This is a genomic window from Pseudomonas fluorescens (genome assembly GCF_002022275.1).
GTDB lineage: Bacteria > Pseudomonadota > Gammaproteobacteria > Pseudomonadales > Pseudomonadaceae > Aquipseudomonas > Aquipseudomonas fluorescens_AJ.
Genome location: NZ_MSDF01000011.1, coordinates 56,558 through 114,228 on the forward strand (window position 1 = coordinate 56,558; position 57,671 = coordinate 114,228).

Genomic DNA, 57,671 nt, shown 5'->3' on the forward strand with positions numbered 1-57,671 from the left:
CATCAACATCCGTGGAAATACGATGGTGCGTATATAAGTGGACCGCACAACCACCAAAGACAATGACCTTGACCGCGCCGGGCTTCGCCCCCTCAAGCATCAACTCCACTTCGATGGATTTGAACATTGAAACCAAGGCTTGCCCGAGTGGAGTGTGGGTATTGAGGCGAGGAACGACTACATCTGGAAACTCCATTATTGAATCTCAAGCCGATACGACGTTGCTGAACGGGCGTTGAATTCAAATCCCGATCACTGGTTATTCAGCGACCGCTGGAGGCTATTGGGGCGGGTTCCGAGGGACAACCTGAAAGGTTTGTAGGAAAGGTCTGTGGCGCCTGTCCCGACGCCATCGCGGGCAAGCCCGCTCCCACATTGGGGGGCGTTTACAAATCAAATGTGGGAGCTGGCTTGTCGGACCGCCGCATCGCTGCGATGAGGCCCTTGCAGCCAACAAAAAACCCGCTGACCAAACTGGCCCAGCGGGTTTCTTGTTAATGCAGCGTGCGAATCAAAAATCCGCCAACTGCCACACCTCATACGCCGGTGTCTCATACGGGTGGCTGAGTTTCAGAGCAGCCACAACAGCCACAATCAACTCATCCGCCACCACCAACTCAACCTTCCACTCTTCAACCACTTCAACCTGGCCCACTTGCCCGATAAACGGCTGGCTGCCGTCCATCGCGCGGAATTGGCCCTGGCCCAGTACCTGCCAGGCGCAGTTGTCGTAGTTGCCGATGCGCCCGCCGCCGGCGGCGAAGACGGCGGTTTTCACCGTCTCCACATGGCTGGCAGGTACAAAGAAGGCGAGCTTGTACACCGTCTTAGTTCACCCACACGCGAGCGTTGCGGAACATGCGCATCCAGGCGCCGTCCTCGTCCCACTCTTCCGGGCGCCACGAGTTTTGCACGGCGCGGAATACACGCTCCGGGTGCGGCATCATGATGGTCACGCGACCGTCGCGGCTGGTGAGGCCGGTGATCCCGCGCGGCGAACCGTTCGGGTTGGCCGGGTAGGTCTCGGTGACCTTGCCGTGGTTGTCGACGAAACGCATGGCCACGCAGCCGGACAGGTCGGCTTCGAGCAAGGCTTCTTCGCTGGCGAACTCGGCGTGTCCTTCGCCGTGGGCGATGGCGATTGGCATGCGCGAACCGGCCATGCCTTGCAGGAAGATCGAATTGGATTCCTGCACCTGCACCATGGCGACACGGGCTTCGAATTGCTCCGAACGGTTGCGCACAAAGTGCGGCCAGAACTCGCTGCCCGGGATCAGTTCGCTGAGGTTGGACATCATCTGGCAACCGTTGCACACACCCAGGGTGAAGCTGTCGTTGCGCTCGAAGAAGCCCTGGAACGCATCGCGCGCACGGCTGTTGAACAGGGCCGATTTGGCCCAGCCTTCACCGGCACCCAGCACGTCGCCGTAGGAGAAACCGCCGCAGGCGACGAGGCCTTTGAACTCGTTGAGGTCAACGCGACCGGCGAGGATGTCACTCATGTGCACGTCGATCGCATTGAAGCCGGCACGGTCGAACGCAGCCGCCATTTCCACCTGGCCGTTGACGCCCTGCTCACGCAGCACGGCTACCTGTGGGCGAATGCCTTTCTTGATGTAAGGCGCAGCGATGTCCTGGTTGACGTCGAAACTGAGCTTGGTGCTCAGCCCCGGGTTGTCTTCTTCCAGGATCACGTCAAATTCCTGCTCGGCGCACTGGACGTTGTCGCGCAAACGCTGGATCTGGTAGCTGGTTTCAGCCCACTGGCGTTGCAGCAAGCGGCGCTGGCCGGCAAACACGGTATCGCCATTGAAGGAGATATTGATTTCACCGTTATTGATCGGCTGGCCGATCACGGCCACGCAGTCGTCCAGGCCAGCGGCGCTGAATTGGGCGAGTACGTCTGGCGTTGCGTCCTGGCGAACCTGGATCACGGCGCCCAACTCTTCGTTGAACAGGATGCCGTTGATTTCGGAAGCATCCTCGGCAACGCTGTCGAGCACGATGTTCAGGCCGCAGTGACCGGCGAAGGCCATTTCCACGACGCTGGTCAGCAAGCCGCCGTCCGAACGGTCGTGGTAGGACAGCAGGTGGCCGTCGGCATTGAGGCCCTGGATCACGGCGAAGAAGGCTTTGAGGTCTTCTGCGTCATCGACGTCCGGCGCGTGTTTGCCGAGCTTGCCATGGGTTTGCGCGAGGATCGAGGCGCCCATGCGGTTCTGGCCACGGCCCAGGTCGATCAGGATCAGGTCAGTGGTGCCCTTGTCCATGCGCAGTTGCGGGGTCAGGGTCTGGCGAATGTCGGTAACCGGCGCGAAACCGGTGACGATCAGCGACAGCGGCGAGGTCACGCTCTTGTCGGTGCCGTCTTCGTTCCAGCGAGTGGCCATGGACATCGAGTCCTTGCCCACCGGAATGGTGATACCCAGCTCCGGGCACAGCTCCATGCCGACAGCCTTGACGGTGTCGTACAGGCGCGCGTCTTCACCCGGGTGGCCGGCAGCGGACATCCAGTTGGCCGACAGTTTGATGTCAGACAGCTTGCCGATACGCGAAGCCGCAATGTTGGTGAGGGTTTCACCAATCGCCATGCGGCCCGACGCCGGGGCGTCCAGCAGGGCCAGCGGCGTGCGCTCGCCCATGGCCATGGCTTCACCGGTGTAGACGTCAAAGCTGGTGGCGGTGACCGCAACGTCAGCCACCGGCACCTGCCACGGGCCGACCATTTGGTCACGGGCAACCAGGCCGGTGATGGTGCGGTCGCCGATGGTGATCAGGAAGCTTTTGCTCGCCACGGCCGGGTGGTGCAGCACGCGTTCGATGCTGTCGGCCAGTTCCAGTGTGCTTGGGTCGAAGTCATCGCCCAGCTCGGCTTCACGCACGGCCGAACGGTGCATGCGCGGGGCTTTGCCCAGCAGCACTTCCAGCGGCATGTCGACCGGGCTGTTGCCGAAGTGGCTGTCGGTAACAGTCAACTGCGGCTCGGCAGTGGCTTCGCCGACCACGGCGAACGGGCAACGCTCGCGTTCGCAGATGGCCTGGAAACGCGCAAAGTCTTCAGGGCCAACGGCCAGTACGTAGCGTTCCTGGGATTCGTTACTCCAGATTTCGTGCGGGGCCATGCCCGGCTCGTCGTTTGGAATGTTGCGCAGTTCGAAACGGCCACCACGGTCGCCATCGTTGACCAGCTCCGGGAAGGCGTTGGACAAACCGCCGGCGCCGACGTCGTGGATGAAGCTGATCGGGTTCTTGTCACCCAACTGCCAGCAACGGTCGATGACTTCCTGGCAGCGGCGTTCCATTTCCGGGTTTTCGCGCTGTACGGAAGCAAAGTCCAGGTCCGCCGAGCTGGTGCCGGTGGCCATGGAAGAAGCTGCGCCGCCGCCCAGGCCGATCAACATGGCCGGGCCGCCGAGGACGATCAGCTTGGAGCCGACCAGAATCTCGCCTTTCTTGACGTGTTCTTCGCGGATGTTGCCCATGCCGCCAGCCAACATGATCGGCTTGTGGTAGCCGCGCACTTCATCGCCACGCGGGGTGGTGATGGACTGCTCGAAGGTACGGAAATAGCCGGTGAGTGCCGGGCGACCGAATTCGTTGTTGAACGCGGCGCCGCCCAGCGGGCCTTCGATCATGATGTCGAGTGCGGTGACGATGCGCTCAGGCTTGCCGTACGGCACTTCCCACGGCTGTTCGAAGCCCGGGATCTGCAGGTTGGACACGGTGAAACCGGTCAGGCCCGCCTTTGGCTTGGCGCCACGGCCGGTGGCGCCTTCGTCACGGATTTCGCCGCCGGAACCGGTGGCTGCGCCCGGGAACGGGGCAATCGCGGTCGGGTGGTTGTGGGTCTCAACCTTCATCAGGATGTGCACCGGCTCCTGCACCGCGCCGTACTGGCGGGTTTCAGGGTCCGGGAAGAAACGGCCGGCGACGGAGCCGACGATCACCGAGGCATTGTCCTTATAAGCAGAAAGAACGCCTTCGCTGTGCATCACGTAGGTGTTCTTGATCATGCCGAACAGGCTTTTTTCCTGGCTTTCGCCGTCGATGTCCCAACTGGCGTTGAAGATCTTGTGACGGCAGTGCTCGGAGTTGGCCTGGGCAAACATCATCAGTTCGATGTCGTGCGGGTTGCGCTTCAAGCCGTTGAAGGCGTCGACCAGGTAGTCGATCTCGTCTTCGGCGAGCGCCAGGCCCAGTTCGGTATTGGCCTTCTCGAGGGCGGCGCGGCCACCGCCGAGCACGTCAATCGCGGTCAGCGGCTTGGGTTCGGCATGGCTGAACAGACCGGCAGCCTGTTCCAGCTGGCTGACGATGATCTGGGTCATACGGTCGTGCAGGCTGCTGGCGATCAGCTCGGCTTCGGCGTCGCTGAACTGGCCAGCCACGTAGAAGGCGATGCCGCGTTCCAGACGCTGGATGCTCGACAGGCCGCAGTTGCGGGCGATATCGCTGGCCTTGCTCGACCAGGGCGAGATGGTGCCGAACCGTGGCAGAACCAGGAACAAGCGGCCAGTCGGCTCTTGAACGGGAACGCTTGGACCGTACTTCAGAAGGCGTGCGAGCACTTGCTGTTCGTCGGCGGTCAACACGCCGGTAACGTCGGCGAAGTGAGCAAATTCAGCATACAAGCCTGTAACCGCTGGAACCTTTTGGCTCAGTTGCTCAAGGAGTTTGCTGTGGCGAAAGGCAGAAAGGGCAGGAGCGCCGCGCAGGATCAACATCTTCGGGACAGCCTCGGGAAGGGGGTGTGCTTTGAGGCCGTGCATTCTAGCGTAAACCGCCGCCAACGGCACCCGAAACGGCACCGCTGGCCGTTGCCGAACGTCAGTTGGCAGGGTTTGCACAGTATCGGGGCGTTTTCGAAGCCGTGGCGCGCAGTTATTTTAACCGTCACAAACCCTTGCCAACCCGCATTTCTGCGGGCTGCAGCCCGGTTTTGCGGGCGCTAGCAGACAAGTCCCCTGCTGTCGAGATATGGCGCGGGGGGGCGTTTGCGTATACTGCGCAGATGTTCTCCCCTACTGCTTTGCGCCCGCGATGCGCCAAATGGCTGCTCGCAACCGGACTCTTCCTGATGCTCAGCGCCTGTGTTGATAAACCCAGCACGCTCGAGCGAATCAAGGAGGACGGCGTATTGCGGGTGATTACCCGAAACAGCCCCGCCACGTATTTCCAGGACCGCAACGGTGAAACCGGTTTCGAATACGAACTGGTCAAGCGTTTTGCCGACGATCTGGGCGTGAAACTCGAAATCGAGACCGCCGACAACCTGGATGACCTGTTCGGCCAACTGGGCAAACCCAACGGTCCGGTATTGGCTGCCGCGGGTCTGGTGAGCAGCGCGCAGCGCGAGCAACAGGTGCGTTTCTCCCATCCTTATCTGGAAGTGACCCCGCAGATCATCTACCGCAACGGCCAGTCCCGCCCGACCAACGCGGCAGACCTGGTGGGCAAGAAGATCATGGTGCTCAAGGGCAGCACCCATGCTGAGCAATTGGCGGCGCTTAAAAAGCAGAATCCTGCGATTGAATATGAAGAGTCCGACGCTGTAGAGGTCGTCGACTTACTTCGTATGGTCGACGAAGGGCAAATCGACCTGACTCTCGTCGACTCCAACGAAGTCGCCATGAACCAGGTGTACTTCCCCAACGTGCGCGTGGCGTTCGACCTCGGCAATGCCAGCAACCAGAGCTGGGCCGTGGCGGCGGGTGAAGACAACAGCCTGCTGAACGAGATCAACAGTTACCTGGACAAGGTCGAGAAAAACGGCACCTTGCAGCGCTTGAAAGACCGCTATTACGGGCATGTTGATGTTCTCGGTTATGTCGGCGCCTACACTTTCGCCCAGCACTTGCAGCAGCGCTTGCCGAAATACGAAAAGCACTTCCGCGCCTACGCCAAGGAAGAAAAGGTTGATTGGCGGCTATTGGCCGCCATCGGCTATCAGGAATCACTGTGGCAGCCTGCCGTCACCTCCAAAACCGGCGTACGCGGCCTGATGATGCTGACCCAGAACACCGCGCAGGCGATGGGCGTGTCCAACCGCCTGGATGCCAAGCAAAGCATCATGGGCGGCGCCAAGTACCTGGCGAAGATCAAGGATGAACTGGACGACAGCATCGCTGAGCCGGATCGTACGTGGTTCGCGCTCGCGGCCTACAACGTCGGCACCGGGCATCTGGAAGATGCGCGTACGCTGGCGAAGAAAGACGGTCTGAACCCGAACAAGTGGCTGGACGTGAAAAAGATGCTGCCACGCCTGTCGCAGAAGCAGTGGTACAGCAAGACGCGTTATGGCTATGCGCGCGGCGGGGAGCCGGTGCATTTTGTAGCGAACATCCGGCGGTACTACGACATTCTGACGTGGGTGACTCAGCCGCAGTTGGAAGGTAACCAAGTGGTGGAAGGCAACTTGCACGTGCCGGGTGTGGATAAAACCAAGCCGCCGGAAGATAACCAGCAGCTATAAACACAATTATCCAAACACCACAAAACTAATGTGGGAGGGGGCTTGCTCCCGATTGCAGAGTGATAGTCAGTGCATCAGTTGACTGAGCCACCGCTATCGGGAGCAAGCCCCCTCCCACATTTGGATCTTTGCTTGGATTAAAGGCCAGTGAGCAGATGCACCACTCCCCCCGCCAACACCATCACTCCAGGCACACCTGCCGCTTTTAACGCCGCACCATCCAACCGCGCCACATCCTGCAATTGCACCCGCACCCGCGTCAGAGCCACACGCTGTTGCGACTTGAGATTATCCGCCCCGCCCAACGCCGTCAGCACCTGCGCCGACAGCAAGCCCTGCTCTGGCGCTACCACGGTTTCGGCAATCAAATCCGGCGTCAGCGCTTTCCAGAACGCTCGCTGCAATTTCTCCAACATGCTCAGTGCTCCAAAACAGGTGAGGTATCAACAGTGGCCACGTGGTATTGGCTCAGGGCCTCACGCACTTGGGCGGCTTCTTCCAGGCCCAGCACCTGACGGGCGATGAGTTGGCAGTCGGCCAAATCCAGCTCGCGCACGGTGGCCTTGATGGTCGGGATCAACGGCACGCTGACCGACAGTTCATCCACCCCCAGTCCGATCAACACCGGCACCGCCAGGGCTTCGGACGCCAGCGCGCCGCACACGCCGACCCACTTGCCATGGGCATGCGCGGCCTTGACGGTGGTGGCGATCAGGCGCAGCACGGCCGGGTGAAAACTGTCGGCCTGGCTGGCGAGTCGTGGATGATCGCGGTCCATCGCCAGGGTGTACTGGGTCAGGTCATTGGTGCCGATAGAGAAGAAGTCCACATGGGGCGCAAACACATCCGCCATCAATGCGGCGGACGGCACTTCAATCATGATGCCCAGCTTCGGCAGCTCGGTGAGCCCCAGCGCCAGCGCTTCTTCTTCAAGAATCTGCCGGGCCAGGTGCAGCTCGGACAACAGGCTGACCATCGGCAACATGATGTGCAGCCGCGCAAAACCGGCGCTGGCGAGGATCGCGCGGAATTGTTCACGCAGCAGTTCAGGGCGCTCCAGGCACAGGCGAATGCCGCGCAAGCCGAGGAACGGGTTGGTTTCAGCCTCCATCGGCACGTAGGCCAGCGGTTTGTCGCCACCGACGTCGAGGGTGCGCACCACGAGGTTGCGTTCGGTGCCGAGGGCGCGGGCAATGGCGGTGTAAGTGCCAGCTTGCTCCTCGGGGCTTGGCGCGCGGTTGCGATCCAGATAGAGAAATTCGGAACGCAACAGGCCGACGCCTTCGCCGCCCAACGTCAGGGATTGCTCGACTTCCTGTAACGAGGCGACGTTGGCGGTGACTTCAACGTGATGACCGTCGCGGGTGGTGGCTGGCAAGGATGCCTGCGCCACGTCGCGCTGACGGCGCAGAATCTGCTGTTGGCGCGCCGCTTCCAGCTGTTCGATTTCCGCCAGGTTCGGGTCTAAATGCAGCTCGCCTTTGTCGGCATCCAGCAGCACTTGTTTGCCATTGGCCAGCGCTAAAACCTGCACCGGCACACCACAAATGGCCGGCAAGCCGAGGGCGCGGGCGAGGATCGCGACGTGGCTGGTCGCACCGCCGCCGACGGTGACAAAACCCAGCACTTTGCGTGTGTCGAGGCTGGCGGTCTGCGAGGGGGTCAATTGCTCGGCAATCAGGATCGCGCGCTCGGGCAACTCCCAGGCGCTGTCTTGAATGCCGAGGATAAGTTTCAGCACGCGCTGGCCGACGTCGGCCAGGTCCGCCGCACGTTCGGCGAGCAGGGCATTGCCCAACGTCTTGAACTGATTGGCGGTCGCGACCGTGGCGCTGTTCCAGGCAAACGCGGCGCTCTTGCCTTCGGCCAACAGGCCGTGGGCTTGTTCGAGCAAGGTCGGGTCTTCGAGCAACTCCTGATGGGCGCGGAAGATTTCGGCCTGGGCACTGCCGGATGCCTTGGCTTGCAAGGCTTGCAGCGCCGCGGTTGCCGACAGCAGGCCGCGCTCCAGTGCAGCGCGTTCGGCGGGTTCACCGGCGCCCTGCTCAGTAATAATTAGCTCCGGCTCGGCGACTTGAACCACTTGGCCAAATGCGGAACCCGGCGATGCACACACACCGCGCAGCAAGGTCGCCGACGACACGGGCGTGACAGGCTCAACCCCTTCAACCACGGCAGCTACCGCTTCGCCGCAGCCTTCTGCCAACAAGGCGACCAATGCTTTGATCGCCGCTTCGGCGTCGTCACCCGCCGCACTGACCTGCAGCGAATCGCCCTGCACGGTTTGCAGCGCCATGATCGCCACCAGGGATTTGGCGTTGGCGCTCTGGGTTTGCTTGTGCAGGTAAATGCTCGCGTTGAAACCTTTGGCTGCCTGGGCAAACACTGCCGCCGGGCGGGCGTGCAAGCCATTGGCGTTGGGCAAGGTCAGTGGTTTGGAGAACAGTGCGTCGCCCTCCTCCTCGACCGGCGCCTCAACCGCTTCACCTGGGGATAACTGCAACAGGGGCTGACCCAACTCGACGAGGCCGTCCGCCAACACGGTAAACGGCTCGCCGCTGACCACCAGCATCAACGTCAGCAAACTGCGCGCGTTGAGCGCCACGTAGTCGGCATTGAATTCAATCAGCGGCTGCCCGGCCTCCACGCGCTGGCCTTCCTGCACCAGGCGCGTGAAGCCCTGGCCCGCGAGGTTCACGGTGTCCAGGCCAATGTGCAGCAGCACTTGGACGCCGTTCTCGTCGGTGATGCTGACCGCATGACCACTGTCCTGAATATTGCTGATCACCCCGGCCAATGGCGCGCAGAGGGTCTGCGAGGTCGGGTCGATGCACAGGCCGTCGCCGATCAAGCGGCTGGCGAACACCGGGTCGGGCACTTTATCCAGCGCCAGCAGCACCCCGGACAGGGGCGCCAGCAGTTCCAGGGGTTGCGTTGTGGTCATGACTTCACCTGCTGTTTTGTTCTGTAAAAATCATAGGGCGAACGACACTCCAATGTGGGAGCTGGCTTGCCTGCGATGCAGGCGACTCGGTGTTTCATCAAGACCGAGGTGATGCCATCGCAGGCAAGCCAGCTCCCACATAAAGCCCGTTCACTTAAATCCGAGCTATTTCCACCAATATTCAACCTGCACACCAAAGTTCGACCCATGCCGCGCCGTGCCGTAGGCGCCGGTGTCGGACAACGCCGAGCCCGCCGCCAGTTCATTCGCCGCGCGCTTGGCGGCTTCGTTCCAGGTGGCGTAGGTGTAATACAAACGCACTTCCGGGCGCGCCCAGAAATCCGGGCCGTTGGGCGACCAGGTCGGGGCGAAGGTAAATTTGCTCAGCTTGCGCGTACCGCCCGTGGCCTCGACCTGATCATGCCCAAGTTCGGTGACCAGTTTGAACTGCTCGCTGATGGCATAGGCCGGGCGCACACCGATGGACATCCACGTCTGATCCGACGAGCCCGGGCGAATATCTTTCTGGTACACCGCCTCGACCTGCCCACCGAAACGCGGTGTCACCTGCCAGTCGAAAAACTCCACGGCGCGGTAGCTTTTGCTGCTCTTGTCCAACGTCGTGTCGCCGGTGTAACCCAAACCCGTGCCAGGACCTTCACCGTACTGCAGGGCGAACTTGTTCTTGCCGCCAAGAAACGGTTTTTGCACATGCTGCGCGGTGATCGCCCAGCCGCTGTTGGCATCGCGGCCGCCCGCTTTGTCGATGTAGCTCAGGCCAAATTCCAGCTCGCCGCCTGGGTTGGTCTTGAAGCCGGCCACGTTAAAGTCGTGTCGCGTGGCGTATTCCTTCTGGTACAGATTGTCCTTGCGGGAGATGGCGTAGCTGTACTTGAGGTCGCCGATTTTCACGTCCTCAACACCACCGCCCGTGGCGCTCTGGTTCCAGTAGTAGAAGTCGGAAATATGGATGTCATTACGTTTGTAGTAACGCCGACCGGCCCACACCGAGCCGCCATTCAGGCTCGGCAGGTTGGACCACTGCGCATACATCTGCGGCATGCGTGCCGAGCCGTTGTCTTCGCCCTGAAATTTCAGGGCGCGATCGTATCTGTTGTAGAGCGATGCCATGGCATCCACGCTGAGTACCGAGCCGTCATCGAGGGTCAACAGGTCCTGGCGCAATTCCAGTTCCGCGTATTGCTCGCACTCGTTGCCCAGACGGTATTTGGATTGCGCCCCCGGCAACTGGAAGCATTGCTGCTTGCCACTGCCGGTTGAAGTGCCTGCGCCGCTGCGCAGATAGCCGGCAAATTCCAGCGCTTGAGCGCCAAAAGGTGCAGAAAGACAAGACGCAATGAGGCCCAACTTTATTGTTGTTTTCATGAAGCACTCCGATATTTTTATTATGTTTTTGATGAAGCACCCCCGCACTCCCGGGCAGGGGTTGAAGCGGCCTCAGTCCTTGAGGTGCAGCACAAACGACTCGTAAGGGCGCAGCCTCAGCGTGGCTGTACGCGGCGGGCAGTCGGGGTAGTTGCTGATCAACAGGCGCTGCTCTTGCGCGGTATTGATCACGTGATCAGGCAGCTGGATTTCGCACGGCGTGCCGTAGAAGTTGTTGAGCACCAGCAGGCGCTCGCCATGGCCTTCACGCAGGTAGGCCCAGACCTGTAGGTGGTCTTGCAGCAGCTCGCGGTACACGCCCGCCTGAATCAGCGGCTCGTGGCGACGCAAAGCGATCAGCGCGCGGTAGTGATGCAGTACCGAATCCGGGTCATCCAGTTGGCTCGCGACATTGATCTGCGCAGCATTTGCCGGAATGCCGATCCACGGTTCGCCCGTGCTGAAACCGGCATTTGCTTCGGCGTTCCACTGCATCGGTGTGCGGCCGTTGTCGCGGGATTTCTGCATGATTGCCGCCATGCTCGACGCCTCGGACTCACCCGCATCGCGCTTGAGGCGGAAGATGTTCAGGGTCTCGACATCGCGGTACTGGTCGATCTTGTTGAAGCCCGGGTTGGTCATGCCCAGCTCTTCGCCCTGGTACACATACGGCGTGCCCTGAAGGAAGTGCAGCGCAGTGGCGAGCATCTTGGCCGAGACCACGCGGTGCTCGCCGTCGTCACCAAAACGCGAGACCACCCGCGGCTGGTCGTGGTTACACCAGAACAACGCGTTCCAGCCGCCACCGGCCTGCATGCCCAATTGCCAGTCGGAAAAAATCTGCTTGAGTTGCAGGAAATCAAAGTCCGCCCGCACCCACTTTTGCAGGTTCGGATAATCGACTTTCAGGTGATGAAAGTTGAAGGTCATCGACAGCTCTTTCGACTCCGGCCGCGAGTAGCGGATGCAGTGCTCAAGGCTGGTGGACGACATTTCGCCGACGTTGATCAGGTCATGCCCTTCGAAGACCTCGCGGTGCATTTCATGCAGGTACTCGTGCACGTTCGGGCCATCGGTGTAGAAGCGGCGGCCGTCGGTGTTGTCTTCGGGGAAATCAGCGGGTTTGGAGATCAGGTTGATCACGTCAAGGCGGAAACCGCCCACGCCCTTGTCGCGCCAGAAGCGCATCAACTTGAACACCTCGGCGCGTACCTTGGGATTGTCCCAATTCAGATCGGCCTGGGTGTGGTCGAACAGGTGCAGGAAATATTGGCCGGTTTGCGCCTCGTATTCCCAGGCCGAGCCGCCGAATTTGGATTCCCAATTATTTGGCTGGTCGCGCCAGATGTAGAAGTCGCGGTACGGGTTGTCGAGGCTGCTGCGCGCTTGCTGAAACCATTCGTGCTCGATGGAGGTGTGGTTGACCACGATGTCGAGCATCAACTTGATTCCCCGCTTGGCGGCTTCGGCGATCAGCAGGTCACAGTCGGCCATGGTCCCGTAGCTCGGGTCGATGGCGTAGTAGTCGCTGATGTCGTAGCCGTTGTCGCGTTGCGGCGAGCGCAGGAACGGGGTGATCCACAGGCAATCCACGCCCAGCCATTTCAGGTAATCAAGCTTGTCCACGATGCCCAGCAGGTCACCGGTGGCGTTACCCGCGTGGCTGTGGAAGCTTTTGGGGTAGATCTGGTAGATCACCGAGTGTTGCCAGTTTTGCATGGTGGGTTCCTTCAGTTATTTGTGTGCTGGCCTTTAGGGCCTCATCGCAGGCAAGCCAGCTCCCACAGTTGAATGTGTTCACAAATCAAGGTGGGAGCTGGCTTGCCTGCGATAGCGTCAGATCAGGCGACCCTGTACCCCGGCCGAACAATCTTCATGCTCAACGCACAGGTCAAAACAAACGGCACGACCATCGCAATCACCATCCCGATCACAAACACCGGGATGTACTGCGGAAGGATCGAGATAAACGCCGGCAAGCCACCGACGCCGATGGCCGACGCCTGCACCTTGTTCATCGACAGGAAAATGCTGCCCAGCGCCGAGCCCAGCAGCGCGGCATAAAACGGAAACTTGAAGCGCAGGTTCACACCGAACATCGCCGGCTCCGTGATGCCGAAATACGCCGAAATCGCCGAGGTTGACGCCATGCTTTTGTCCCGCGCATTGCGGGTCATATAGAACACGCCAAGCGCCGCACTACCCTGGGCCAGGTTGGACATCACGATCATCGGCCAGATAAAGGTGCCGCCCTGTGTGGAGATCAACTGCAGGTCCACCGCGAGGAACATGTGGTGCATGCCGGTGATCACCAGCGGTGCATACAGCAGACCGAAAATCGCCCCGCCGAGCATCGGTGCCAGGTCAAACAGCGTGACCACGCCTTCGGTGATCAGGATGCCGAGGTGACGGGTCACCGGGCCGATGATCGCCAGCGCCAGCACGCCGGTGACGACGATGGTGGTGATCGGTACAACCAGCAGTTGAATGGCGTTGGGCACCCGCGCCCGCAGCCATTTCTCGATGACGCTCATCACATACGCCGCCATCAGAATCGGCAGGATTTGCCCCTGATAGCCGACCTTCTCAATCTTGAACAGGCCGAAAATATCGAAGTACGGCAGGCTCTGGCCGTCCAGCCCCGCCACCGCTTTGCCGTAGTTCCAGGCATTGAGCAGGTCCGGGTGCACCAGCATCAGGCCAAGCACGATGCCGAGGATTTCACTGCCGCCAAAACGCTTGGCTGCCGACCAACCCACCAGCGCCGGCAGGAACACGAACGAGGTGTTGGCCATCAGGTTGATCAGGCTCCACAGGCCATCCAGGTTTGGATAGGCCTCCAGCAAGGTTTTGTCCGCGATGAACATGCCCTTAGCGCCCATCAGGTTGTTCACGCCCATCAACAGGCCGGCGATGATCAGCGCGGGCAGGATCGGCATGAACACGTCGGAGAACACGCGCACCAGACGCTGCATGGCATTGGTTTTGTCGGCGCCTTTCTTCTTCACGTCGGCGATGGTCGCGGCGGCGAGGCCAGTCTGTTCGCGCAGGGCGGCGTAAACCTTTTCCACTTCGCCGGGGCCGATCACCACCTGGAACAGGCCGCCGGTGAAGAACGAGCCCTTGACCAGATCGACCTGGTTCAGCGCGCTGCTGTTGACCAGGCTCGGGTCCTTGAGCGCCAGGCGCAGACGGGTCACGCAGTGGGCAGCTTGCTCAAGGTTGTCGCTGCCGCCGAGGTTCTCGAGAATCTCGCGGGCAATGGTTGAATAGTCGTGGCTCATGCTTGTTTTCCACTTGGTTTTTTTTATTTGGGGGCAGTCATTGGCAGCACGCCGAGGGCAAAAGTACTCGTCTGTACGAGTTAAAGCAACAACTCGTACAGACGAGTTTAAAAATGTTTATCTATTTGCGACCCGCGCTTCGCTGTAAGCCACAGATATCCGAGGGTCTAATGGACAAACCCCACCCGGCCCACTAAGGTTCCTGCCGTGAACGCGCCGTTCACCTTCACCACGTCGGGCACAGAGCCATCCCCATGAGCAAATACAACCAGATCTATACGGATCTGCTTGCCAGCATCACCACTGAACGGCTGCAACGCGGCACGCGCCTTCCCTCCGAAACCGAATTGATGGACGCCTACCAGGCCAGCCGTGGCACTGTGCGCCGTGCTATCGAGCAGTTGCAGGAGCGTGGGTTCGCGCAAAAAATCCACGGCAAAGGCACGTTTGTGCTGTCGCCGAACCCGATTGAGTTCCAGCTGGGCGGCATCGTCAGCTTCCACGAAACCCACGCCGACCTGGGCGATGACGTACGCACCGAAGTCGTCGAATTCAGCCAGTTCGCACTGGAAGGTTCACTGCTGCAACACATCGAAGCCGAGCCCGGCACGCTGATCACCCGCATCAAACGGGTACGGCGGATTGGCGGCAAACGCGTGATTCTGGACATCAACCACTTCGTCGCCGACGTGATCCCAGGGCTTGACCGCTCGATTGCCGAACAGTCGATCTACGCGTTCATTGAGCAGACCCTGCAGCTGCAAATCGCCTACGCCCAGCGCACCATCGAAGCCCTGCCCCGCAGCAAAGACGACCAGGCGCATCTGGACCTGGATGGGCAAAGCCATGTGATCGTGGTGAGTAACCAGACGTTTTTGCAGGATGGGCGGCAGTTTGAGTACACCGAGTCGCGGCATACGCTGGATAAGTTTTACTTTTCGGATATTGCGCGGCGGTGAACATGAGGCGGGAAGATCATTGCACTGCGATACTCTTGGCCAGTCCTGCCGCCCATGCAGTGGTCATCTTCTCGCCTATCAACTCGAAATCGGGGTGAGTGCTTCGGTATTCTGAAAGCTCTGCCATCGCGCGGGTCATGCCGCTTTGCACTCTGGCAAGCAATTCGTTGCAACGTGCCTCAGTCAAACCGCAGGAACTGCGCCCGAACTGGACCAGCATCTTGCGCTTTGGCCAAGCCTTCGAACCGCCGAGCAGCAAGCCCATGATGTCGTTGCTGCTGTACACCGTGGTGGTCACCAGATCGTAAGCCGGGGCAAGCCAAACGTCTGCGTCCTCGGCGCAATTCTCATACAGCAGACCGAAGTTTTTCAGGTGTGCATCACCGTTCTGGATACCGGCAGAAAGCGCCACCATCAGGAAGAAATCTTCCAGCGTTCTGGTGACACGGCTTGGCGTGACAAATGACCTGATCAGCTTCGCGCATCCCTGGTAGCTTCCGTCATATTTCTTCGCGGCACCCCATCCTGATAGAACGCACATATCCTCGAATCCGAGGTAAGCGCTTGCACCGATGTCGAACCGTTTTACCACCAAGAGCTTCCCATGTGCGCTGAGCTGAAATTCAGGCACCTCGAGGCCGCAATGGAGTGCTGCTCGCATGCAGAAAAACTCATTGGCCGCCAATTGGGGAAAGTCAGATTCGCTGAACGCCTTCACCAAGTGTGTCGCGCCCCGATGGGTCAGACGTTCAATACCGGGGGTCATGTCGTCAACGTCGCGTACCAGCACTTTCGGTTGAACACCCGAAACCCCTGAGTAGGCTGCGTAGGTTTTCAGGAGGTCATCGAACAGGTCTTTTGCTCCGTCATATACCAACAACTCGGAGAGTTTGACCTCAGGCAGTGACCCGTCGCCCGCGTCATGGGCAACACTGATACGACCCAGTTGGTGTGGCCCCACAATGCCCAGCAGAGCGAAGTCGTCAAAGCCGCGCACCGACTTGCTGAAGCGTCGCACAAGCTCGTCCTTGAGATGCCCTTCGGGGATGTTCATCTCAAACAAGGGGTGTATCCCATACTCCCAGTTGTAGCTCTCAAGCCGCACCGGCATGGTCAGGGAAACGGCGTTCTCTTCGGCAACCGTGTCGTTATACGAGAAAATCGAATCGCGTCTGTTCTCCTGACCTCGGCCGAGTGCTCCTGCAGCCACACCGCCTACACCGATATACAACCGATCACTTTGACTCGTCATGGATGTTTCCTGATTTCAGCTCATCAAGGGTCATGCGCCGACGCTTGGGGATAGCGGTCAATTCGTATCCCAAGCCCTCAAGGATGGCCGCGACCTTGCGAATCCCCACTTCCGGGATGGTGTTGTTTTCAATCCCCGAGATGGTGGCGCGACTCATGCCATGCCGTTGCGCGAGCTGAGTTTGAGAAAGGCCGGCGGTTTTGCGCAGGTTTTTGATCAGTAGTCCTAGATCGTTCATATCAAAGTGCATCCAATTCAATGCAAAATTACACAATATTGCATTAATGCATCCTATACAATGCACTTAATTTTGAATACTGCTTTATTCGCGCGCGGTTCCTAGTTGAGCGTTCGCACACCAGAAACACAAACCTCCCACCAAGCGACTGTACAAAAAGGTAGCCTGGTGAAGCAGCTTGTTACCGTTGAGATATATCGCTACTTGGCAAACAAATACAACCTTCCGTAGGATGCGTTCGTGGCTATGGAACACCTTCCTTCTAACCTCCTATGACCTAGGGGTTTCGCTCTCCACACTGCGCCTGCTTCTTGCAGGCGTTTTTACATCAGCTGTAAAACGACGCTGCAACTCGTCCACGACGGCGACCCAAGGAGAAAATCAAGCATGAATCAGGAGCTGTTCCTGCGTCGCCGTAGCAAAGTTCACGTCCCGATGGGCACTGGCACTGGCGCTGCGACGCGCGCTCAGGTCGCGTCGGCGGTCCGGGAAGTCGCGGCATTCCGATGCGTACTATCAGAGTCCCTGATTGAACAAATCGGCACGTTGTCAGCGACAGAACTCAAGCATTGGTTGAGCGAAATCATCGGAATCCTTCAACGGCAAACTGGTGCTCATGTCCAGCACCGGCCGTTTTACCCTGACTTTCCAGAGCAGGTCCTGACCGCCTCCGAGGGGGAGTTGTACCTTAACGCCGTCATTCACTACTTTACGCTTCTGCGTTTACCGCCAACTGAACATTCGCGACCTGCGATGCTTGAAGGCAACTTCATATCCCGCGTTATCGAACCGGGAAGCGTCAATGAATTTGAGGCACTGCTTGAGCCACTGGTTTCATCACGCACTTCGCTCTCCGAAGATGAAGCCGCCGATGTCGCCTGGTTTATCCGAACATACAAAAACGATGTGTTCCGCCTACTGCCTGAAGCCATTCCGTTCCGGGAGATCCGCGCACAGATTGGCGGCGCACTTATCCTGCAGGTAGCCGGCGATGCACGGGTGGGCGCATTCCTTGAGAAAAACGTCGAAACAGCGACTGACGTGCTACGACTCGCGGTCGCTCTGAATGGTGGAGATGTGTCGCTAGCGACAGCTTCGACACGTTTCACAGCCATGAAGCGCTCTATACGCCGTCTGCTTTTGCGCCTACTCGACCAAATACCCAACGCTGTAGAAGACGTGATGCGCCATGCTGAACGCTGGAAACGCCTGTCTGAAGTACTGCATCCGGGTGACTACGCCGATAAATACCCACGAGCGCTGGCCGCGATCACGGCAGCGCGGCGCAATGATGCGCCTGCTTCGTTTGGGTCACGTGTAGAAACTTTGTTTGCCCAGCGCCACATCGTCACGCTCACGCATCTATTACAGAGTCGTCCTGGTGAGTTCGCACGACGGTTGGACGCAACCCTAAGACGAGCAGCAGAACCACAGCCGGTTCTAGACGCGTTCGAGGCGGTTGCGGCACACGTGTCCTCACCTGTTCTGCTGCAACTGCTGACCCAAGTACGTTCGCCACGCCCTCTTCCTCTGCGAGCGTTCACGCCGAAAGGTGCGCTGGCCAAAGTCTATGCCATCAAAGATCGGCGCGAGTCTCTAACACCGGACGTGCTGGCGCGTGCAGCCCGAATCTGCGAGGACGCTCTCGTAAAACGTTTTGCGTCGCTACCGCCGCTCGGTCGCTGCTTCATCGATCCCGAATTACGCGAATACAGAGTGCCGCTGGCACAGCGTGCCTCAGCAAAGTCACTGCGTACGCTGGTGCGCGGCAGTCGGTTGCCAATCCCTGATACGCGCTTCATTCGCCTGTTCCTGTGGTGGAAGAACGGTCGTGCACGTACGGACATCGACTTGTCTGCAGCATTTTTTGACACCGACTTCGTCTTCAGAGAAGCGGTTGCGTACTACAACCTCAAGGGTTACGGCGGCTACCACAGTGGCGATATCGTGGACGCGCCCAAAGGGGCGTCAGAGTTCATCGACCTCGACCTTGATATCCTCGTCAAGAAGGGTATCCGCTATGTCGTCACGTCTATCAACTCCTATACCCAGCAACCGTACTGCGATCTTCCAGAATGTTTCGCTGGCTGGATGGCCCGCGCGGACGTGGCGTCGGGTGAAGTATTCGAGCCTAAATCCGTGTTCGACCGTATCGACATCGCGTCCGACACAGTTATCTGTCTTCCATTCGTGATGGACTTGCAGGAGCGACGCATGATTTGGGCCGACCTGGGACTCACTTCATCACCGCGCTGGAACAACGTCGACAACAACCTCAGCGGGGTATCGTTGATGCTGCGAGCGTTGGTGCATACGCCACGGCCGGATTTGGAAACACTGTTCGACTTACATGTTCGAGCGCGGGGAGAGCGAGTGGCTTCGCCACAGCAAGCGCAGACAGTGTTTGCGCCTGATCACGGGATAACACCTTTCGATACGGACTTGATTCGAGCAGAGTTTCTCTAATACCTGTCACCTGGTTATCAAGTCATACCGAGGTGATGCCATCGCAGGCAAGCCAGCTCCCACATTGGGTTGGTGGTGTTTGACTCACCGCGTACCAAAAACACAAAACCCCGGCCAAAAGACCGGGGTTTTGTTATTCAGCGTTCACCTGCTACCGCAGGATCACTCCCACTCAATCGTCGCCGGCGGCTTGCTCGACACGTCATAAGTAACGCGCGAAATGCCTTCGATCTCATTGATGATACGGCCGCTGACAGTCTCCAGCAGTTCGTACGGCAGGTGTGCCCAGCGGGCGGTCATGAAGTCGATGGTTTCCACCGCACGCAGCGCAACGACCCACGCGTAACGACGACCATCGCCTACAACACCGACGGATTTCACCGGCTGGAACACCACGAACGCCTGGCTGACTTTGTGGTACCAGTCGGCTTTGCGCAGTTCTTCGATGAAGATGTGGTCGGCGCGACGCAGCAGGTCGGCGTATTCCTTTTTCACTTCACCGAGGATGCGCACGCCCAGGCCCGGGCCCGGGAATGGGTGGCGGTAGACCATGTCGTACGGCAGGCCGAGTTCCAGGCCCAGACGGCGGACTTCGTCCTTGAACAGTTCGCGCAGCGGTTCTACCAGCTTGAGATTCATTTCCTCAGGCAAGCCACCCACGTTGTGGTGGGACTTGATCACGTGAGCCTTGCCGCTTTTGGCGCCAGCCGACTCGATCACGTCAGGGTAGATGGTGCCTTGGGCGAGGTACTTGATGTTGTCCAGGCTGGAGGCTTGGGCATCGAAAACGTCGATGAAGGTACGGCCGATGATCTTGCGCTTCTTCTCCGGGTCGGACTCGCCGGCCAGGTTGTTGAGGAACTGGTCCTCGGCGTTGGCGCGGATCACTTTGACGCCCATGTTCTCGGCGAACATGGCCATCACTTGTTCGCCTTCGTGCAGGCGCAGCAGGCCATTGTCGACGAACACGCAGGTCAGCTGATCGCCGATGGCTTTGTGCAGCAGCGCGGCAACGACCGAAGAGTCAACGCCGCCGGACAGGCCGAGCAGCACGTTGTCGGTGCCGACTTGGGCGCGCACGTTGGCGATGGCGTCTTCAGCGATTTTCGACGGGGTCCACAGGGCTTCACACCCGCAGATGTCGAGAATGAAGCGCGACAGGATGCGCCCGCCTTGCTTGGTGTGGGTCACTTCCGGGTGGAACTGCACGCCGTAGTAGCCGCGCTCGTCGTTGAACATGCCAGCAATCGGGCAGCTCGGGGTGCTGGCCAGGACGTGGAAGTCTGCCGGCATTTTGGTGACCTTGTCACCGTGGCTCATCCACACGTCGAGGCCGAACAGGCCGTCGGCGTCGATGTGGTCTTCGATGCCGTCCAGCAGGCGGCTCTTGCCAACCACGTCGACACGGGCATAACCGAATTCACGCAGCTCGGAACCTTCAACCTTGCCGCCCAGTTGCTCGGCCATGGTTTGCATGCCGTAGCAGATACCGAAGACCGGTACGCCCAGGTCGAATACCGCTTGCGGGCAGCGCGGGCTGTTGGCTTCGTGCACGGACTCGGGGCCACCGGCGAGGATGACGCCTTTCGGGGCGAATTCGCGGATCGCTTCGTCATCCATGTCGAACGGATGCAGTTCGCAGTACACGCCGATTTCGCGCACGCGGCGGGCGATCAGCTGGGTGTACTGGGAACCGAAGTCGAGGATCAGGATGCGGTGGGCGTGAATGTCGAGGGCCATGAAGTCAGTCTCGTCTAATGAATCAGAAACAACTCGGGGCTGAATAAGACAGCCCCGGTTACTTAACATTTTGCTGGAAGCATCAACCTACGCGGTAGTTTGGCGCTTCCTTGGTGATCTGCACGTCGTGGACATGGGATTCAGCCATGCCGGCGCCGGTGATCCGAACGAACTCAGGCTTGGTGCGCATTTCTTCGATGTCGGCGCTGCCGGTGTAGCCCATCGAGGAACGCAGGCCGCCCATCAGTTGATGGATGATCGCGCTGAGGGTGCCTTTGTACGGCACACGGCCTTCGATGCCTTCCGGAACGAGCTTCTCGGCGCCTGCCGAGGAGTCCTGGAAGTAGCGGTCGGAGGAACCTTGTGCCTGGGACATGGCGCCCAGCGAACCCATGCCACGGTAGGCCTTGTACGAACGGCCCTGGAACAGTTCGATCTCGCCTGGCGCTTCTTCAGTGCCAGCAAACATCGAGCCCATCATCACGCAGGAAGCACCAGCAACGATGGCCTTGGACAGGTCACCGGAGAAACGGATGCCGCCGTCGGCGATCAAAGGAACGCCAGTGCCTTCAAGGGCCGCGGCGACGTTGGCGATGGCGCTGATTTGCGGCACGCCGACACCGGCGACGATACGCGTGGTGCAGATCGAGCCAGGGCCGATGCCGACTTTTACGGCGTCAGCGCCGGCTTCAACCAACGCCTTGGCAGCAGCGCCGGTGGCAATGTTGCCGCCGATGACCTGGACTTCCGGGAAATTCTCTTTGACCCAACGCACGCGGTCGATCACGCCTTTGGAGTGACCGTGGGCAGTGTCGACCACCACCACGTCAACGCCGGCAGCCACAAGGGCGGAGACGCGCTCGCCGGTGTCTTTGCCGGTGCCGACTGCAGCGCCAACGCGCAGACGACCTTGGTCATCCTTGCTGGCCAGCGGGTAAGCCTTGGCTTTTTCAATGTCGTTGACGGTCATCATGCCTTTGAGGGCAAATTTGTCGTCAACGATCAGCACGCGCTCGATGCGGTGCTTGTGCAGCAGCTCGCGAGCGTCGTCCTTGTCGGCACCTTCGCGCACAGTGACCAGGCGCTCTTTAGGCGTCATCACTTCACGGACGGTAATTTCAAGGCGGTTTTCGAAACGCACGTCACGGGAGGTGACGATGCCGACCAGGTCACCATCGTGCAGCACGGGAACACCGGAGATGTTGTGCAGGCGGGTCAGGTCGAACAGGTCACGTACGGTGGCGTCGGCTTCGATGGTGATGGGATCTTTCACCACGCCGGCTTCGTAACGCTTGACCTTGCGCACTTCGGCAGCTTGCTGCTCGATAGTCATGTTCTTGTGGATGATGCCGATGCCGCCTTCCTGAGCCATGGCGATTGCCAAACGGGCTTCGGTGACGGTGTCCATGGCAGCAGAAACAAGGGGAATATTCAGCTCGATGCCACGGGTTAGGCGGGTCTTGAGACTGACTTCGTTAGGAAGCACCTCGGAATAACCGGGCACTAGGAGAATGTCGTCGAATGTCAGAGCTTCTTGGCTGATACGCAGCATCGCGGGGGCTCCCGAGCGGGAAAATGGAAGCGCGCCATTATATACATGCACCCTCTCAGGCTCAATGTAAAACTCTGACAAACTTGGTAATACTGATAGAAGGGTTACAACTCGACTTTGACCCAACTCATCTTCTGGTCCAGCCAGTCGGCAAATTCGTCGATAAAGCTCTGCTTGAACCCCGCCTCGGCCCAGTTATTGAAGATGAACCCAAGGTTGGAAAACCCGCATTCCTGCAGGAACAGGAACCCGTTGATGTCATCTTCATGCCCACACAGCGGGCAGGTGAAGTTGTCGGTGTGGCCCGGCATCCAGTCTTCGAGGCTTTCGAACAAGGCTTCGCCGACTTCCTTGAGGCACTCCGGGCAGCCGGCTTCTTCGAGAAAGCCTTTGGCGGGGGTATAGATGCAGCGCTTGTAGATGATTTCGAGGCCGTTGACCGGCTCGTTGAACGGCAGCGCTTCCGGGTGCAACACCACCGCGCGGGCGCCGTCGGCCAGGGCGTAGCCCATGCGGTTGCCGGTGCGCCCGCAGGTGGTCAGCTCTTCCTTGATGATGTTCTTGCGCACCAGCCAACGCACAATCGCCCGCGCGCGGGGTTCGTGGACGGGTAAGGTGGAGATTTTCGGGACAAGGATGCTTTGGGAATTCATGGGAGTCCTGCGGTGTGGCTACTGGCGCCATCGCGGGCAAGCCCGGCTCCCACATTTGATGTGTAAATACATTCAACTGTGGGAGCGGGCTTGCCCGCGATGAGGCCCTGAAGGCTGGCAGCTTAATCCCTGCCCCACACAGGTCAAGTACTCAAATACCGCCCGATCAACGCAATGCCACTCGCCAGCACCAACCACGTCACCAGCCTGATGAAAGCCTCACGCGACATACGCATCGTCAACCTGCGCCCACACCACAACCCCAGCGCCATCGCGGGCAACAGGCACACCGCCAACATCAACAACGCCAGATCCGCATACACCCCGGCAATCAGGAAGAGGCTCAGACGCACCACCGTGCTGCAACTGATCAATGCACTCTGGGTAGCTTGCGCCGCCGCCTTGGGCAAACGGCTGTTCAGATAGATCGCATATAAAAAGCCGCCACTGCCAAACAGCGCACCAAACAGCCCGCCGACCGTGCCCATGGGAATTGCCCAGCCTTTAGCGAGCTGCGCGGGCCGAGCCCTCACCGCCAAGCTATAAATCGCATAAGCGCTGATAAACAGCCCCATCAACAGCAACAACAGATCCGAATGCAGGTTGAGCAAAAACACCACGCCCAGCGTGCACCCTATCGCCATGCACGGTAGCAATCGCAACAGCTCCGGCTTATCCACATCCCGTCGCGATTGCAGCAGGTTGCCAAACGCCGCCACGAAATCCAGCAGCACCAACAGCGGAATGATCTTCGACAGCGGCATAAACAGAATAAGGATAGGACCCGCCACCAGCGCCGTGCCAAACCCGGCGATGCCGAACACGATATAGGCCAAGACGATGCCCGCGCCGATCACCAGCCATTCCCCACTGCCAAACGACCACTGGCTCATCAGCTCAACCGGGCTCATGACTTATTCCTTGAAAGAGATGGGCCCCACTTTAGCCATCGGTGAGTGTTGCGACTAATATCTTCAAAGCCCCCCACCCATCTCGAAAAGGCATGACGCGTGATCTCCACCCGGCAACTGCGCTACTTCGTCGAAATCGCCGACAGCGGCAGCTTCAGCGCCGCCGCCGAGCGTCTGTTTGTGGCGCAATCGGCGTTAAGCCGACAGATCAAAGAACTGGAAAACCAGCTGCAAACCCCGTTGTTCGAGCGCACCGCACGCCAGCCCCGACTGACGGCTGCCGGTGAAGCCTTTTATCCACGGGCGCGCAACCTGCTCAGTGAATTGCTCAAGGCCAGCGAGATGGCCACGCAGGTCGGCAATGGCCAGCTGGGTACCCTGCGCCTGAGCCATTCGAGCACGGTGCCGATGAGCGGGCCGTTATTGCAAGGTATCAGCACCTGGCTGGAGCGGTGCTCGGGTGTGTCGATGGACATCGTCAAACTCTCCTCCGAAGCGCAGTTGGAGGAAATCGCCGACGGTCGCCTGGATATCGGCCTGCTGCGCCTGCCGGTGTTGCGCCAGCGCGAAGGCGTGCGCGTGGTGCCTTTATACAGTGAGGAATTATTGCTGGCGGTGCCGCCGGAACACGCGCTGGCACGCAGCAATACGCGGGTGGAGTTGGCGCAGCTTAAGGACGAAGCATTTATCTCGATCCCCCATCCCCAGCGCGGCGGTCTGAGTTACTTGTCAGCCGAGTTGTGCATGCGCGCGGGATTTTTCCCCAAGGCGGCGCGCGTGATGTCGCGCAAGACCACCCAGCTGCAACTGATTCAGGCCGGCTTCGGTATTGCCTTGTTACCAAAATCCATGAAGGACATCGCCCCCGCCAACGTGCACTTTCTGCCCCTGGCCGACCCGAACTGCCTGAGCACCGTGGCCCTGGCCTGCGCACAGGCGCCCAGCGCGCTCGTAGAGCAGTTCTGTCAAACGCTGCACGAATGCCTATAAACTGCCGCCCATGATTAAAGATCCTTTTGCCCGCTTAAACCTGGACCGCGAAGTCCTGACTGTCAGCCAGCTCAACGGCCGCGCGCGGGTGTTGCTGGAAGACGTGTTCACCAATATCTGGGTCGAAGGCGAGATCTCCAACCTCGCCCGCCCGGCCTCCGGCCACGTGTATTTCACCCTCAAGGACAGCGGCGCCCAAGTGCGTTGCGCGCTGTTTCGCAACAATGCCGCGCGAGTGCGCCAGGCATTGAAGGACGGCCTGGCGGTGAAAGTGCGCGGCAAGGTTTCGCTGTTCGAGGGCCGCGGCGACTACCAGTTGATCCTCGACACGGTGGAGCCCGCCGGTGACGGTGCGCTGCGCCTGGCCTTTGATGCGCTGAAGGAAAAGCTCAGCGCCGAAGGCCTGTTCAGTGCCGAGCGCAAGGTGCCACTGCCGGCTCATCCGAGGCGCATTGGCATCATCAGTTCGCCGACCGGCGCGGTGATTCGCGACATCATCAGCGTATTCCGCCGCCGTGCGCCGAACGTTGAACTGACACTGATCCCGACCGCCGTGCAAGGTCGCGAAGCGATTGCGCAAATTGTACGCGCGCTGAAACTGGCGGATGCCCGGGGCTTTGATGCGTTGATCCTGGCCCGTGGCGGTGGCTCGCTGGAGGACCTCTGGTGCTTCAACGAAGAAGCCGTAGCCCGCGCCATTGATGCGTGCGTCACGCCGATTGTCAGCGCCGTCGGGCATGAAACCGACGTTTCCATCAGCGACTTTGTGGCCGATATCCGCGCCCCCACACCCTCCGCTGCTGCTGAATTGCTCGCGCCGGACGCCAGCCATCTGGTCCGCCAAGTCGAAAACCTGCATCGCCGCCTGGTGATGCTGATGCGCAACCGCCTGACCCACGACCGCCTGCGCCTGGAAGGCATGGCCCGTCGCCTGCGTCACCCCGGCGAGCGCCTGCGTCAGCAAGCCCAGCGTCTGGATGACCTGGACATGCGCCTGCGCCGCGCTTTCGAACGCAACCTGAATACCCGCCGCGAACGCCTGATTCGCCTGGAAACCCGCCTCGCCGGCCAACACCCCGGCCGCCAGTTGGCCCTGCTGCGCCAACGCCTGGACAGCCTCGCCGAACGCCTGCCGCGCGCCATGCGCGATGGCCTCAAGGCGCGCCGCTTGCAACTGCAAAGCCTGGTGCAGACGCTGCAGGTCGTAAGCCCGCTGGCGACGCTGGGCCGTGGTTACAGCATCTTGCTGGACGAACGCGGCCACGCCATTCGCAACGCTGCGCAAACCCATACCGGCCAGCGCCTGACCGCGCGCCTCGGTGAAGGCCAATTGCAGGTGCGGGTGGAAGACAACCACCTGACGCCCGTCACCCTTTCGTTACTGGATTGATTGATGCCACGTTTTCTCAGCTTGTTGATGCTCGTTTGCCTGACCTTTAACGCCCACGCCGACAGCTACATCACACGCTTGTTGAACAAGCCGGTGCCTGGCGGCGTTGCGGTGGTCGACCTCGGCACGTCGGCCGCGGCGCCCAAGGCCACTTACTTGAATCGGCCAGTGCTGGTGGTGAAGGAACAGAACAACTGGCTGGCGATTGTAGGGATTCCGCTGACCACCAAACCCGGTACCGAACGCATCACCAGCGGTGCGCAAAACCTGCCGTTCGTGGTGGGTTTCAAGAAATACCCCGAGCAGCACATCACTCTGAAAAACAAAAGCCAGGTGAACCCCGACCCCGCGCAGCTCAAGCGCATCGAGGGCGAACTGGCCGTGCAGCTCAAGGCGTATCGCAGCTTCAGCCCGAACACCCCGAGCAACTTACTGCTCGACAAGCCGGTGAACGGGCCGCTGTCGAGCAAGTTTGGCGTGCGCCGCTTCTTTAACGGCGAGGAGCGCAACCCGCATTCAGGCCTGGACTTCGCAGTCGGCGCCGGCACCCCGATCAAGACCCCGGCGGCAGGCAAGGTGATCCTGACCGGCAACTACTTCTTCAACGGCAACACCGTGTTTGTCGACCATGGCCAGGGCTTTATCAGCATGTTCTGCCATATGTCGAAGATCGACGTGAAAGTCGGCGACCAACTGGCGCGCGGCGCAGTGGTCGGCAAGGTCGGCTCGACAGGCCGCGCGACCGGGCCGCACATGCACTGGAACATCAGCCTCAATGACGCCCGGGTGGACCCGGCGATCTTTATCGGCGCTTTCCAGCCCTGATAGGGAAGATGAGACAACTGGCCTCATCGCGGGCAAGCCCGGCTCCCACATGGGAACACCCTTCACTGTGGGAGCTGGCTTGCCTGCGATGGCGCCAGGCCAGTCGACTCTATTGCGCAGCTGGCAAATGCTACGCAAACAAAACATGAACTATTGAAATTTATAGCAATAAAATCTCGCCCCATACGCAAAAAGCAGAACTTCTCTCAATTTTTCTCGGCTGCTTGCCATCTTTCACCTCTGCGGTTAGGGTTGGGCTTATGAAAACCTCTCACACCCTCATTCAGCTCCGCCAGCACCGCAGCCTGTGCCTTGTCAGCGCACGACTGCCAGGCTGAATCGATCTGCCTCGCCCCCAGCTTCATCCCCAAAAACAGTTTCACGGCAGGCCGCCTTTTCTCGGCCCCTACAGCAAAGGATTTCCCGATGAGCATGCTCAAAGACCCGTCTTCGAAGTACCGCGCGTTCCCGACCATCGATATTCCGGACCGCACCTGGCCGTCGAAGACCATCACTGAAGCGCCAATCTGGTGCAGCTCCGACCTGCGGGACGGCAACCAGTCGCTGATCGAGCCGATGGATGCGGCGAAAAAACTGCGTTTCTGGAAGACCCTGGTTGCAGTGGGCGTGAAGGAAATCGAAGCCTCGTTCCCGGCCGCGTCGCAAACCGACTTTGACTTCGTACGCACCTTGATCGAAGACAACCACATCCCCGAGGACACCACCATCCAGGTGCTGACCCAGGGCCGTGAAGACTTGATCGCACGCACCTTCGAATCCCTGCGCGGCGCCAAAAAAGCCATCGTGCACTTGTACAACGCCACCTCGCCGTCGTTCCGCCGCATTGTGTTCAATCAGGACAAGGACGGCATCAAGGCCATCGCGGTCAACGCGGCCAAGCTCTTCGTCAAATACGCCGCCCAGCAACCGGAAACCCAGTGGACCTTCGAATACTCCCCGGAGACGTTCAGCGCCACTGAGCTGGAGTTCGCCAAGGAAGTGTGTGACGCGGTGATCGAGGTGTGGAACCCGTCGCCTTCACACAAGATGATCCTCAACCTGCCCGCCACCGTTGAGTGCGCCACGCCGAACATCTATGCCGACCAGATCGAGTGGTTCGGCCGCCATATCAACCGTCGCGACAGCGTGATCATCAGCCTGCACACCCACAACGACCGTGGCACCGGCGTGGCCGCCACCGAGCTGGGCCTGATGGCCGGCGCCGACCGTGTTGAAGGCTGCCTGTTCGGCAACGGCGAGCGCACCGGTAACGTTGACCTGGTGACCGTGGCACTGAACATGTACACCCAGGGCCTCGACCCGCAGCTGGACTTCTCCGACATCGATGGCGTGCGCAAAGTCGTCGAAGAGTGCAACCAGATCCAGGTGCACCCGCGTCATCCGTACGTCGGCGACCTGGTTCACACCGCCTTCTCCGGCTCCCACCAGGACGCGATCCGCAAGGGCTTCGCCCAGCAGAAAGACGACACCCTGTGGGAAGTGCCGTACCTGCCGATCGACCCAGCCGACATTGGCCGCAGCTACGAGGCGGTGATTCGTGTGAACAGCCAGTCGGGCAAAGGCGGCATCGCCTACCTGCTGGAGCAGGAATACGACATCAGCTTGCCGCGCCGCATGCAGATCGAATTCAGCCAAGTGGTACAGGCCGAAACCGACCGCGTGGGCCTGGAGATGACCGCGCCACAGATCTACGCCTTGCTGCAGCGTGAATACCTGCAAGCCAACACCCCGTACGCGCTGGTCAGCCATCGTTTGCAGGAAGAGAACGGCAACAGTTTTGTCGAGGTGGAAGTCTCGGGCAAAGGCCAGGGCGAAACCAACCTACACTGGAAAGGCAAAGGCAACGGTGCGCTGGAAGCGCTGGTGGCCGGCCTGCCGATTGGTGTGGAGATCATGGACTACAACGAACATGCGATTGGCGCGGGGACCAATGCCAAGGCAGCGGCCTACATTGAGCTGCGCGTGAATGGCGAGCGTCCGGTGCATGGCGTGGGTATTGATGAAAACATCACCACGGCGAGCTTCAAGGCACTGTTCAGTGCGCTGAACCGTTCGCTGAGTCAGCAGGAAGCCAAAGCGGCGTAAACCACCACTGATCGTTCCCACGCTCCGCGTGGGAACGATCTGGTTAGGTGAATTCGAAGGTATCGGCATCAAGGTTCGCCGGGAACCGCGTGCGATACGCCGCCAATTCCGCAGCATTCAGGCTCACCTGAAACACCCCGTCCGCCTCCCCCGCGCTCAGCAAGGTTTCACCCTGGAAATCCAGCACCTGGCTGTCCCCGGTGTAAGCGAAGCCCTTGCCATCCGTCCCCACCCGATTCACCGCCGCCACATAGCACAGGTTTTCAATGGCCCGCGCCGGCAGCAGCCGATTCCAATGCAGACGTCGCGCACCCGGCCAGTTGGCGGTGTACAGCAGCAAGTCCGTGTCCTGTGCATCACGACTCCAGACCGGAAACCGCAGGTCGTAGCAAATCAGCGGACGAATGCGCCAGCCCTTCAGCTCAAACTGCACCTGACGCTCGCCCGGCGTGTAGTGGTTGTGCTCGCCCGCCATACGGAACAGGTGGCGCTTGTCGTAATGCCACACCTCACCGTCCGGCCGCGCCCACAACAAGCGGTTGCGGTGGCTGCCGTCTGCAGCCTGGATGATCACGCTGCCGGTGATCACCGCGTTGTACTTCGCCGCCTGAGCCTGGAGCCAATGATGGGTCGGGCCACGCTCCGGCTCGGCGAGGGTCTCAGACTCCATCGAAAAACCCGTGGTGAACATCTCCGGCAACACGATCAGGTCGGCGCCTTTGGCTTGCTCCAGCAACAGCTCGAAATGCTCGAGGTTGGCCTGGCGGTCATGCCACACCAGGCTGGTCTGGACCAGGGCGATATTCAGGTCGGGCAACGCCGTCAGATCACGCATAGTTTCTCCGCCGCCTGCTGCAGCGTCTCCTCGCGTTTGGCAAAGCACAAGCGCACCAGGCGCTGGCCTTGAGGGGGGTGCTGATAGAACACCGAGACCGGAATCGTCGCCACGCCGTGTTCGCGGGTCATCCAGAGCGACATGGCGACGTCATCCAGGTCCGGGCGAATCTGTGAGTAATCCACCAGTTGGAAGTAAGTGCCGGTCACCCGGGTAAAGCTGAAGCGCGACGGCGCCAGCAGGTCGCAGAACAGGTCGCGCTTGGCCTGGTAGAACGCCGGCAGCTCTTCAACGTGTTCCGGGTGTTCAGCCATGAAGTCGGCCAACGCGTACTGCAGTGGCGTCACGCCGCAGAAGTTGACGTATTGATGCACCTTGCGCAGCTCGGCGGTCAGGGCCGGTGGCGCGACCACGTAGCCGGTTTTCCAGCCGGTGACGTGGTAGGTCTTGCCGAAGGAGCTGACCACAAACGCACGCTGATACAGTTCTTCGTGGGCCAGCACGCTGACGTGGGGCACGCCGTCGAACACCAAGTGTTCGTAGACTTCATCGCTGACCAGGTAGATATCACGGTCGCGGATCAGTTCGGCCAACCCGTCCAGCTCGGCGCGGCTGATCAACGCGCCGGTCGGGTTGTGCGGGGTATTAAGGATGATCATGCGCGTGCGGGGCGACAGCGCGGCCTTGAGCTTTTCGAAGTCCAACGCAAAGCCGTTCAGGCTCAGTTGCACATGCACGCAACGACCACCGGCCAGCTCGACCGAAGGCTCATAGCTGTCGTAGCACGGGTCGAAGACGATGACTTCATCGCCGTTGCGGATTACCGCTTGAATCGCGCAGAAGATCGCGGCGGTAGCACCAGGGGTGATTGTCACTTCGCTGTCGGGATTGACCGTGGCGCCGTAGCTGCGGGCGATCTTCGCCGCCACTTGCTGACGCAACGCCGGCAGGCCGGTCATCGGTGAATATTGGTTGTGCCCGCTGGCCACATGCTTGCCGACCGCATCGAGCAAGCCTTGAGGGCCGTTGAAGTCCGGGAAACCCTGAGACAGGTTAAGCGCCCCAGTTTCAGCGGCGAGTTGCGACATGGTGGTGAAAATGGTCGTGCCGACATTCGGCAGCTTGCTGGTGATCATCGGTGGCCCCTGCAGGTGAGCCCCAAGTTTTAAGCTGCCCGTTGCATTGGGTCAAGGCACAAACCGTCGCGCACAAAAAAGGGCTCATCAAGAGCCCTTTTTTACGAGGTCGAAATCAGCGCTTGTCGCGGCGCTTTTTGTCGGCCTTTTTGTGGTGCGACATCATCCGGCGCTTTTTGTTGACCTGGCGGTCGGTGAGGCTGTTCTTGTTGCCTTCGTACGGGTTATCACCCCCCTTGAACTCGATACGGATCGGCGTACCGACCAGTTTCAAGACGCGGCGATAGGTGTTTTCCAGGTAACGAATGTAGGACTTCGGCACCTTCTCGATCTGGTTACCGTGGATCACGATGATCGGCGGGTTGGCACCACCCAAGTGGGCGTAACGCAGTTTGATCCGGCGGTTGTTGACCATCGGCGGTGCGTGCTCGCCAACGGCATCTTCCAGGATCTGGGTGAGGCGGTTGGTCGGCCAGCGGGTGACCGCAGACTTGAACGAGTTCTGTACGGACGCGTAGAGGTTACCCACGCCGGTACCGTGCAGTGCCGAGATGAAGTGGATATCAGCGAACTCGACGAAGAACAGGCGACGCTGCAGCTCGATCTTGACGAAATCGCGCTCGCTCGGCGTCATGCCGTCCCACTTGTTGATCGCGATCACCAGTGCCCGACCGGCCTCCAGGGCAAAGCCCAGCAGGTTGAGGTCGTGGTCCACCACGCCTTCGCGGGCGTCCATCACAAAGATCACCACGTTGGCGTCTTTGATCGCTTGCAGGGTTTTGACCACCGAGAACTTTTCAACTTCCTCGTGGATCTTGCCGCGCTTGCGCACACCGGCGGTGTCGATCAGCGTGTACTTTTCCTCGTTACGTTCGAACGGGATGTAGATGCTGTCGCGGGTGGTGCCGGGCTGGTCATAGACGATTACGCGGTCTTCACCGAGCATGCGGTTGACCAGCGTCGACTTGCCAACGTTCGGGCGGCCGATGATGGCGATCTTGATACCGTCTTTTTCGCTCGGGCCAGGAATGCGCTTGGCTTCCTCACCTTCGGCGACGATTTCTTCTTCGCCTTCTTCCGACTCGTCTTCATCTTTCGGGAAGTCGCTCAGGGCGATTTCCAGCATCTGCGTGATGCCACGACCGTGAGCACCGGCGATTGGAATCGCGTGGCCCATGCCCAACGGAGCGAATTCAGCGCGGGCCATTTCAGGGTCGATGTTATCGACCTTGTTGGCGACCACGTAGGAACGCTTGTTACGCTTGCGCAAGTGCTCCGCGATCATCTGGTCAGCCGCGGTGAAACCGGCTTTGGCGTCTACCAGGAACAGAACGACGTCGGCTTCTTCAATGGCGAGCAGCGACTGCTCGGCCATTTTTTCGTCCATGCCATGTTCGTCACCGGAAATACCACCGGTGTCGACCAGAATATAGGAGCGCCCTTGCCACTTTGCCTCACCGTATTGGCGATCACGGGTCAGACCGGACAAGTCGCCGACGATGGCGTCGCGAGTCCTGGTCAGGCGGTTGAACAAGGTGGACTTGCCGACGTTAGGTCGGCCCACCAGGGCGATTACGGGAACCATGCGGCTCTCCACTTCGTTATTTCAGAAAATACAAAAGCCGCTGCAAGGCAGCGGCTGGTGCTCGGGGCAGCATAATAAAATGCCGCATGCCCCGCCGAAGCGGGGCCGCCTGGGTGTTACCCCAAGCATGGTTCTTACTTGATGGTCAGGGCTTCCAGCTTGCCGCTGTTGCCAAACACATAAAGCATGTTACCCACGACCAGCGGACGAGCACGCAGGCCGTCGCTGTCGATACGCTCGCGACCAACGAAGCGACCGTCTACCTGGCTCAGCAGGTGCAGGTAACCTTCGAAGTCGCCTACCGCTACGTAGCTGGAGAACACTTCCGGGGCCGACAGTTGACGACGGGCCAGGGAGTCGTTGCTCCACAGTGCAGTGGTGGAACGCTCATCGACACTTTCAACGGTGCCGGAAGCGAGGCTTACGTAGACGCTGCCAAACCCTTGGGCGACACCGGCATAGCTGGAAGCATCACGCTGCCAGTTGATGCGGCCGCTTTGCAGGTCCAGCGCCGCAACGCGGCCCTGGTAGGTGGCGACGTAAATGGTTTCACCCGACAACAGCAAGCCACCGTCGATGTCCACTACGCGGTCCAGTTCGGAACGGCCTTGCGGGATGGCCACACGGGTTTCCCAGGCCGGCACGCCGTTCTGGGTGTCCAGGGCGACTACTTTACCGGTCGACAGGCCTGCAACGGCCAGATTATTGGTCACAATCGGACCACTGGTGCCGCGCAAGGTCAGCACCGCAGGGGTGCTGTCATACAACCAGCGCTGGTTGCCGGTAGCGGCATCCAGACCGATGACACGGTCATCCTGGGTTTGCACAACGACAACATCGCCGTTGGTGGCCGGGGAAGCGAGTACTTCACTGGTCACGCGAGCGCGCCATTTCTCTTCGCCGGTGGCCGAATCCAGAGCCACCACGTCGCCTTTGAGCGTGCCGACCAGCACGAGGCCATAGCCGACGCCCACACCACCGGAAACCGGCAGGTCGAGGTCTTTCTTCCACTTCACGTCGCCGTTCATGCGATCCATGGCGATGATCACGCCAGTGGAGTCAGTGGCCACGATGTTGTCGCCGTCGATTGCCGGCTGCAACAGGTTGTAGAGATCGCCTTGGCCGTCACCGACGGAGCGGCTCCATTGCTTTTGCAGGACCACTTCTTCCTTGAAGCTGGTCAGCTCGGCCGGAGGCAGTTCTTTTTTACTGTTGCTGCTGCAACCCGCGGCCAAAACGGCCAGAGCCAGCAATGCTGCATGTTTCCAACGGATCACGTCACGCATCCCCTTTGGCCAAGTCGTCCAGCTTGATTTGTAAGCCACCGACCGCCGCTTCATCAGACAGCGCCGCCTTGGCCTTTTGGTACGCAGCATGGGCTTCATCGGTACGACCCAATTGGACCAACAGGTCGCCCTTGAGCTCTTCACGAGTGGCCACAAATGCCTTGTCAGCATCGCCGTCGAGCAGTTTGAGTGCTTCGTCAGCCTTGTTCTGTGCCGCCAATACCTGCGCCAGGCGCTGACGTGCGATTTCACCCAGGGTCGGGTTGGTCGGTTTGTCGGCGATGGCCTTCAGCTCGGTGGCGGCGTCATCCAGCTTGCCGGTGTCGACCGCAACTTTCGCGACGAACAGGCTGCCGTACTGGGCGTAGGTGCTACCGCCAAATTCGTTTTTCAGCTTGCTGGCCAAGTCTGCAACCTGAGCAGGGTCAGGTTTGCCATCCGGTGTCAGCGTGGTTTCCAGCAATTGCTGATAGAGGATCGAGGCGCCCTGGGACTGGTTGGCCTGATACTTGTGCCAGGCTTGCCAGCCGAACACCACCACTAAAGCCAGCAGACCGCCAGTAACCAGGGGCTTGCCGTTACGCTGCCACCAGTCCTTGAACTCGGCCAGTTGATCATCATCAGTACTCGACACCCCAATACTCCTTAATCGCTAAATTCGGCTGTTCGACAGCTTCAACCCTGCACGACGCAGGTGGCCAAGTGCGCAGCGAGCGCATCAAAGGCAATGTTCTGTTGCTCGCCCTGGCCACGCAGGGGTTTGAAACCTATCACCTGCTGGGCCAGTTCGTCATCGCCGAGGATCAGTGCGTACAGCGCACCGCTCTTGTCGGCCTTCTTGAATTGGCTCTTGAAGCTGCCGGCGCCGGCATTGACTTGCAGGCGCAGGTTAGGCAGTTGGTCGCGTACTTTTTCGCTCAAGGCCAGGGCTGCCAGTTCGGCGGCCTCGCCAAAGGCACACAGGTACACGTCCACCTGACGGGAAATGGCTTCCGGGACTTGCTCCAGGGTTTCGAGCAGCAAAATCAGCCGCTCGATGCCCATGGCAAAACCCACACCCGTGGTCGGCTTGCCGCCCATTTGCTCAACCAGGCCGTCGTAACGACCACCGGCACACACGGTGCCCTGGGCGCCAAGTTTGTCGGTGACCCACTCGAACACGGTCTTGCTGTAGTAATCGAGGCCGCGCACCAGCTTCGTGTTGATCACGAATGGAATACCGGCCGCATCCAGGCGAGCCTTGAGGCCTTCAAAGTGCGCGCGGGATTCGTCGTCCAGGTAGTCGGCCATTTTCGGCGCGTCGACCAGTACGGCCTGAGTGTCGGCGTTCTTGGTATCCAGCACACGCAACGGGTTGGTTTTCAGACGGCGCTGGCTGTCTTCGTCCAGCTTGTCGAGGTGGGCCGACAGGTACTCGACCAGCGCAACCTTGTAGCGGCCGCGGGACTCGCTGGTGCCCAGGCTATTGAGTTCGAGCTTGACGGCGTCGCGGATGCCCAGCAGGCCCCACAGGCGCCAGGTCAGCACGATCAGCTCGGCGTCAATGTCCGGCCCCTCGATGTTGAACACTTCCAGGCCGATCTGGTGGAACTGACGATAACGGCCTTTCTGTGGGCGTTCGTGGCGGAACATCGGGCCGATGTACCACAGTTTCTGTGGCTGGCCGGCGCCGGTGAGGCCGTGCTCAAGCACAGCACGCACGCACGCGGCAGTACCTTCCGGACGCAGGGTCAGGGAGTCGCCGTTGCGGTCTTCAAAGGTGTACATCTCTTTTTCGACGATGTCGGTGACTTCGCCGATGGAGCGTTTGAACAGTTCGGTGAATTCGACGATCGGCATGCGGATCTGCTTGTAACCGTAGTTATCCAGCAGGCGCGCGACCGTGTTCTCGAAGTAGCGCCACAGTGGCGTCTGCTCCGGCAGGATGTCGTTCATGCCACGAATGGCTTGCAGAGACTTGCTCACATCTGATCCTTAAATTCGTTCAATCAGCCGCGCGCGATCAGCGCTGCGTCAGCTGCGACCTTTTCGGCCGCTTTCTGGCGGATCAGTCTTTCGAGCTCATCCACCAGATTGTCATTCGTCAACTTCTGCGCCGGCTTGCCGTCGATGTAAATCAGGTTCGGTGTACCACCGGTCAGGCCTACGTGCGCCTCTTTGGCTTCACCCGGGCCGTTGACCACGCAACCGATCACTGCAACATCCAGCGGTACCAGCAGGTCTTCCAGGCGCAATTCCAGATCGTTCATGGTCTTCACCACGTCGAAGTTCTGCCGCGAGCAGCTCGGGCAGGCAATGAAATTGATACCACGGGAACGCAAACGCAGGGATTTGAGAATGTCGTAACCGACCTTCACTTCCTCTACGGGGTCTGCCGCCAGGGAGATGCGGATAGTATCGCCAATCCCTTCGGCGAGCAGCATACCGAGACCCACCGCAGATTTCACTGTGCCTGAGCGCAAACCGCCCGCTTCAGTAATACCCAGGTGCAGCGGCTGCACGATTTCCTTGGCCAGCAGGCGGTACGCTTCTACCGCCATAAACACGTCGGAGGCCTTTACGCTGACCTTGAAGTCCTGGAAATTCAGGCGTTCAAGGTGCTCAACGTGGCGCAGCGCCGATTCAACCAGCGCCGCCGGAGTCGGTTCGCCGTATTTCTTTTGCAGATCTTTTTCCAGCGAACCGGCGTTCACGCCGATGCGGATGGGGATGCCGCGGTCACGGGCAGCGTCAACCACAGCGCGCACCCGGTCTTCGCGACCGATATTGCCCGGGTTGATGCGCAGGCAATCCACGCCCAGTTCGGCCACGCGCAAGGCGATCTTGTAGTCGAAGTGAATGTCGGCGACCAGCGGCACCTTGACCAGTTGCTTGATACGGCCGAAGGCTTCGGCAGCGTCCATATCCGGCACCGAGACGCGCACGATATCGACGCCAGCCGCTTCCAGACGGTTGATCTGGGCCACGGTGGCGGCCACATCATTGGTGTCGCTGTTGGTCATGCTCTGGACTGCGATGGGGGCATCGCCACCCACCGGCACCGAGCCGACCCAGATTTTGCGCGATACGCGACGTTTGATTGGAGATTCGCCGTGCATGACTATTGTCCCAACTTCAGGCGAGCGGTCTCGCCACTGGTGAACGGCGCCACGTCCACAGGCTGGCCGTTGTAGGCCACTTGCGCGCCACGGGCAAAGCCCAGACGCAGCGTCAAAGGAGGCTTGCCGCCCTGGTCAAGCGTATCTCCCTTGCGCTTCAGACCGCTGAACAGCACTTTGCCGTTGCCATCGGTGACTTGCGTCCAGCAGTCAGCGACGAAGGTAATCTGGATATGGCCATCACCGGCGATCAACGCTGGCGTGGTCGGTGCAGAAATAGCGGGCGCTGCCGGAGCGGCAGGTGCTGGGGCCTGGGTCGGCGCAACCGGAGCATGGGCCTGGGTAACGGGCGTTGCCGGGGTGGCAGGTACCGCTGGCGCTGGCACTGCAGCAGGCGCAGTGCCCGCTTCAACGGCCGGTTGCTCGGCAACGGCTGGCGCTTCTGGCGCGGCTTGACCTTCAGCGACCGCCTGGTCCTCCGGCTCATCCAGTGGATGAATCTGGGTGGTGCCGTCGGCGCTTTCGACCTCGACGTGCTCCATGGCGTTGCTGGTCAGGTCTTTGGCGCGCTGAGTGGTCTGGTCTTGCCACCAGACGAAACCGCCGCCAATCACCGCAATCAGCAACAACAGGCTGACAATTCGCAAAATCGTGTGGGAAACCCGCACTGGCTCTTCAATACGGCCCAGGCCATGCACATTGCTGCCCTGGGAGTCGGTGCCGGTGAACTGGTCGAATTCCTGGACCAGCACGGCCTGATCAATACCCAGCAACTTGGCGTAAGCGCGGATATAGCCGCGGGCAAAAGTATGCCCAGGCAGCTTGTCGAACGCGCCGGCTTCCAGATTGCCGAGTGACGTGGTGGTCAAATTGAGCTTGAGGGCCACTTCTGCCAGCGACCAACCATTGCTTTCGCGGGCCTGACGCAAGGTCTCGCCTGGGTTTACGCGATTAGCTGCTACAACTTCCGGGTGCGCCGCTTTCATCATTGCTCCGACAGGTATTGCTGATATTCCGGCGTACCGGGATAGAGTCGTTCGAGTTGCTGGCCAAAACGTGCGGCCGTGTCGCGTTCTTCATGAACCGTCGCCAGGCGCACACCGAGCAATAGACTACGTGCATTTTGCCCGCTGAGCAGGCTAAAACGCTCGTAATAGTCACGTGCCGGCACATAATGCCTGTCTTCGTAAGACATCTCAGCCATTTCGAGCAATGCCCGAGGCTGTCGACCATTCAAATGCAGGGCTTTTTCCAGTTGCTGGCGGGCGCTGTCGCGCTGGCCGAGGCGCATCGAGGTCACCCCAAGGTTCTCGAACACCCGCGACCGTTCCGGGTAGAGGGTATCGGCGCTGGCCTGCTGAAAATAACCAGAAGCCTGGTCGTAACGTTTCTGCGAGAACAGGAAGCTGCCGTAGTTGTTCAGCAACCGAGGGTCGGCAGGACGCGAGGCCAATGCCTTCAGGAAATAGTGATCAGCCAACTCGGGTTCGGCCTGCGCCTGGAATACCAACGCCAGCGCGGCGTTGGCGTCAGCATCGTCGCCGTCCAGCTCAAGCGCCTTTTTCAACGGCACTTTGGCCTGCTCGTTCATGCCTTGGCGCAGGTAACCCAAACCCAGTTGCACATAGGCAACTCGCGCCTCATCACGGCCTTTATCGGTGTGCAAAGGGCTGTCCTGGCCCGATGAAACACAACCGGCCACGAAGCCGGTAACCAGTAAAAGCAGCGCGAGGCGCAAGGGCATAGAGATCCTCTCTCAGATTCGATTCACAGCAATCAGCGGTAAATCGTCGGCAGCGCTCTGTTCGCGTCCGGCGATATAACGCTCGCTGCGGCGGGTGCGGTCCATCACCTGCCCTACCAATTGGCCACAGGCCGCGTCGATGTCTTCACCACGGGTGGTGCGCACAGTCACGTTGTAGCCAGCCTGGTGCAGTTGATCCTGGAAACGGCGGATGGCGTTGTTGCTCGGCCGCTCGTAGCCAGAATGGGGAAACGGGTTAAACGGAATCAGGTTGATCTTGCACGGGGTGTTCTTGAGCAGCTCGATCATCTCGACGGCGTGCTCGACCTTGTCGTTGATGTCCTTGAGCATGGTGTACTCAATGGTCAGCACACGTTTCTCGCCCAAGGTCGCCATATAACGCTGGCAAGATTCGAGCAGCATCTTAAGCGGATACTTCTTGTTGATTGGCACCAATTGGTTACGCAATGCGTCATTCGGTGCGTGCAGCGACAACGCCAGGGAGACGTCGATGTGCTTGGCCAGCTCATCGATCATCGGTACCACGCCGGAGGTCGACAGGGTGACACGGCGCTTGGAGATGCCGTAACCCAGGTCGTCCATCATCAGGTGCATGGCCGAGATGACGTTGTCGAAGTTCAGCAGCGGCTCACCCATGCCCATCATCACCACGTTGGTGATGGCACGGTCGACGGTTGCCGGGACGCTGCCAAAGGATTTGTTGGCAATCCACACCTGGCCGATGACTTCGGCGGCGGTGAGGTTGCTGTTGAAACCTTGCTTGCCGGTGGAGCAGAAACTGCAGTCCAGGGCACAGCCTGCCTGGGACGAAACGCACAACGTGCCGCGTTTGCCCTGGGGAATGTAAACCGTCTCGACGCAGCTGCCGGACGCCACGCGCACCACCCATTTACGGGTGCCATCGGTGGAAATGTCCTCGCTGACAACCTCGGGACCACGGACCTCAGCAATGACCTTGAGCTTGTCGCGCAAGGCTTTGCTGACGTTCGTCATGGCGTCGAAATCGTCGACGCCAAAGTGGTGAATCCACTTCATTACCTGACCGGCACGGAAACGCTTCTCCCCGATTGAGTCGAAGAATTTCTCCATTTCCGGCTGAGTCAGACCCAGCAGGTTGGTTTTAACAGTCGATGTAGTCATGGATTCACCCTCACTCTTTAAGCCAATGCTTAGCGAGCGGTTACTTCAGTAGCAGCGAAAAAGTACGAAATTTCGCGGGCAGCAGCGGCTTCGGAATCCGAACCGTGTACAGCGTTGGCGTCGATGGATTCAGCGAAGTCAGCACGGATGGTGCCGGCAGCCGCTTCTTTAGGGTTGGTAGCGCCCATCAGCTCACGGTTCAGAGCGATAGCGTTTTCGCCTTCCAGAACCTGAACAACAACAGGGCCGGAGATCATGAAGGCAACCAGGTCGCCGAAGAAACCACGAGCGCTGTGCTCAGCGTAGAAGCCTTCAGCTTCAGCTTTGGACAGTTGCTTGAGTTTCGAAGCTACAACCTTCAGGCCGGCTTTTTCGAAACGAGTGGTGATCTCGCCGATGACGTTTTTTGCAACAGCGTCAGGCTTGATGATGGAGAAAGTACGTTGAACAGCCATGGTGTAACTCCAGAAACGGTAATTTACGAAAAATTAAACCCGCGAATTATACGCGGGTTATTGGGTATTGCCTAACTGCGTAAAAAGGCGACTCAGTCTGCTTCTTCGATCCACAGGCCTTGAATCGCCTCCAGAACCTTTTCGCCACCCCGGTCCGGGATGTCGTCGAAGTCCGGCAGCGCCATTACCAGATCTCGCAGCTTGACGAAGTTCACAGTAAGAGGATTGACCTCCGGGTGAGCTTCAGCAAGTTGTATAGCGATTTCTTGTACATCAACCCATTTCAGGCTCATGACATTTCCTTGAATCAATGCGGCGCTTCGGCCGCATGGTTGAGCGAATATTTCGGAATTTCGACGGTGATGTCTTCAGTCCCGACCTTTGCCTGACAGCTTAGGCGCGATTGCGCCTCAAGGCCCCACGCACGATCAAGAAAGTCCTCTTCCAGTTCATCCGCCTCTTCAAGAGAGTTGAAGCCCTCGCGAATGATGCAGTGACAGGTGGTGCAGGCGCAGACACCGCCGCAGGCACTTTCGATTTCGATGTGGTTGTCATGGGCAACTTCGAGGATGGACTTGCCGGTCTCAGCCTCCACGACCATACCGTCCGGGCAATGCTCGGCGTGTGGCAGAAAAATGACCTGCGGCATTAATTATTCCTCGATTTCATTCAGGTTGCGTCCCGACAGGGCGGCTTTTACCGATTGGTCCATACGACGGGCGGCAAAAGCATCGGTCACTTGCGACAGACGTTTGGTCTGCTGCTCGATGGCATAACCATCGGTGCCTTTCATCAATTCGGACAGTTCCTGCATCTGCAGGTCAATGACCATGCGCTCTTCAGCGTCCAGCAGGCGCTCGCCATCCGCTTGAAGGGCGCCCTGCACCGCTTCGAGCAGGCGCTGGGCGTCGACTTGCTGCTCACGCAATACGCGGGCGACCTTGTCGTCACCGGCGTATTGGAACGAATCCTTGAGCATCTTGGCGATTTCGCCGTCGGTCAGGCCGTAGGATGGCTTGACCTGAATGCTGGCTTCCACGCCCGACGCCAATTCACGCGCGGCGACGCTGAGCAGGCCGTCGGCATCCACCTGGTACGTCACGCGAATTTTCGCTGCACCCGCGACCATGGCCGGGATACCGCGCAATTCAAAGCGCGCCAGGGAGCGGCAATCGCTGATCAGCTCGCGTTCGCCTTGCAGCACATGAATCATCATGGCCGTCTGGCCGTCTTTGTACGTGGTGAAGTCCTGGGCACGGGCGACGGGGATGGTGGTGTTGCGTGGAATCACCTTCTCCATCAGGCCGCCCATGGTTTCGAGCCCAAGGGACAACGGAATCACGTCGAGCAGAAGCAGTTCACCACCATCGCGTTTGTTGCCCGCAAGGGTGTCGGCCTGGATCGCAGCGCCAATGGCGACTACTTGATCCGGGTCGATTTCGGTCAACGGCTGGCGGCCAAAGGCTTCGGCCACAGCGTCGCGAACACGGGGCACACGGGTGGAACCGCCGACCATGACCACAGCGGCCACGTCTTCCAGCTCGATACCGGAGTCACGCACGGCGCGGCGGCAGGCTTTGAGGCTGCGGGCGACCATCGGTTCTATCAACGAATCGAAGGCTTCGCGGGTGAGCTGGGCCGACCAGGAACCGTAGGAAACGTCGACAGAAGCGGCGTCAGTCAGCGCTTCTTTAGCGGCGCAGGCGGTTTGCAGCAGGCTGCGCTGCTCACCCGGGTCCAGGTCGGCAGACAAGCCAGCACCCGTGATGATCCAGCCCGCAATGGCGTGGTCGAAGTCGTCGCCGCCCAAGGCAGTATCGCCACCGGTGGCCAGCACTTCGAAAACACCGCCCGTCAGGCGCAAAATCGAAATATCAAAGGTGCCGCCGCCCAAGTCATAAATGGCGACCAGGCCTTCAGCATGCTGATCGAGGCCATAGGCCACCGCCGCCGCAGTCGGCTCATTAAGCAGGCGCAGCACATTCAGACCGGCGAGTTTTGCCGCGTCTTTGGTGGCTTGGCGCTGAGCGTCATCGAAATAGGCCGGAACCGTGATCACCGCGCCGACCAATTCGCCGCCCAAGGTGGTTTCCGCACGCTGGCGCAGCACCTTGAGGATGTCGGCCGACACTTCCACCGGGCTTTTCGGGCCCTGGACGGTGTCGATGAACGGCATATGCGATTCGCCGCCGACAAAGCGGTACGGCAGCTGGTCGCCCAATTGCTTGACGTCGGACAGACCACGACCCATCAAGCGCTTGACCGACAGCACAGTGTTCAAAGGATCAGTAGACGCAGCCAATTTGGCCGACTCGCCGACTTCGGTACGATCGGCGTGATAGCGCACGGCGGACGGCAGGATGACCTGGCCATCGGCGTCGGGCAGCGGCTCGGACAGGCCGCTGCGCAAGGCAGCAACCAGGGAATTGGTGGTGCCCAGGTCAATCCCGACCGCCAGGCGACGCTGGTGCGGTTGAGGGCTTTGGCCGGGTTCGGCGATTTGCAGTAGGGCCATGGTAATCAGGTCTTATCTGTCTATCAGGCGTGCATCACGGGCAGCACTGGGTTAATCGTCGAGGCGCTCTTCTAGCTGGCGCACTTCGTAGGTGAGCTTGTCGAGGAACTGCATACGCCGCATCAGGCGTTCGGCCTGTTCACGCTGCGCTGCATCATCCCAACAGGCTGCGAAGCTTTCATTGAGCTCGTCCTGGGCCACTTTCAGACGGCGCTTGAAGACTGCGACGCCAGCCACATCGGCCTCGTCCTGCAACTCTTCGAGTTCTTCGCGCCACTGCATCTGCTGCATCAGGAAGTCCGGGTCGTGCACCGTGACTTCCATCGGCAACTCGCCACCTTTCATCGCGAGCAGGTAGCGCGCGCGTTTGGGTGGGTTTTTCAGCGTCTGATACGCCTCGTTGAGGCTGGCCGACTGCTCCAGCGCCAAGCGTTGCTCACGCTCGGAAGCGTCAGCAAAACGGTCCGGATGCACTCCACGCGCCAACTCTCGGTAGCGCGTGGCAAGCTGCTCAAGGTCCAGCCGAAAGCTCGGCTGCAGCTCGAATAAAGCGAAATGACAAGGAGTACCCACGAATAGCCTCAGATGTTGAAGCTTTCGCCGCAGCCACATTCACCGCGCACATTGGGGTTGTTGAACTTGAAGCCTTCGTTCAACCCTTCCTTGACGAAATCGAGCTCGGTGCCGTCCAGGTAAGTCAGGCTTTTAGGGTCGATGATCACTTTCTCGCCGTGACTCTCGAATACCTGGTCTTCCTCAACCACCTCGTCGACGAACTCCAGCACATAGGCAAGGCCGGAACAGCCCGTGGTGCGAACACCCAGACGAATCCCCTCACCTTTGCCGCGCCCATTCAGGGAGCGGCGAATGTGCTGCGCGGCCGCTTCTGTCATGCTGATAGCCATCGTTGACTCCTTACTCGTCGCCAAATGCTTAGATCAAGCCTTTCTTCTGCTTGTAGTCGCGAACGGCCGCCTTGATGGCGTCTTCTGCGAGCACGGAGCAGTGGATTTTCACTGGCGGCAGGGCCAGTTCTTCGGCCAGCTGGGTGTTGCTGATAGTGACAGCCTCATCCAGCGTCTTGCCTTTCATCCACTCGGTGGCGAGGGAGCTGGAGGCGATGGCCGAACCGCAGCCGTAGGTTTTGAATTTGGCGTCTTCGATAACGCCAGCCTCGTTGACCTTGATCTGCAGGCGCATTACATCGCCGCACGCCGGAGCGCCGACCATGCCGGTGCCGACATCAGGGTCTTCCGCGTTCATCTTGCCGACGTTGCGCGGGTTTTCGTAGTGGTCGATGACCTTTTCGCTGTAAGCCATGGTACTGAATCCTCACTCATCAGGGCCGCTCTGGAACCCTGTAAAAACGCCTGCGTTTTCCGCCACGTTCCTACAGAGCTGGGGTGGCGGCTTCTATAGTTAGTGTGCCGCCCACTCGATCTTGGAAATATCGACACCGTCTTTGAACATGTCCCACAGCGGCGACAAAACGCGCAGCTTGTTGACGGCCTCGCAGACTTTCTGCGCGGCGTAGTCGACTTGTTCTTCAGTGGTGAAGCGGCCGAATGTAAAGCGGATCGAGCTGTGTGCCAGTTCGTCGTTGCGGCCCAGGGCGCGCAGTACGTACGACGGCTCAAGGGATGCCGAGGTGCAGGCCGAACCGGACGAAACCGCCAGATCCTTGAGCGCCATGATCAGCGACTCGCCTTCGACGTAGTTGAAGCTCAAATTCAGGTTGTGCGGTACACGGGCAGTCATGCTGCCGTTGATGTACAGCTCTTCAAGGTTTTCGACCTGCTTGTAGAAGCGATCGCTCAGGGCCTTGATGCGCACGTTTTCGGCAGCCATGTCTTCTTTGGCTACACGGAAGGCTTCGCCCATGCCGACGATCTGGTGAGTCGCCAGGGTGCCCGAACGCATGCCGCGCTCGTGACCGCCGCCGTGCATGGTGGCTTCGATGCGCACACGTGGCTTGCGGCTCACGTACAGCGCGCCGATGCCTTTAGGGCCGTAAGTCTTGTGGGCAGAAAACGACATCAGGTCGACTTTCAGCTTCGACAGGTCGATATCGACCTTGCCGGTGGACTGAGCAGCGTCGACGTGCAGCAGGATGCCCTTGGAACGGGTCAGCTCGCCGATGGCCGCGATATCGTTGATGGTGCCGATTTCGTTGTTCACGTGGATCACGGAAACCAGGATGGTGTCTTCACGCAGGGCCGCTTCAATCATGGCCGGGGTGACGATGCCGTCGGTAGTCGGCTCAAGGTAGGTGACCTCGAAACCTTCACGCTCCAGTTGGCGCATGGTGTCGAGGACAGCCTTGTGCTCAATCTTGGTGGTGATCAGGTGTTTGCCTTTGGTCGCGTAGAAATGCGCCGCGCCCTTGATTGCCAGGTTGTCGGACTCGGTGGCACCGGAGGTCCAGACGATTTCACGCGGGTCTGCGCCCACCAGGTCAGCAACCTGGCGACGAGCGTTCTCGACCGCTTCCTCGGCTTTCCAGCCGAACACGTGGGAACGGGAGGCCGGGTTGCCGAAGTTTCCGTCAACCAGCAGGCATTCGCTCATCTTTTGCGCGACACGCGGATCAACCGGGGTGGTCGCTGAGTAATCAAGGTAAATCGGCAATTTCATGGACTTTCTCCTAAATCAGGCTGGCTGGCGTGCCGTTAGCTCTTCGGCTGTCACTCGACGGCGGACGCTTCAATCTTGTCCAGACGCGGCGCCTTGGTGTTGCAACGGCGCTGGTCCTGACGCTGGGCTACTTCTTGCACCTCACGGCGAGTCACAAGATCAGCCAAGCTGATACCACTCAAAAACTCATGGATCTGCAGGCTCAAGTCACACCACAGGTGGTGCGTCAGGCAGGTGTCGCCGGCATGGCAATCACCCAGGCCCTGGCATTTGGTGGCATCGACGGATTCGTTGACCGCGTCGATCACCTGAGCGACCTGAATGCCCTGCATGTCGCGGGACAACTGATAGCCACCACCCGGCCCACGCACGCTGGAGACCAGATTGCTGCGGCGCAATTTGGCGAACAGTTGCTCAAGGTAGGACAGGGAAATGCCTTGGCGCTCGGAGATATCGGCCAGGGACACCGGCCCAGTTTGCGCGTGCAAGGCCAGATCCAGCATGGCGGTTACCGCGTATCGGCCTTTTGTAGTCAGTCTCATGGACAAGTACCAAGGTGTTTCAGAATGGGGGCAAGTATGCGATTCCCGAGTATTTAAGTCAACTATAAGACCTAGTACTTTAGTCAGGATTAGCCGTAAAAGGGCGCGCGAAGCATAGCAGGATGGGGTGGGATGGAACAGCGGGAACAGGGCCTGGCCGTGATCTCAAGACCAATGGAGAGCAAATGTGGGAGCTGGCTTGCCTGCGATAGCGGTGGATCAGTGACTCAAGGGGTGGCTGGCAGACCGCTATCGCAGGCAAGCCAGCTCCCACAGGAGACTTTTGTCGACCTTGAGACCTAGCCTGCCTTGGTGGTGGCAGTTTCGCTCTTGATCTCGGCGAAATCTTCTTCGCGCAGCTCAGGCAGATCTTTCGCACAGTAAGGGCTGCCCAGATCCTTCAGCGCGCCGCACATACCCTCCAACTTGCCATCCACGGCTTGCAGATGATCCAGCAACTGGCCAATGGCGCGAGCCACCGGGTCGGGCATGTCTTCGCTGACACCATAAGCATCAAAACCGATCTTCTCGGCCATGGCCTTGCGCTTGGCTTCCTGCTCATCGCCGACTTCCGGCTTGACGATGATTCGGCCAGGAATACCCACAACAGTTGCGCCGGGCGGTACAGCCTTGGTGACTACGGCGTTGGAGCCGACCTTGGCACCCGCACCAACAGTAAACGGCCCCAACACCTTGGCGCCCGCCCCCACCACCACGCCATCGCCCAACGTCGGGTGGCGCTTGCCTTTGTTCCAACTGGTACCGCCCAGCGTCACACCCTGATAAAGCGTCACGTCATCACCAATCTCGGCCGTCTCGCCAATCACGATGCCCATACCGTGATCAATAAAGAAGCGACGCCCCACCTTGGCCCCCGGGTGAATCTCGATCCCGGTCAACCAGCGACCGAAGTTGGAGACCAGCCGCGCCAGCCATTTCCAGCCCATGCCCCACAAGGCGCCGGACAGGCGGTGAATCCAGATCGCGTGCATGCCCGGGTAGCAGGTCAGCACTTCAAAGGCGTTGCGCGCCGCCGGGTCTCGGTGGAAAACACTCTGGATATCTTCTCGCAAACGCTCGAACATTTTTAATCCTTCCGCTTAAGAAGCTCACCACGGGCCGCTTTTTGGGTTTCCGTGAGGATGCCACGCAATATATTCATTTCCGCCCGGCTGACCGAGCTGCGCCCGTACAGGCGACGCAGGCGCGCCATCAAGTGGCGTGGTTTTTCAGGGTCGAGAAATTCGATGGCCACCAGGGTTTGCTCCAAGTGCTCATAGAACCGCTCCAGCTCGTCCATGGTGGCCAACTCGCCACTTTTGGTCGACGCGACTTCGTCCTTTTCCACTTTGCTCGGCTGACCTTGTGCGGCCAGCCAGGCCATGCGCACTTCATAACTCAACACCTGCACCGCTGCCCCGAGGTTCAGCGAGCTGAACTCAGGGTCTGATGGAATGTGCACGTGGTAATGACATCGCTGCAGCTCTTCATTAGTCAGGCCGGAGTCCTCACGGCCAAATACCAAGGCGATTTCGGCGCCGCCGGCGGCCTCTTCGACTACTTTGGTGCCGCACTCACGCGGATCCAGCAGCGGCCAGGGGATGCGACGGTCACGGGCGCTGGTGCCGAGCACCAGGTTGCAGCCGACCAATGCGTCTTCCAGGGTGGCGACAACCTGGGCGTTTTCCAGCAGGTCATTGGCGCCGGACGCGCGGGCATCGGCCTCGTGGTGCGGGAACACGCGCGGGTCGACCAGCACCAGGCGCGTCAGCCCCATGTTTTTCATGGCTCGCGCCACCCCGCCGATGTTGCCGGGGTGACTGGTATTGACCAAGACGACACGTATGTTTTGCAGCAAGGGAGGCGCTCTCGGACACGGGAAAGGGGAGCAAATCTTACAGAACAGCCTAAGGTTATGCCATGAAAGCTAACGTCGTCCTTCACCTGAAGAAAGTTTCTGCTAGAATGCTCGGCTTTCTTTAACAACCTTAGGTGACACATCCATGCAGCCCATGCTGAATATCGCGCTGCGCGCCGCCCGCAGCGCCAGTGAATTGATCTTCCGCTCCATCGAGCGCCTGGATACCATCAAGGTCGACGAAAAAGACGCCAAGGATTATGTGTCCGAGGTGGATCGCGCCGCAGAACAGAAAATCATCGACGCTCTGCGCAAGGCCTACCCTACCCACGGCATCCTCGGTGAAGAAACCGGCCTGCACAAAGGCAGCGGCGAAGGCGAAGACTACCTGTGGATCATCGACCCACTGGATGGCACCACCAACTTCCTGCGCGGCATCCCGCACTTTGCCGTGAGCATCGCCTGCAAATACCGTGGCCGCCTGGAACACGCCGTTGTTCTGGACCCGGTTCGCCAGGAAGAATTCACCGCCAGCCGTGGCCGTGGCGCCCAACTGAATGGTCGCCGCCTGCGTGTCAGCGGCCGCACCAGCCTTGACGGCGCCCTGCTGGGTACCGGCTTCCCGTTCCGTGACGACCAGATGGACAACCTGGAAAACTACCTGGGCATGTTCCGCGCCCTGGTTGGCCAGACGGCCGGCATCCGTCGCGCTGGCGCTGCGAGCCTGGACTTGGCTTACGTTGCCGCCGGTCGTTTTGATGCGTTCTGGGAGTCGGGCCTGTCCGAGTGGGACATGGCTGCGGGTGCGCTGCTGATTCAGGAAGCCGGCGGCTTGGTGAGCGACTTCACTGGCGGTCACGACTTCCTTGAGAAAGGCCACGTGGTTGCCGGTAACACCAAATGCTTTAAAGCAGTACTGACGGCTATCCAGCCGCACCTGCCGGCTTCGCTGAAGCGTTAAGCGAGCGACCACAAAAAAGCACCCCGAGGGGTGCTTTTTTTATGCCTGGGATTTGGGGAAACCCCAGCCCCAACTGACCTGAACAAAATCCAATGTGGGAGCTGGCTTGCCTGCGATAGCATCACTGTGGTCTTACACGAAAGACCGAGGTGTCTGCATCGCAGGCAAGCCAGCTCCCACACAAGCCAGCTCCCACATTTGGATCGATTGCAGGCCTGGGAACTACTGCTGGTTCTGGCCCAGGATCAAACGACCTTCTTTATCCACAGGAATCTGGCCACCCGGATCACGGTCCATGCGCACCGAACCTTCCTTGCCATCCAGGTTGTAACGCACGTCATACCCGACAACCTTGTCGCTGATGTCGTTAACGGTGTTACAGCGAGTCTGCGTCGTGGTGTAGGTATCGCGGTTCTGCATGCCTTCCTGAACCTTGTTACCGGCGTAACCACCACCTACCGCACCGGCGACAGTCGCCAGCTTCTTGCCATTACCGCCACCGACCTGGTTGCCCAACAGGCCACCGGCCAGTGCACCGACCACGGTGCCGACGATTTGATGCTGATCCTGCACCGGCTTCTGCCGGGTCACAGCGACGTCCTTGCAGACTTCGCGTGGGGTCTTGATCTGGGTTTTCACCGGCTGCACTGCCAGCACTTGCGCATACTCAGGGCCGCTTTTTACCAGGCTGTAGGTGGCAACAGCACCCCCGGCAGTCACACCGACAGCACCCAATACCGCACCAACCAGTAACGACTTGTTCACGTGAACCTCCTGACCATCACAAGCGGACTGAAACGTCCGCGCTATACCCAGCCTTGGAGCAAAAAAAAAGGCACGAGTTCAATACTCGTGCCTTCTTTGTAACAGCAGATCAACAAACGCCCATCAAGGGCGGTCGTCGACCTCCTTGCCGGTAGCAGCAGGAGGGATCAAGTCTTCGCTGTTGAGGTTCAGCCAGATCAGCACCACGTTGGCGATGTAGATCGACGAGTAGGTACCCGCCAGCACGCCGATAAACAGCGACAGCGAGAAGCCCCACAGGTTGTCGCCGCCGAAGATCATCAGGGCCGCAATCGCCAACAGCGTGGAGATCGACGTTGCCATGGTCCGCAGCAGGGTCTGGGTGGTGGAGATGTTGATGTTCTCGATCAACGTCGCCTTGCGCAGCACGCGGAAGTTCTCACGAACCCGGTCGAATACCACGATGGTGTCGTTGAGCGAGTAACCAATGATCGCCAATACCGCTGCCAGCACCGTCAGGTCGAAGGTGATCTGGAAGTAGGCCAGAATACCCACGGTCACCACCACGTCGTGGATCAGCGAGACAATCGCGCCGACACCAAACTTCCACTGAAAGCGGAACGCCAGGTAGATCATGATGCCGACCAGCGCCATCAGCATGCCGAGGCCGCCCTGGTCGCGCAGCTCTTCACCGACTTGCGGGCCCACGAACTCGACGCGCTTAACCGACGCCGGGTTATCGCCGCCGACCTTCTGCAAGGCCTCGGCAACCTGGTGACCCAGTTGCGGGTCTTCGCCTGGCATACGCACCAGCAGGTCAGTGGTTGCACCAAAGCTCTGCACGATGGCTTCGTGATAGCCGGCCTTGACCAGCTCGTTGCGCACCAGGGTAACGTCGGCCGGCTTCTCGTAGGTCAGCTCGATGAGCGTACCGCCGGTGAAGTCCAGACCGTAGTTCAGACCCTTATGGAACCAGCTGAACAACGCCAGAACGGTAAGGAGCACAGTGACGCCGAACGCAATGTTGCGAACGCCCATGAAGTTGATTGTACGTAACATGGCAGCCCCTTAAATCCACAACTTCTTGAAGTCACGCCCGCCAAAGATCAGGTTGACCATTGCGCGGGTCACCATGATGGCCGTGAACATCGAGGTAAAGATACCGAGGGACATGGTTACCGCAAAACCTTTGACCGGGCCGGTGCCCATGGCAAAGAGAATCCCGCCGACCAGCAAAGTGGTCAAGTTGGAGTCGAGAATCGCGGTAAATGCCCGGCCGAAGCCTTCGTTGATTGCACGCTGTACCGTCATGCCATTGGCGATCTCTTCACGAATCCGCGAGAAGATCAGCACGTTGGCGTCTACCGCCATACCCATGGTCAGTACGATACCGGCGATACCTGGCAGGGTCAGCGTAGCGCCCAGCAGCGACATCAAGGCCAGCAGCATCACCATGTTGCCCGCCAGGGCTACGGTGGCGATCACGCCGAAGAAGCGGTAGATGGCAATGATGAACAGGGAAACGAACAGCATGCCCCACAAGGCGGCGTCGATACCCTTGGTGATGTTGTCGGCACCCAGGCTTGGGCCAATGGTGCGTTCTTCAGCGAAGTACATCGGCGCCGCCAGGCCACCGGCACGCAACAGCAGCGCCAGTTCGGACGATTCGCCCTGGCCGTTCAGGCCGGTGATGCGGAATTGAGCACCCAGCGGCGACTGGATGGTCGCCAGGCTGATGATCTTCTTCTCTTCTTTAAAGGTCTGCACCGGCACGTCTTTCTCAACACCATTCACCATTTGCTTGGTGTAGGTGGTAACCGGACGCTGCTCGATGAAGATCACCGCCATGCTGCGACCGACGTTGCTGCGCGTGGCGCGGCTCATCAATTCGCCACCGTGGCCATCCAGACGGATGTTCACTTCAGGCGTACCGTGCTCGCCGAAACCGGCTTTAGCGTCAGTCACCTGGTCACCGGTGATGATCAAGCCACGCTCGATCAACGCTGGAGGACGGTTGCCTTCACGGAACTCAAACTCTTCGGAAGTCGCGCGAGTAGCACCCGGGTCAGCCGCCAGGCGGAATTCCAGGTTGGCGGTTTTACCCAGGATACGCTTGGCTTCAGCAGTGTCCTGTACGCCCGGTAGTTCAACCACGATGCGGTTGGCACCCTGACGCTGAACGATCGGCTCGGCCACACCCAGCTCGTTGACGCGGTTACGTACCGTGGTCAAGTTCTGCTTGATGGAGTATTCACGGATTTCCGCGATCTTGGCCGGGCTCATCGCCAGACGCAGTACAGCCTGACCGTTGAGGTCGGCGGGTACGATATCGAAATCATTGAAATTCTTACGGATCAGGGCACGGGCCTGTTCGCGCGACGCTTCGTCAGAGAAGCCCAGCTGGATGGCACCGTTGAGCTGCGGCAGGCTGCGATAACGCAGTTTTTCTTTGCGCAGCAGGCTCTTCACGTCGCCTTCATAGACTTTCAGGCGTGCGTCGAGGGCTTTGTCCATGTCGACTTCCAACAGGAAGTGAACACCACCGGACAAGTCCAGACCCAGCTTCATCGGGTGCGCGCCAATGCTGCGCAGCCATTTTGGCGTGGTCTGTGCCAGGTTGAGCGCGACAACGTAGTCGTCACCCATGGCCTTGCGCACAACGTCTTTGGCCGGCAATTGGTCTTCTGCCTTGGTCAGGCGCAACAAACCGCCCTTCGCATCAGCTGCCAACGTTGCCGCTTTAACCTGGATGCCCGCGTCGGTCAGCGCTTTGCTCGCGCGTTCCAGGTCAGCCTGATTGACTTGCAGCGAGGTGCTGGCGCCAGTGATCTGGATCGCAGGGTCATCAGGATAAAGATTGGGAGCGGAATAAATAAAACCGATCGCCAGCACCGCCAGGATCAGTACGTATTTCCACAGAGGGTATTTGTTCAGCATCACGCCGCCCGCTTATAACGCGGGGCGCCTTGCGCGCCCCGTCGATTGGTAAAGGTTGTTACTCAGATCGCTTTCAGCGTGCCTTTTGGCAGCGTGGCGGCAATGGCGCCCTTCTGGAACTTCATTTCTACGGTGTCGGAGACTTCCAGAACCACGAAAGCGTCGGAAACCTTGGTGATCTTGCCAGCGATACCGCCGGTGGTCACAACTTCGTCGCCTTTCTGCAGGCTGCCCAGCAGGTTTTTCTGCTCTTTGGCGCGCTTGGCCTGTGGACGCCAGATCATCAGGTAGAAGATGACCAGGAAGCCGACCAGGAAAATCCACTCGAAACCACCGCCCAATGGGCCGGCAGCAGCAGGCGCAGCGGCGTCAGCCATGGCGTTAGAGATAAAAAAGCTCATTTAGCACTCCAGTTGCAAATAGTGAATCTTAGGGTCGGAAAACTCAGTCCAAGGGCGGCACAGGGAGCCCGCGCTTGGCATAGAAGGCATCGACGAAGGCGGCCAATGTACCCTGTTGAATAGCCTCGCGCAAACCAGCCATCAGGACTTGGTAGTGACGCAAATTGTGGATGGTATTCAACATGCTACCCAGCATTTCCCCGCACTTGTCCAGATGGTGCAGATAAGCACGCGAGAAGTTCTGGCAGGTGTAGCAGTCACAGGTGGGATCCAGCGGCGAATCATCATGGCGATGGAACGCGTTACGGATCTTCAGCACGCCTGTATCGATGAACAGATGCCCATTGCGGGCATTACGGGTTGGCATCACGCAATCGAACATGTCCACACCGCGGCGCACACCCTCTACGAGATCCTCCGGTTTGCCAACGCCCATAAGGTAACGAGGTTTTTCAGCGGGCATCAGGCCCGGCAGGTAATCCAGCACCTTGATCATCTCGTGCTTGGGCTCGCCCACCGACAAACCGCCGATGGCCAGGCCGTCAAAGCCGATCTTGTCGAGGCCTTCCAGCGAGCGTTTGCGCAAGCTTTCGTGCATGCCACCCTGGACGATGCCGAACAGCGCCGCGGTGTTGTCGCCGTGGGCGTTTTTCGAGCGCTGGGCCCAACGCAACGACAACTCCATGGAAACGCGCGCCACGTCTTCGTCAGCCGGGTACGGCGTGCACTCGTCGAAGATCATCACGATGTCGGAGCCGAGGTCGCGCTGCACCTGCATCGATTCTTCCGGGCCCATGAACACTTTGGAACCGTCGACCGGCGAGGCGAAGGTCACGCCCTCTTCCTTGATCTTGCGCATGGCGCCCAGGCTGAACACCTGGAAACCACCGGAATCGGTGAGGATCGGGCCTTGCCACTTCATGAAGTCATGCAAGTCGCCATGCTTCTTGATCACTTCCGTGCCCGGGCGCAGCCACAGGTGGAAGGTGTTGCCGAGGATGATCTCGGCACCGGTGGCGACGATGTCGCGGGGCATCATGCCTTTAACGGTGCCGTAGGTACCGACCGGCATGAACGCCGGGGTCTCGACGGTGCCGCGCGGGAACGTGAGGCGACCACGACGAGCCTTGCCATCCGTGGCCAACAATTCAAACGACATACGACTCATAGTGGTTCCTCAAGGCCCGCTTCTTTGGGAGCAGTCGGCGCAGGGTTACGGGTGATAAACATCGCATCACCGTAGCTGAAAAAACGGTATCCATTGTCGATGGCGGCCCGGTAGGCGGCCATGGTTTCCGGATAACCGGCAAATGCCGACACCAGCATCAACAGCGTGGATTCCGGCAAATGGAAGTTGGTCACCAGGCAATCGACCACATGGAACGGCCGGCCCGGGAAGATAAAGATATCGGTGTCGCCACTGAACGGCTTGAGCACGCCATCGCGCGCCGCACTCTCCAGCGAACGCACGCTGGTTGTGCCCACGGCAACCACCCGACCGCCACGCGCCTTGCACGCCGCCACCGCATCCACCACTTCCTGGCTGACTTCCAGCCACTCGCTGTGCATATGGTGGTCTTCGATGTTATCCACACGCACCGGCTGAAACGTGCCGGCCCCCACGTGCAGGGTCACATAGGCGCTCTCGACGCCCTTGGCGGCAATCGCATCCAGCAGCAACTGGTCGAAATGCAGCCCGGCTGTTGGCGCGGCTACCGCGCCGAGGCGCTGGGAGTACACCGTCTGATAGCGCTCGCGGTCCGAGTCTTCGTCGGGGCGGTCTATATAAGGAGGCAACGGCATATGGCCGACGCGCTCCAGCAACGGCAACACTTCCTCGGCGAACTTGAGCTCGAACAACGCATCATGGCGCGCGACCATCTCGGCCTCGCCACCGCCATCGATGAGGATATTCGAACCCGGTTTCGGCGACTTGCTGGAGCGCACATGGGCCAGCACGCGATGGCTGTCCAGCACCCGCTCCACCAGAATTTCCAGCTTGCCGCCGGACGCTTTCTGGCCAAACAGCCGTGCCGGAATCACCCGGGTATTGTTGAACACCATCAGATCGCCAGGGCGTAAATGCTCAAGCAAATCAGTGAATTGACGGTGTGCGAGGGCACCGCTCACCCCGTCCAGGGTCAGCAGTCGACTGGCGCGACGCTCGGCCAAAGGGTGGCGAGCGATCAGCGAATCAGGGAGCTCAAAAGTAAAGTCAGCAACGCGCATGATGGGGTTCGTCTAGCAGGGCCGGGAAGTCTAGCGGAAATAGTGAAAATAGACCATGAAACGTGATTGACCAACGGTAATCTCATCTCTATACTTCGCCGCCATTGAGCCCTGATGGCGGAATTGGTAGACGCGGCGGATTCAAAATCCGTTTTCGAAAGAAGTGGGAGTTCGATTCTCCCTCGGGGCACCATCTTAAAGAAAGACCTTGAAATTCAAGGTCTTTTTTTTCGTCTGCAGAAAAGTGAGACTGTGCAGGCGCACGCAGAAACCGAGGAGCCGGGACCATGGAATTGACGCTGGAAGCTGTTGCGCTTTTTGCTCTCAAGCTGGTGCATGAGACAGAAGGCGCGAGCCCGATTCTGCGGGATGATTTGGTGATGGATGGGTATGAGCGGGAAGTATTTGGGTTGTTGGTGCGCCAGGGGGATTTGGTCGGGATTCAGGGGAAGCTGGATGAGTGCGTCTCCCAGGCATTGAACGCGCTAGGGGGCGCCGAAACGGTGCTCGGCCGTGAATTGCTCAAACTGTCCGTAGAAGTGCAGCAGGCGCATAGCCTTGAAGAACTAAGCGCCCCGTTGACCCACCTTCAGGACTACCTGAAAGATATCCAGTGAGTCGGTAATCAGCATTCCCGCCAGATAAACCATCAACACCGCCACGCCCGCGTCCAGCCATCGCCAGACGACGGGCAAACGAAACAGCCCCGTCAATCGCTGGCAACCCAGCGCCAGGAACACAAACCACACCAATGACGCCGTCATCGCGCCTGTCGCGAATAGCGCTTGTTGGCCCGAGGGTTTGGCCGCGCCGATAGAGCCGATCAGCACAACGGTATCGAGCCAGGCGTAGGGGTTGGCGAAGCCGAGAACCACCGCTGAGCGCAACAGCCCTCGTTGTGAGTTGCCGCCTCGAGTGTCCGGCATGGATTGGTTACGGATGCAGGCGAGCAAGCGTTGGCTACCGAACCACAACAGATAAGCCGCGCTGGATACCAGCATCACTGCCATCACCTCTGGCCAACTTTCCAGCAGCGAACCTAGTCCTGTGACGCCACCAGCAATCAGCAGGACATCGGCCAGCACGCAGATAGCGACCACGCCCCAGATGGGACCGCGACTGACAGCTTGGCGGATGACCAAGGTGTCTTTTGGGCCAGGGGCGATAAAAAGCCCGAGGCCAAGCACCAACCCCTCGATGAAGTAAGGCGTCATGGCGACCTTTCGAATTTGATGTAAAGGAATGAAACACACGCCAGAATCGCAACGGTCAGCGCGGCGTGTAGTGTGCATACCTCACTAAACGCAGCGGCGAGCAGGTTGTCTTTTTTGGCGTACAAAGGTGAGGCATGACTATCAGAACGCGAGACACCCTAAGGGCGCTGATTACCCGACGCAGCCGAGAACTGGGCAAATCCATGACCACCTTGGCCAAGGAAGCCGGTATTTCCCGAACCTACCTGTACGGATTGGCAGGCGGCGCCTCACAAGATCCCTCTGTACGCACCCTGATCAAACTGGCCAAAGCGCTCCATGTCTCCCCACTATTACTCTTCCGCTACTTCGCCGACCTGGCCGGCGCACCAGCCGACGCCCATGCAATGGCCGCCACCAACCGCGCCATCAACCTGCGCGATCCCAGCGACATCGCCGTATTCAACGCAGACGTCACCACGCCCGACCAAACCGTCGTGCTGCCCGGTGAAACCTTTCAGAAAATCTGGGAGATCCAGAACCTCGGCACCCGCCCTTGGCGCGGGCGGAAGCTGGTACGGCTAGACGGCGAATACGTCATCGCCCGCCGCACCGACTCGGGCGCGCTCTTGGAAGTGGTGATGGACACGCACCTGCGCAGCCTGAACAACGAAATCCCGATCGCCGAAACCCTGCCCGGTCAGCCGGTGCACATCACCGTCGAATTCGCCGCGCCGAAGGAAACCTGCACGGTCACGTCAATCTGGCGGATCGAGGATGAACACGGTCAAGCCTGCTATGGCCCCGCTTTCATCCTGCACGTGATCGTCAACGTCATGGCGCGCTGACCCTAGCGCCGCCCTTCCACCGCCATCCGCACCGCCAGCCCCATCAACACCGACCCCATCAGCCAGCGCTGCACCACCTGCCAACCCGGACGGGTGACAAAGAACACCGCGATGGAGCCCGCCATGATGGCAATCACTGAGTTAACGCTCACGCTGATTGCGATCTGCGTAAAGCCCAATATCAACGATTGCGTCAAAACACTGCCATGGCCGTTCGGGTCGATGAACTGCGGCAGCAGCGACAAATACATCACCGCCACCTTGGGGTTCAGCAGGTTGGTCACAAAGCCCATCATGAACAGCTTGCGCGGGCTGTCTTTGGGCAAATCCCGCACCTGGAA

Annotated in this window: 53 protein-coding genes and 1 tRNA gene (2 of these 54 running past the window's edge); 11 read left to right on the forward strand and 43 right to left on the reverse strand. The window is 59.7% G+C overall.

Features of this window, described 5'->3' with window-relative positions:
• The 3 genes from BFW87_RS05620 to purL all read right to left on the reverse strand — a co-directional run.
• Positions 1 to 196, reverse strand: partial view of a DUF6036 family nucleotidyltransferase gene (locus BFW87_RS05620; RefSeq protein WP_176159714.1) — the beginning only. 443 nt of this gene lie to the left of the window's left edge; 196 of the gene's 639 nt are visible here — the first part of the coding sequence; its start codon is at positions 194 to 196; the stop codon falls past the left edge of the window.
• A gap of 315 nt (positions 197 to 511) precedes the next feature.
• On the reverse strand, positions 512 to 823 hold the full coding sequence (locus BFW87_RS05625) for an NGG1p interacting factor NIF3 (RefSeq protein WP_078738960.1): 312 nt from the start codon (positions 821 to 823) through the stop codon (positions 512 to 514).
• A gap of 4 nt (positions 824 to 827) precedes the next feature.
• Positions 828 to 4,724 (reverse strand): phosphoribosylformylglycinamidine synthase, encoded by a 3,897-nt coding sequence (gene purL, locus BFW87_RS05630; RefSeq protein ID WP_078738961.1) that lies wholly within the window; start codon positions 4,722 to 4,724, stop codon positions 828 to 830.
• A 287-nt stretch (positions 4,725 to 5,011) separates the two neighbouring features.
• Between purL and mltF the strand changes: the two genes are divergently transcribed.
• Positions 5,012 to 6,472: a membrane-bound lytic murein transglycosylase MltF gene (gene mltF / locus BFW87_RS05635; RefSeq protein WP_078738962.1), complete on the forward strand. Its 1,461-nt coding sequence runs from the start codon at positions 5,012 to 5,014 to the stop codon at positions 6,470 to 6,472.
• 137 nt (positions 6,473 to 6,609) lie between these two features.
• Here the strand turns inward: mltF and BFW87_RS05640 are convergent, their stop codons facing one another.
• The 5 genes from BFW87_RS05640 to treP form a co-directional block, all read right to left on the reverse strand.
• Positions 6,610 to 6,888, reverse strand: a complete 279-nt coding sequence (locus BFW87_RS05640) for a PTS transporter subunit EIIB (protein ID WP_078738963.1) — start codon at positions 6,886 to 6,888, stop codon at positions 6,610 to 6,612.
• A gap of 2 nt (positions 6,889 to 6,890) precedes the next feature.
• On the reverse strand, positions 6,891 to 9,416 hold the full coding sequence (ptsP, locus tag BFW87_RS05645; RefSeq protein ID WP_078738964.1) for a phosphoenolpyruvate--protein phosphotransferase: 2,526 nt from the start codon (positions 9,414 to 9,416) through the stop codon (positions 6,891 to 6,893).
• A gap of 165 nt (positions 9,417 to 9,581) precedes the next feature.
• The gene (locus tag BFW87_RS05650) at positions 9,582 to 10,802 is read right to left on the reverse strand and encodes a maltoporin (protein ID WP_078738965.1); all 1,221 of its coding nucleotides are present in this window, start codon (positions 10,800 to 10,802) and stop codon (positions 9,582 to 9,584) included.
• 72 nt (positions 10,803 to 10,874) lie between these two features.
• The gene (gene treC, locus BFW87_RS05655) at positions 10,875 to 12,521 is read right to left on the reverse strand and encodes an alpha,alpha-phosphotrehalase (protein WP_078738966.1); all 1,647 of its coding nucleotides are present in this window, start codon (positions 12,519 to 12,521) and stop codon (positions 10,875 to 10,877) included.
• A gap of 122 nt (positions 12,522 to 12,643) precedes the next feature.
• Positions 12,644 to 14,086, reverse strand: coding sequence for a PTS system trehalose-specific EIIBC component (gene treP / locus BFW87_RS05660; RefSeq protein WP_078738967.1), 1,443 nt, complete (start codon positions 14,084 to 14,086; stop codon positions 12,644 to 12,646).
• Between the two features lie 254 nt (positions 14,087 to 14,340).
• Here treP and treR point away from each other — a divergent pair, with 254 nt between their 5' ends.
• Positions 14,341 to 15,045: a trehalose operon repressor gene (treR, locus tag BFW87_RS05665; RefSeq protein ID WP_078738968.1), complete on the forward strand. Its 705-nt coding sequence runs from the start codon at positions 14,341 to 14,343 to the stop codon at positions 15,043 to 15,045.
• A 16-nt stretch (positions 15,046 to 15,061) separates the two neighbouring features.
• Here the strand turns inward: treR and BFW87_RS05670 are convergent, their stop codons facing one another.
• Both BFW87_RS05670 and BFW87_RS05675 read right to left on the reverse strand, forming a co-directional pair.
• A complete protein-coding gene (locus BFW87_RS05670; protein WP_078738969.1) occupies positions 15,062 to 16,297 on the reverse strand; it encodes a type II toxin-antitoxin system HipA family toxin in 1,236 nt (411 codons plus the stop codon).
• Entirely contained in the window at positions 16,281 to 16,535 is a 255-nt protein-coding gene (locus tag BFW87_RS05675) for a helix-turn-helix domain-containing protein (protein WP_078739007.1), read from the reverse strand. The genes BFW87_RS05670 and BFW87_RS05675 overlap by 17 nt, the downstream gene beginning before the upstream one ends.
• A 387-nt stretch (positions 16,536 to 16,922) precedes the next feature.
• On the opposite strand from BFW87_RS05675, the gene BFW87_RS05680 reads away from it, so the two are divergent.
• Positions 16,923 to 19,001, forward strand: coding sequence for a TerD family protein (locus BFW87_RS05680; protein WP_078738970.1), 2,079 nt, complete (start codon positions 16,923 to 16,925; stop codon positions 18,999 to 19,001).
• 162 nt (positions 19,002 to 19,163) lie between these two features.
• On the opposite strand, the gene guaA is transcribed toward BFW87_RS05680, so the two are convergent.
• The 4 genes from guaA to BFW87_RS05700 all read right to left on the reverse strand — a co-directional run bounded on the left by guaA (position 19,164) and on the right by BFW87_RS05700 (position 23,857).
• Positions 19,164 to 20,741, reverse strand: a complete 1,578-nt coding sequence (gene guaA / locus BFW87_RS05685; protein WP_078738971.1) for a glutamine-hydrolyzing GMP synthase — start codon at positions 20,739 to 20,741, stop codon at positions 19,164 to 19,166.
• Between the two features lie 82 nt (positions 20,742 to 20,823).
• Entirely contained in the window at positions 20,824 to 22,293 is a 1,470-nt protein-coding gene (guaB, locus tag BFW87_RS05690; protein WP_078738972.1) for an IMP dehydrogenase, read from the reverse strand.
• Positions 22,294 to 22,397: 104 nt separating this feature from the next.
• Entirely contained in the window at positions 22,398 to 22,946 is a 549-nt protein-coding gene (locus BFW87_RS05695; protein WP_005791157.1) for a hypothetical protein, read from the reverse strand.
• 143 nt (positions 22,947 to 23,089) lie between these two features.
• Complete coding sequence (locus BFW87_RS05700) at positions 23,090 to 23,857, reverse strand: sulfite exporter TauE/SafE family protein (protein ID WP_078738973.1); 768 nt, start codon at positions 23,855 to 23,857, stop codon at positions 23,090 to 23,092.
• A gap of 99 nt (positions 23,858 to 23,956) precedes the next feature.
• On the opposite strand from BFW87_RS05700, the gene BFW87_RS05705 reads away from it, so the two are divergent.
• The 4 genes from BFW87_RS05705 (at position 23,957) to leuA (ending at position 29,168) form a co-directional block, all read left to right on the forward strand.
• A complete protein-coding gene (locus tag BFW87_RS05705; RefSeq protein ID WP_078738974.1) occupies positions 23,957 to 24,847 on the forward strand; it encodes a LysR family transcriptional regulator in 891 nt (296 codons plus the stop codon).
• Positions 24,848 to 24,857: 10 nt separating this feature from the next.
• A complete protein-coding gene (xseA, locus tag BFW87_RS05710; protein WP_078738975.1) occupies positions 24,858 to 26,237 on the forward strand; it encodes an exodeoxyribonuclease VII large subunit in 1,380 nt (459 codons plus the stop codon).
• A gap of 3 nt (positions 26,238 to 26,240) precedes the next feature.
• Entirely contained in the window at positions 26,241 to 27,062 is an 822-nt protein-coding gene (locus BFW87_RS05715; RefSeq protein ID WP_078738976.1) for a peptidoglycan DD-metalloendopeptidase family protein, read from the forward strand.
• Between the two features lie 426 nt (positions 27,063 to 27,488).
• Positions 27,489 to 29,168 (forward strand): 2-isopropylmalate synthase, encoded by a 1,680-nt coding sequence (gene leuA, locus BFW87_RS05725; protein ID WP_078738978.1) that lies wholly within the window; start codon positions 27,489 to 27,491, stop codon positions 29,166 to 29,168.
• 43 nt (positions 29,169 to 29,211) lie between these two features.
• Here the strand turns inward: leuA and BFW87_RS05730 are convergent, their stop codons facing one another.
• The 21 genes from BFW87_RS05730 to trmJ all read right to left on the reverse strand — a co-directional run bounded on the left by BFW87_RS05730 (position 29,212) and on the right by trmJ (position 48,017).
• Positions 29,212 to 30,003 (reverse strand): amidohydrolase, encoded by a 792-nt coding sequence (locus tag BFW87_RS05730; RefSeq protein ID WP_078738979.1) that lies wholly within the window; start codon positions 30,001 to 30,003, stop codon positions 29,212 to 29,214.
• Entirely contained in the window at positions 29,991 to 31,139 is a 1,149-nt protein-coding gene (locus BFW87_RS05735; protein ID WP_078738980.1) for a pyridoxal phosphate-dependent aminotransferase, read from the reverse strand. Before BFW87_RS05735 ends, BFW87_RS05730 begins: the two co-directional genes overlap by 13 nt.
• Before the next feature lie 115 nt (positions 31,140 to 31,254).
• Positions 31,255 to 32,724, reverse strand: coding sequence for a ribosome biogenesis GTPase Der (gene der, locus BFW87_RS05740; RefSeq protein ID WP_078738981.1), 1,470 nt, complete (start codon positions 32,722 to 32,724; stop codon positions 31,255 to 31,257).
• Between the two features lie 134 nt (positions 32,725 to 32,858).
• Positions 32,859 to 34,010 (reverse strand): outer membrane protein assembly factor BamB, encoded by a 1,152-nt coding sequence (gene bamB, locus BFW87_RS05745; protein ID WP_078738982.1) that lies wholly within the window; start codon positions 34,008 to 34,010, stop codon positions 32,859 to 32,861.
• A complete protein-coding gene (locus tag BFW87_RS05750) occupies positions 34,003 to 34,644 on the reverse strand; it encodes a YfgM family protein (protein ID WP_078738983.1) in 642 nt (213 codons plus the stop codon). Before BFW87_RS05750 ends, bamB begins: the two co-directional genes overlap by 8 nt.
• A gap of 41 nt (positions 34,645 to 34,685) precedes the next feature.
• Positions 34,686 to 35,975, reverse strand: coding sequence for a histidine--tRNA ligase (gene hisS, locus BFW87_RS05755; protein WP_078738984.1), 1,290 nt, complete (start codon positions 35,973 to 35,975; stop codon positions 34,686 to 34,688).
• Between the two features lie 23 nt (positions 35,976 to 35,998).
• Positions 35,999 to 37,108, reverse strand: a complete 1,110-nt coding sequence (ispG, locus tag BFW87_RS05760) for a flavodoxin-dependent (E)-4-hydroxy-3-methylbut-2-enyl-diphosphate synthase (protein ID WP_017736818.1) — start codon at positions 37,106 to 37,108, stop codon at positions 35,999 to 36,001.
• Positions 37,109 to 37,110: 2 nt separating this feature from the next.
• Positions 37,111 to 38,094, reverse strand: coding sequence for a RodZ domain-containing protein (locus BFW87_RS05765; RefSeq protein ID WP_078738985.1), 984 nt, complete (start codon positions 38,092 to 38,094; stop codon positions 37,111 to 37,113).
• Positions 38,094 to 38,852: a type IV pilus biogenesis/stability protein PilW gene (pilW, locus tag BFW87_RS05770; RefSeq protein ID WP_078738986.1), complete on the reverse strand. Its 759-nt coding sequence runs from the start codon at positions 38,850 to 38,852 to the stop codon at positions 38,094 to 38,096. Before pilW ends, BFW87_RS05765 begins: the two co-directional genes overlap by 1 nt.
• A 12-nt stretch (positions 38,853 to 38,864) precedes the next feature.
• A complete protein-coding gene (gene rlmN / locus BFW87_RS05775; protein WP_078738987.1) occupies positions 38,865 to 40,013 on the reverse strand; it encodes a 23S rRNA (adenine(2503)-C(2))-methyltransferase RlmN in 1,149 nt (382 codons plus the stop codon).
• Positions 40,014 to 40,042: 29 nt separating this feature from the next.
• Positions 40,043 to 40,468, reverse strand: a complete 426-nt coding sequence (gene ndk, locus BFW87_RS05780; protein ID WP_003175956.1) for a nucleoside-diphosphate kinase — start codon at positions 40,466 to 40,468, stop codon at positions 40,043 to 40,045.
• Between the two features lie 92 nt (positions 40,469 to 40,560).
• A complete protein-coding gene (gene iscX / locus BFW87_RS05785) occupies positions 40,561 to 40,761 on the reverse strand; it encodes a Fe-S cluster assembly protein IscX (protein ID WP_034128025.1) in 201 nt (66 codons plus the stop codon).
• Between the two features lie 14 nt (positions 40,762 to 40,775).
• Entirely contained in the window at positions 40,776 to 41,117 is a 342-nt protein-coding gene (gene fdx / locus BFW87_RS05790) for an ISC system 2Fe-2S type ferredoxin (protein WP_032890689.1), read from the reverse strand.
• A 3-nt stretch (positions 41,118 to 41,120) separates the two neighbouring features.
• Positions 41,121 to 42,983, reverse strand: a complete 1,863-nt coding sequence (hscA, locus tag BFW87_RS05795) for a Fe-S protein assembly chaperone HscA (protein ID WP_078738988.1) — start codon at positions 42,981 to 42,983, stop codon at positions 41,121 to 41,123.
• 51 nt (positions 42,984 to 43,034) lie between these two features.
• Positions 43,035 to 43,556 (reverse strand): co-chaperone HscB, encoded by a 522-nt coding sequence (hscB, locus tag BFW87_RS05800; RefSeq protein ID WP_078738989.1) that lies wholly within the window; start codon positions 43,554 to 43,556, stop codon positions 43,035 to 43,037.
• A gap of 8 nt (positions 43,557 to 43,564) precedes the next feature.
• Positions 43,565 to 43,888, reverse strand: a complete 324-nt coding sequence (iscA, locus tag BFW87_RS05805; RefSeq protein ID WP_003209680.1) for an iron-sulfur cluster assembly protein IscA — start codon at positions 43,886 to 43,888, stop codon at positions 43,565 to 43,567.
• A gap of 28 nt (positions 43,889 to 43,916) precedes the next feature.
• On the reverse strand, positions 43,917 to 44,303 hold the full coding sequence (gene iscU, locus BFW87_RS05810; RefSeq protein WP_003209682.1) for a Fe-S cluster assembly scaffold IscU: 387 nt from the start codon (positions 44,301 to 44,303) through the stop codon (positions 43,917 to 43,919).
• A 99-nt stretch (positions 44,304 to 44,402) separates the two neighbouring features.
• Positions 44,403 to 45,617, reverse strand: coding sequence for an IscS subfamily cysteine desulfurase (locus BFW87_RS05815; RefSeq protein WP_078738990.1), 1,215 nt, complete (start codon positions 45,615 to 45,617; stop codon positions 44,403 to 44,405).
• A gap of 50 nt (positions 45,618 to 45,667) precedes the next feature.
• Complete coding sequence (gene iscR, locus BFW87_RS05820; RefSeq protein ID WP_003194020.1) at positions 45,668 to 46,159, reverse strand: Fe-S cluster assembly transcriptional regulator IscR; 492 nt, start codon at positions 46,157 to 46,159, stop codon at positions 45,668 to 45,670.
• A gap of 299 nt (positions 46,160 to 46,458) precedes the next feature.
• Entirely contained in the window at positions 46,459 to 47,244 is a 786-nt protein-coding gene (gene cysE / locus BFW87_RS05825; protein ID WP_078738991.1) for a serine O-acetyltransferase, read from the reverse strand.
• A gap of 2 nt (positions 47,245 to 47,246) precedes the next feature.
• Entirely contained in the window at positions 47,247 to 48,017 is a 771-nt protein-coding gene (trmJ, locus tag BFW87_RS05830) for a tRNA (cytosine(32)/uridine(32)-2'-O)-methyltransferase TrmJ (RefSeq protein ID WP_078738992.1), read from the reverse strand.
• A gap of 145 nt (positions 48,018 to 48,162) precedes the next feature.
• Here trmJ and suhB point away from each other — a divergent pair, with 145 nt between their 5' ends.
• The gene (suhB, locus tag BFW87_RS05835; RefSeq protein WP_003175971.1) at positions 48,163 to 48,978 is read left to right on the forward strand and encodes a type III secretion system regulator SuhB; all 816 of its coding nucleotides are present in this window, start codon (positions 48,163 to 48,165) and stop codon (positions 48,976 to 48,978) included.
• Positions 48,979 to 49,200: 222 nt separating this feature from the next.
• Here the strand turns inward: suhB and BFW87_RS05840 are convergent, their stop codons facing one another.
• From BFW87_RS05840 to queA, 6 genes are all read right to left on the reverse strand, one after another.
• Complete coding sequence (locus BFW87_RS05840; protein ID WP_065908615.1) at positions 49,201 to 49,743, reverse strand: glycine zipper 2TM domain-containing protein; 543 nt, start codon at positions 49,741 to 49,743, stop codon at positions 49,201 to 49,203.
• A 123-nt stretch (positions 49,744 to 49,866) separates the two neighbouring features.
• Positions 49,867 to 50,781, reverse strand: coding sequence for a protein translocase subunit SecF (secF, locus tag BFW87_RS05845; RefSeq protein WP_078738993.1), 915 nt, complete (start codon positions 50,779 to 50,781; stop codon positions 49,867 to 49,869).
• Between the two features lie 9 nt (positions 50,782 to 50,790).
• Positions 50,791 to 52,659: a protein translocase subunit SecD gene (gene secD / locus BFW87_RS05850; protein WP_078738994.1), complete on the reverse strand. Its 1,869-nt coding sequence runs from the start codon at positions 52,657 to 52,659 to the stop codon at positions 50,791 to 50,793.
• Positions 52,660 to 52,721: 62 nt separating this feature from the next.
• The gene (yajC, locus tag BFW87_RS05855) at positions 52,722 to 53,060 is read right to left on the reverse strand and encodes a preprotein translocase subunit YajC (RefSeq protein ID WP_076017553.1); all 339 of its coding nucleotides are present in this window, start codon (positions 53,058 to 53,060) and stop codon (positions 52,722 to 52,724) included.
• Positions 53,061 to 53,103: 43 nt separating this feature from the next.
• On the reverse strand, positions 53,104 to 54,219 hold the full coding sequence (tgt, locus tag BFW87_RS05860) for a tRNA guanosine(34) transglycosylase Tgt (RefSeq protein WP_176159715.1): 1,116 nt from the start codon (positions 54,217 to 54,219) through the stop codon (positions 53,104 to 53,106).
• A gap of 5 nt (positions 54,220 to 54,224) precedes the next feature.
• Positions 54,225 to 55,289 carry a tRNA preQ1(34) S-adenosylmethionine ribosyltransferase-isomerase QueA gene (queA, locus tag BFW87_RS05865; protein ID WP_078738996.1) on the reverse strand — a complete coding sequence of 355 codons (1,065 nt, stop codon included), beginning with the start codon at positions 55,287 to 55,289 and terminating at the stop codon, positions 54,225 to 54,227.
• A gap of 108 nt (positions 55,290 to 55,397) precedes the next feature.
• Between queA and BFW87_RS05870 the strand changes: the two genes are divergently transcribed.
• Positions 55,398 to 55,482: transfer RNA gene (locus BFW87_RS05870), tRNA-Leu, on the forward strand.
• 94 nt (positions 55,483 to 55,576) lie between these two features.
• Positions 55,577 to 55,906, forward strand: a complete 330-nt coding sequence (locus tag BFW87_RS05875) for a hypothetical protein (RefSeq protein WP_078738997.1) — start codon at positions 55,577 to 55,579, stop codon at positions 55,904 to 55,906.
• Here the strand turns inward: BFW87_RS05875 and BFW87_RS05880 are convergent.
• Positions 55,856 to 56,581: a LysE/ArgO family amino acid transporter gene (locus tag BFW87_RS05880; RefSeq protein WP_254865853.1), complete on the reverse strand. Its 726-nt coding sequence runs from the start codon at positions 56,579 to 56,581 to the stop codon at positions 55,856 to 55,858. The two genes, BFW87_RS05875 and BFW87_RS05880, sit on opposite strands and share 51 nt — an antisense overlap.
• Before the next feature lie 56 nt (positions 56,582 to 56,637).
• Between BFW87_RS05880 and BFW87_RS05885 the strand changes: the two genes are divergently transcribed.
• Positions 56,638 to 57,330: an NBR1-Ig-like domain-containing protein gene (locus BFW87_RS05885; RefSeq protein WP_078738999.1), complete on the forward strand. Its 693-nt coding sequence runs from the start codon at positions 56,638 to 56,640 to the stop codon at positions 57,328 to 57,330.
• Positions 57,331 to 57,332: 2 nt separating this feature from the next.
• Here the strand turns inward: BFW87_RS05885 and BFW87_RS05890 are convergent, their stop codons facing one another.
• Positions 57,333 to 57,671, reverse strand: partial view of a LysE family translocator gene (locus tag BFW87_RS05890; protein WP_078739000.1) — the 3' portion only. It continues 297 nt past the right edge of the window; the window shows 339 of its 636 coding nt (coding positions 298-636); its start codon lies off the right edge, out of view; the stop codon is at positions 57,333 to 57,335.

Coding starts and splice junctions, on each gene's coding strand:
- BFW87_RS05675 (WP_078739007.1), bottom strand. CDS start 16,535: ATGAACGATCTAGGACTACTGATCAAAAACCTGCGCAAAACCGCCGGC.
- treR (WP_078738968.1), top strand. CDS start 14,341: ATGAGCAAATACAACCAGATCTATACGGATCTGCTTGCCAGCATCACC.
- BFW87_RS05700 (WP_078738973.1), bottom strand. CDS start 23,857: ATGAGCCCGGTTGAGCTGATGAGCCAGTGGTCGTTTGGCAGTGGGGAA.
- xseA (WP_078738975.1), top strand. CDS start 24,858: ATGATTAAAGATCCTTTTGCCCGCTTAAACCTGGACCGCGAAGTCCTG.
- iscX (WP_034128025.1), bottom strand. CDS start 40,761: ATGAGCCTGAAATGGGTTGATGTACAAGAAATCGCTATACAACTTGCT.
- suhB (WP_003175971.1), top strand. CDS start 48,163: ATGCAGCCCATGCTGAATATCGCGCTGCGCGCCGCCCGCAGCGCCAGT.
- secF (WP_078738993.1), bottom strand. CDS start 50,781: ATGTTACGTACAATCAACTTCATGGGCGTTCGCAACATTGCGTTCGGC.
- BFW87_RS05670 (WP_078738969.1), bottom strand. CDS start 16,297: ATGACGAGTCAAAGTGATCGGTTGTATATCGGTGTAGGCGGTGTGGCT.
- fdx (WP_032890689.1), bottom strand. CDS start 41,117: ATGCCGCAGGTCATTTTTCTGCCACACGCCGAGCATTGCCCGGACGGT.
- leuA (WP_078738978.1), top strand. CDS start 27,489: ATGAGCATGCTCAAAGACCCGTCTTCGAAGTACCGCGCGTTCCCGACC.
- queA (WP_078738996.1), bottom strand. CDS start 55,289: ATGCGCGTTGCTGACTTTACTTTTGAGCTCCCTGATTCGCTGATCGCT.
- ptsP (WP_078738964.1), bottom strand. CDS start 9,416: ATGACCACAACGCAACCCCTGGAACTGCTGGCGCCCCTGTCCGGGGTG.
- BFW87_RS05640 (WP_078738963.1), bottom strand. CDS start 6,888: ATGTTGGAGAAATTGCAGCGAGCGTTCTGGAAAGCGCTGACGCCGGAT.
- purL (WP_078738961.1), bottom strand. CDS start 4,724: ATGTTGATCCTGCGCGGCGCTCCTGCCCTTTCTGCCTTTCGCCACAGC.
- bamB (WP_078738982.1), bottom strand. CDS start 34,010: ATGCGTGACGTGATCCGTTGGAAACATGCAGCATTGCTGGCTCTGGCC.
- BFW87_RS05730 (WP_078738979.1), bottom strand. CDS start 30,003: ATGCGTGATCTGACGGCGTTGCCCGACCTGAATATCGCCCTGGTCCAG.
- der (WP_078738981.1), bottom strand. CDS start 32,724: ATGGTTCCCGTAATCGCCCTGGTGGGCCGACCTAACGTCGGCAAGTCC.
- rlmN (WP_078738987.1), bottom strand. CDS start 40,013: ATGACTACATCGACTGTTAAAACCAACCTGCTGGGTCTGACTCAGCCG.
- secD (WP_078738994.1), bottom strand. CDS start 52,659: ATGCTGAACAAATACCCTCTGTGGAAATACGTACTGATCCTGGCGGTG.
- treP (WP_078738967.1), bottom strand. CDS start 14,086: ATGAGCCACGACTATTCAACCATTGCCCGCGAGATTCTCGAGAACCTC.
- iscU (WP_003209682.1), bottom strand. CDS start 44,303: ATGGCTTACAGCGAAAAGGTCATCGACCACTACGAAAACCCGCGCAAC.
- yajC (WP_076017553.1), bottom strand. CDS start 53,060: ATGAGCTTTTTTATCTCTAACGCCATGGCTGACGCCGCTGCGCCTGCT.
- BFW87_RS05875 (WP_078738997.1), top strand. CDS start 55,577: ATGGAATTGACGCTGGAAGCTGTTGCGCTTTTTGCTCTCAAGCTGGTG.
- iscA (WP_003209680.1), bottom strand. CDS start 43,888: ATGGCTATCAGCATGACAGAAGCGGCCGCGCAGCACATTCGCCGCTCC.
- BFW87_RS05885 (WP_078738999.1), top strand. CDS start 56,638: ATGACTATCAGAACGCGAGACACCCTAAGGGCGCTGATTACCCGACGC.
- BFW87_RS05765 (WP_078738985.1), bottom strand. CDS start 38,094: ATGAAAGCGGCGCACCCGGAAGTTGTAGCAGCTAATCGCGTAAACCCA.
- BFW87_RS05695 (WP_005791157.1), bottom strand. CDS start 22,946: ATGAATTCCCAAAGCATCCTTGTCCCGAAAATCTCCACCTTACCCGTC.
- hscA (WP_078738988.1), bottom strand. CDS start 42,983: ATGGCCCTACTGCAAATCGCCGAACCCGGCCAAAGCCCTCAACCGCAC.
- pilW (WP_078738986.1), bottom strand. CDS start 38,852: ATGCCCTTGCGCCTCGCGCTGCTTTTACTGGTTACCGGCTTCGTGGCC.
- mltF (WP_078738962.1), top strand. CDS start 5,012: ATGTTCTCCCCTACTGCTTTGCGCCCGCGATGCGCCAAATGGCTGCTC.
- BFW87_RS05880 (WP_254865853.1), bottom strand. CDS start 56,581: ATGCACACTACACGCCGCGCTGACCGTTGCGATTCTGGCGTGTGTTTC.
- BFW87_RS05715 (WP_078738976.1), top strand. CDS start 26,241: ATGCCACGTTTTCTCAGCTTGTTGATGCTCGTTTGCCTGACCTTTAAC.
- BFW87_RS05680 (WP_078738970.1), top strand. CDS start 16,923: ATGAATCAGGAGCTGTTCCTGCGTCGCCGTAGCAAAGTTCACGTCCCG.
- BFW87_RS05815 (WP_078738990.1), bottom strand. CDS start 45,617: ATGAAATTGCCGATTTACCTTGATTACTCAGCGACCACCCCGGTTGAT.
- guaA (WP_078738971.1), bottom strand. CDS start 20,741: ATGGCCCTCGACATTCACGCCCACCGCATCCTGATCCTCGACTTCGGT.
- iscR (WP_003194020.1), bottom strand. CDS start 46,159: ATGAGACTGACTACAAAAGGCCGATACGCGGTAACCGCCATGCTGGAT.
- BFW87_RS05735 (WP_078738980.1), bottom strand. CDS start 31,139: ATGATCACCAGCAAGCTGCCGAATGTCGGCACGACCATTTTCACCACC.
- tgt (WP_176159715.1), bottom strand. CDS start 54,219: ATGTCGTTTGAATTGTTGGCCACGGATGGCAAGGCTCGTCGTGGTCGC.
- cysE (WP_078738991.1), bottom strand. CDS start 47,244: ATGTTCGAGCGTTTGCGAGAAGATATCCAGAGTGTTTTCCACCGAGAC.
- ndk (WP_003175956.1), bottom strand. CDS start 40,468: ATGGCTGTTCAACGTACTTTCTCCATCATCAAGCCTGACGCTGTTGCA.
- ispG (WP_017736818.1), bottom strand. CDS start 37,108: ATGCACGGCGAATCTCCAATCAAACGTCGCGTATCGCGCAAAATCTGG.
- guaB (WP_078738972.1), bottom strand. CDS start 22,293: ATGCTGCGTATCAGCCAAGAAGCTCTGACATTCGACGACATTCTCCTA.
- treC (WP_078738966.1), bottom strand. CDS start 12,521: ATGCAAAACTGGCAACACTCGGTGATCTACCAGATCTACCCCAAAAGC.
- BFW87_RS05650 (WP_078738965.1), bottom strand. CDS start 10,802: ATGAAAACAACAATAAAGTTGGGCCTCATTGCGTCTTGTCTTTCTGCA.